The 56,422-nt window shown below is 61.4% G+C and carries 49 protein-coding genes, 2 tRNA genes, 1 other RNA gene and 1 pseudogene (1 of these 53 cut by a window edge); 35 read left to right on the top strand and 18 right to left on the bottom strand.

The genetic code is table 11. The annotated features are described in order from the left end of the window. The 5 genes from HMPREF3056_RS11420 to HMPREF3056_RS11440 form a co-directional block, all read left to right on the top strand. On the top strand, positions 1–435 hold a 435-nt coding region (locus HMPREF3056_RS11420), incomplete at its 5' end, for a hypothetical protein (protein ID WP_083317821.1). A 108-nt stretch (positions 436–543) separates the two neighbouring features. After that, positions 544–1,023: a hypothetical protein gene (locus HMPREF3056_RS11425; RefSeq protein WP_070754876.1), complete on the top strand. Its 480-nt coding sequence runs from the start codon at positions 544–546 to the stop codon at positions 1,021–1,023. Between the two features lie 116 nt (positions 1,024–1,139). Then, positions 1,140–2,045, top strand: a complete 906-nt coding sequence (locus HMPREF3056_RS11430; protein WP_070754878.1) for a DUF418 domain-containing protein — start codon at positions 1,140–1,142, stop codon at positions 2,043–2,045. Continuing rightward, the gene (locus HMPREF3056_RS11435; protein ID WP_070754879.1) at positions 2,045–3,163 is read left to right on the top strand and encodes a trypsin-like serine protease; all 1,119 of its coding nucleotides are present in this window, start codon (positions 2,045–2,047) and stop codon (positions 3,161–3,163) included. The genes HMPREF3056_RS11430 and HMPREF3056_RS11435 overlap by 1 nt, the downstream gene beginning before the upstream one ends. A gap of 11 nt (positions 3,164–3,174) precedes the next feature. After that, positions 3,175–3,363 (top strand): hypothetical protein, encoded by a 189-nt coding sequence (locus HMPREF3056_RS11440; protein ID WP_046648858.1) that lies wholly within the window; start codon positions 3,175–3,177, stop codon positions 3,361–3,363. A 304-nt stretch (positions 3,364–3,667) separates the two neighbouring features. Here the strand turns inward: HMPREF3056_RS11440 and HMPREF3056_RS11445 are convergent, their stop codons facing one another. After that, on the bottom strand, positions 3,668–4,696 hold the full coding sequence (locus HMPREF3056_RS11445; protein ID WP_070754880.1) for a prephenate dehydrogenase: 1,029 nt from the start codon (positions 4,694–4,696) through the stop codon (positions 3,668–3,670). Positions 4,697–4,735: 39 nt separating this feature from the next. On the opposite strand from HMPREF3056_RS11445, the gene HMPREF3056_RS11450 reads away from it, so the two are divergent. The 4 genes from HMPREF3056_RS11450 (at position 4,736) to HMPREF3056_RS11465 (ending at position 6,190) form a co-directional block, all read left to right on the top strand. Then, positions 4,736–5,239, top strand: a complete 504-nt coding sequence (locus HMPREF3056_RS11450) for a tRNA adenosine deaminase-associated protein (RefSeq protein ID WP_070754881.1) — start codon at positions 4,736–4,738, stop codon at positions 5,237–5,239. Positions 5,240–5,273: 34 nt separating this feature from the next. Then, positions 5,274–5,717, top strand: a complete 444-nt coding sequence (locus HMPREF3056_RS11455; protein WP_070754918.1) for a nucleoside deaminase — start codon at positions 5,274–5,276, stop codon at positions 5,715–5,717. 93 nt (positions 5,718–5,810) lie between these two features. Continuing rightward, a complete protein-coding gene (locus HMPREF3056_RS11460; RefSeq protein ID WP_046648854.1) occupies positions 5,811–6,008 on the top strand; it encodes a CsbD family protein in 198 nt (65 codons plus the stop codon). 91 nt (positions 6,009–6,099) lie between these two features. After that, positions 6,100–6,190 (top strand) — tRNA-Ser (locus HMPREF3056_RS11465). Positions 6,191–6,296: 106 nt separating this feature from the next. On the opposite strand, the gene HMPREF3056_RS11470 is transcribed toward HMPREF3056_RS11465, so the two are convergent. The 3 genes from HMPREF3056_RS11470 to HMPREF3056_RS13570 all read right to left on the bottom strand — a co-directional run bounded on the left by HMPREF3056_RS11470 (position 6,297) and on the right by HMPREF3056_RS13570 (position 7,116). Next, complete coding sequence (locus HMPREF3056_RS11470) at positions 6,297–6,539, bottom strand: hypothetical protein (RefSeq protein WP_070754882.1); 243 nt, start codon at positions 6,537–6,539, stop codon at positions 6,297–6,299. A gap of 47 nt (positions 6,540–6,586) precedes the next feature. Then, positions 6,587–6,715, bottom strand: a complete 129-nt coding sequence (locus tag HMPREF3056_RS13895) for a hypothetical protein (RefSeq protein ID WP_256381183.1) — start codon at positions 6,713–6,715, stop codon at positions 6,587–6,589. Between the two features lie 233 nt (positions 6,716–6,948). Then, the gene (locus HMPREF3056_RS13570) at positions 6,949–7,116 is read right to left on the bottom strand and encodes a hypothetical protein (RefSeq protein ID WP_168166986.1); all 168 of its coding nucleotides are present in this window, start codon (positions 7,114–7,116) and stop codon (positions 6,949–6,951) included. A gap of 111 nt (positions 7,117–7,227) precedes the next feature. On the opposite strand from HMPREF3056_RS13570, the gene HMPREF3056_RS11475 reads away from it, so the two are divergent. From HMPREF3056_RS11475 to tgt, 3 genes are all read left to right on the top strand, one after another. Further along, positions 7,228–8,466: an MFS transporter gene (locus HMPREF3056_RS11475; protein ID WP_070754919.1), complete on the top strand. Its 1,239-nt coding sequence runs from the start codon at positions 7,228–7,230 to the stop codon at positions 8,464–8,466. Positions 8,467–8,620: 154 nt separating this feature from the next. Then, positions 8,621–11,053 (top strand): MMPL family transporter, encoded by a 2,433-nt coding sequence (locus HMPREF3056_RS11480; protein WP_070754884.1) that lies wholly within the window; start codon positions 8,621–8,623, stop codon positions 11,051–11,053. 6 nt (positions 11,054–11,059) lie between these two features. Then, positions 11,060–12,343, top strand: coding sequence for a tRNA guanosine(34) transglycosylase Tgt (tgt, locus tag HMPREF3056_RS11485; protein ID WP_070679246.1), 1,284 nt, complete (start codon positions 11,060–11,062; stop codon positions 12,341–12,343). Here the strand turns inward: tgt and HMPREF3056_RS11490 are convergent. The 4 genes from HMPREF3056_RS11490 to HMPREF3056_RS11505 form a co-directional block, all read right to left on the bottom strand. Beyond that, entirely contained in the window at positions 12,331–13,065 is a 735-nt protein-coding gene (locus tag HMPREF3056_RS11490) for a sortase family protein (RefSeq protein ID WP_070546936.1), read from the bottom strand. The genes tgt and HMPREF3056_RS11490 overlap by 13 nt on opposite strands. Beyond that, entirely contained in the window at positions 13,058–13,342 is a 285-nt protein-coding gene (locus tag HMPREF3056_RS11495; RefSeq protein ID WP_046648850.1) for a type II toxin-antitoxin system RelE family toxin, read from the bottom strand. The genes HMPREF3056_RS11490 and HMPREF3056_RS11495 overlap by 8 nt, the downstream gene beginning before the upstream one ends. Positions 13,343–13,344: 2 nt before the next feature. Further along, positions 13,345–13,554, bottom strand: coding sequence for a type II toxin-antitoxin system RelB family antitoxin (gene relB / locus HMPREF3056_RS11500; RefSeq protein ID WP_042528872.1), 210 nt, complete (start codon positions 13,552–13,554; stop codon positions 13,345–13,347). Between the two features lie 118 nt (positions 13,555–13,672). Then, positions 13,673–14,407, bottom strand: a complete 735-nt coding sequence (locus HMPREF3056_RS11505) for a queuosine precursor transporter (protein WP_070546933.1) — start codon at positions 14,405–14,407, stop codon at positions 13,673–13,675. A gap of 435 nt (positions 14,408–14,842) precedes the next feature. Between HMPREF3056_RS11505 and HMPREF3056_RS13825 the strand changes: the two genes are divergently transcribed. The 10 genes from HMPREF3056_RS13825 (at position 14,843) to HMPREF3056_RS11555 (ending at position 32,564) form a co-directional block, all read left to right on the top strand. Next, positions 14,843–15,490: a hypothetical protein gene (locus HMPREF3056_RS13825; protein ID WP_232760836.1), complete on the top strand. Its 648-nt coding sequence runs from the start codon at positions 14,843–14,845 to the stop codon at positions 15,488–15,490. Continuing rightward, positions 15,490–18,471 (top strand): VWA domain-containing protein, encoded by a 2,982-nt coding sequence (locus HMPREF3056_RS11515; RefSeq protein ID WP_070754886.1) that lies wholly within the window; start codon positions 15,490–15,492, stop codon positions 18,469–18,471. The genes HMPREF3056_RS13825 and HMPREF3056_RS11515 overlap by 1 nt, the downstream gene beginning before the upstream one ends. Before the next feature lie 70 nt (positions 18,472–18,541). Beyond that, positions 18,542–22,210: a tubulin-like doman-containing protein gene (locus HMPREF3056_RS11520; RefSeq protein ID WP_070509666.1), complete on the top strand. Its 3,669-nt coding sequence runs from the start codon at positions 18,542–18,544 to the stop codon at positions 22,208–22,210. Continuing rightward, a complete protein-coding gene (locus HMPREF3056_RS11525; protein WP_070679254.1) occupies positions 22,210–25,047 on the top strand; it encodes an AAA family ATPase in 2,838 nt (945 codons plus the stop codon). Before HMPREF3056_RS11520 ends, HMPREF3056_RS11525 begins: the two co-directional genes overlap by 1 nt. A gap of 23 nt (positions 25,048–25,070) precedes the next feature. Next, positions 25,071–27,500 (top strand): SaeA-related protein, encoded by a 2,430-nt coding sequence (locus HMPREF3056_RS11530; protein ID WP_070754888.1) that lies wholly within the window; start codon positions 25,071–25,073, stop codon positions 27,498–27,500. Between the two features lie 2 nt (positions 27,501–27,502). Beyond that, complete coding sequence (locus HMPREF3056_RS11535) at positions 27,503–29,245, top strand: GAP1-N2 domain-containing protein (protein ID WP_246822522.1); 1,743 nt, start codon at positions 27,503–27,505, stop codon at positions 29,243–29,245. A 3-nt stretch (positions 29,246–29,248) separates the two neighbouring features. Then, on the top strand, positions 29,249–30,076 hold the full coding sequence (locus HMPREF3056_RS13830) for a hypothetical protein (RefSeq protein WP_070754890.1): 828 nt from the start codon (positions 29,249–29,251) through the stop codon (positions 30,074–30,076). Between the two features lie 18 nt (positions 30,077–30,094). Next, positions 30,095–31,054 (top strand): hypothetical protein, encoded by a 960-nt coding sequence (locus tag HMPREF3056_RS11545; RefSeq protein ID WP_070754892.1) that lies wholly within the window; start codon positions 30,095–30,097, stop codon positions 31,052–31,054. Beyond that, positions 31,054–32,064, top strand: coding sequence for a TRAFAC clade GTPase domain-containing protein (locus HMPREF3056_RS11550; RefSeq protein ID WP_046648844.1), 1,011 nt, complete (start codon positions 31,054–31,056; stop codon positions 32,062–32,064). The genes HMPREF3056_RS11545 and HMPREF3056_RS11550 overlap by 1 nt, the downstream gene beginning before the upstream one ends. Further along, positions 32,061–32,564: a hypothetical protein gene (locus HMPREF3056_RS11555; protein ID WP_070679265.1), complete on the top strand. Its 504-nt coding sequence runs from the start codon at positions 32,061–32,063 to the stop codon at positions 32,562–32,564. The genes HMPREF3056_RS11550 and HMPREF3056_RS11555 overlap by 4 nt, the downstream gene beginning before the upstream one ends. Here the strand turns inward: HMPREF3056_RS11555 and HMPREF3056_RS11560 are convergent. After that, entirely contained in the window at positions 32,561–33,871 is a 1,311-nt protein-coding gene (locus tag HMPREF3056_RS11560) for a hypothetical protein (RefSeq protein ID WP_070754894.1), read from the bottom strand. The genes HMPREF3056_RS11555 and HMPREF3056_RS11560 overlap by 4 nt on opposite strands. A gap of 58 nt (positions 33,872–33,929) precedes the next feature. Between HMPREF3056_RS11560 and gluQRS the strand changes: the two genes are divergently transcribed. From gluQRS to HMPREF3056_RS11575, 3 genes are all read left to right on the top strand, one after another. After that, on the top strand, positions 33,930–34,871 hold the full coding sequence (gene gluQRS, locus HMPREF3056_RS11565; RefSeq protein ID WP_070754920.1) for a tRNA glutamyl-Q(34) synthetase GluQRS: 942 nt from the start codon (positions 33,930–33,932) through the stop codon (positions 34,869–34,871). 11 nt (positions 34,872–34,882) lie between these two features. Then, a complete protein-coding gene (locus tag HMPREF3056_RS11570) occupies positions 34,883–35,218 on the top strand; it encodes a hypothetical protein (protein WP_070754896.1) in 336 nt (111 codons plus the stop codon). A gap of 281 nt (positions 35,219–35,499) precedes the next feature. Then, positions 35,500–35,865: a VOC family protein gene (locus HMPREF3056_RS11575; protein ID WP_168167380.1), complete on the top strand. Its 366-nt coding sequence runs from the start codon at positions 35,500–35,502 to the stop codon at positions 35,863–35,865. Between the two features lie 63 nt (positions 35,866–35,928). On the opposite strand, the gene HMPREF3056_RS11580 is transcribed toward HMPREF3056_RS11575, so the two are convergent. Next, a tRNA-Ser gene (locus HMPREF3056_RS11580) sits at positions 35,929–36,017 on the bottom strand. Between the two features lie 167 nt (positions 36,018–36,184). Here HMPREF3056_RS11580 and ffs point away from each other — a divergent pair. The 6 genes from ffs (at position 36,185) to HMPREF3056_RS11610 (ending at position 42,050) form a co-directional block, all read left to right on the top strand. Then, positions 36,185–36,283, top strand: an RNA gene (ffs, locus tag HMPREF3056_RS11585) — signal recognition particle sRNA small type. A gap of 81 nt (positions 36,284–36,364) precedes the next feature. Beyond that, complete coding sequence (locus tag HMPREF3056_RS11590) at positions 36,365–37,636, top strand: aspartate aminotransferase type Ic (protein ID WP_070754900.1); 1,272 nt, start codon at positions 36,365–36,367, stop codon at positions 37,634–37,636. Next, a complete protein-coding gene (locus HMPREF3056_RS11595; protein ID WP_246822523.1) occupies positions 37,584–38,198 on the top strand; it encodes a suppressor of fused domain protein in 615 nt (204 codons plus the stop codon). Before HMPREF3056_RS11590 ends, HMPREF3056_RS11595 begins: the two co-directional genes overlap by 53 nt. Positions 38,199–38,230: 32 nt before the next feature. Next, positions 38,231–40,840: a DNA polymerase III subunit gamma and tau gene (locus tag HMPREF3056_RS11600; protein ID WP_083317824.1), complete on the top strand. Its 2,610-nt coding sequence runs from the start codon at positions 38,231–38,233 to the stop codon at positions 40,838–40,840. A 58-nt stretch (positions 40,841–40,898) separates the two neighbouring features. Then, on the top strand, positions 40,899–41,279 hold the full coding sequence (locus HMPREF3056_RS11605) for a YbaB/EbfC family nucleoid-associated protein (protein WP_070754902.1): 381 nt from the start codon (positions 40,899–40,901) through the stop codon (positions 41,277–41,279). A 114-nt stretch (positions 41,280–41,393) separates the two neighbouring features. Then, entirely contained in the window at positions 41,394–42,050 is a 657-nt protein-coding gene (locus tag HMPREF3056_RS11610) for a recombination mediator RecR (protein ID WP_070754903.1), read from the top strand. Between the two features lie 68 nt (positions 42,051–42,118). Here HMPREF3056_RS11610 and HMPREF3056_RS13215 read toward each other — a convergent pair whose 3' ends face one another. Further along, on the bottom strand, positions 42,119–42,664 hold the full coding sequence (locus HMPREF3056_RS13215) for a DUF3800 domain-containing protein (RefSeq protein WP_083317825.1): 546 nt from the start codon (positions 42,662–42,664) through the stop codon (positions 42,119–42,121). A gap of 260 nt (positions 42,665–42,924) precedes the next feature. On the opposite strand from HMPREF3056_RS13215, the gene HMPREF3056_RS11615 reads away from it, so the two are divergent. The 3 genes from HMPREF3056_RS11615 to HMPREF3056_RS11625 all read left to right on the top strand — a co-directional run bounded on the left by HMPREF3056_RS11615 (position 42,925) and on the right by HMPREF3056_RS11625 (position 46,295). Continuing rightward, positions 42,925–43,350, top strand: a complete 426-nt coding sequence (locus tag HMPREF3056_RS11615) for an ATP-binding protein (protein ID WP_070754904.1) — start codon at positions 42,925–42,927, stop codon at positions 43,348–43,350. A gap of 448 nt (positions 43,351–43,798) precedes the next feature. Continuing rightward, a complete protein-coding gene (locus HMPREF3056_RS11620) occupies positions 43,799–44,173 on the top strand; it encodes a hypothetical protein (RefSeq protein WP_070754905.1) in 375 nt (124 codons plus the stop codon). A 46-nt stretch (positions 44,174–44,219) separates the two neighbouring features. Further along, the gene (locus HMPREF3056_RS11625) at positions 44,220–46,295 is read left to right on the top strand and encodes a M3 family metallopeptidase (protein ID WP_070754906.1); all 2,076 of its coding nucleotides are present in this window, start codon (positions 44,220–44,222) and stop codon (positions 46,293–46,295) included. A 50-nt stretch (positions 46,296–46,345) separates the two neighbouring features. On the opposite strand, the gene HMPREF3056_RS11630 is transcribed toward HMPREF3056_RS11625, so the two are convergent. The 6 genes and pseudogenes from HMPREF3056_RS11630 to leuA form a co-directional block, all read right to left on the bottom strand. Then, positions 46,346–46,657: a DUF3800 domain-containing protein gene (locus tag HMPREF3056_RS11630; RefSeq protein ID WP_141759875.1), complete on the bottom strand. Its 312-nt coding sequence runs from the start codon at positions 46,655–46,657 to the stop codon at positions 46,346–46,348. Between the two features lie 139 nt (positions 46,658–46,796). Further along, positions 46,797–47,576: a type 1 glutamine amidotransferase gene (locus tag HMPREF3056_RS11635; protein ID WP_070754907.1), complete on the bottom strand. Its 780-nt coding sequence runs from the start codon at positions 47,574–47,576 to the stop codon at positions 46,797–46,799. Further along, complete coding sequence (locus tag HMPREF3056_RS11640) at positions 47,569–48,858, bottom strand: Mur ligase family protein (RefSeq protein ID WP_070754908.1); 1,290 nt, start codon at positions 48,856–48,858, stop codon at positions 47,569–47,571. Before HMPREF3056_RS11640 ends, HMPREF3056_RS11635 begins: the two co-directional genes overlap by 8 nt. 411 nt (positions 48,859–49,269) lie before the next feature. Beyond that, a pseudogene (locus tag HMPREF3056_RS11645) lies at positions 49,270–50,436 on the bottom strand (DNA polymerase III subunit epsilon); the annotation flags it as partial. Positions 50,437–50,534: 98 nt separating this feature from the next. After that, positions 50,535–52,589, bottom strand: coding sequence for a hypothetical protein (locus HMPREF3056_RS11650; RefSeq protein ID WP_141759876.1), 2,055 nt, complete (start codon positions 52,587–52,589; stop codon positions 50,535–50,537). A 311-nt stretch (positions 52,590–52,900) separates the two neighbouring features. Next, the gene (leuA, locus tag HMPREF3056_RS11655; protein WP_070754911.1) at positions 52,901–54,715 is read right to left on the bottom strand and encodes a 2-isopropylmalate synthase; all 1,815 of its coding nucleotides are present in this window, start codon (positions 54,713–54,715) and stop codon (positions 52,901–52,903) included. A 278-nt stretch (positions 54,716–54,993) separates the two neighbouring features. On the opposite strand from leuA, the gene HMPREF3056_RS11660 reads away from it, so the two are divergent. Then, positions 54,994–56,196 (top strand): mannosyltransferase family protein, encoded by a 1,203-nt coding sequence (locus HMPREF3056_RS11660; protein WP_070754912.1) that lies wholly within the window; start codon positions 54,994–54,996, stop codon positions 56,194–56,196. On the opposite strand, the gene HMPREF3056_RS11665 is transcribed toward HMPREF3056_RS11660, so the two are convergent. After that, a protein-coding gene (locus HMPREF3056_RS11665) for a DMT family transporter (RefSeq protein WP_070754913.1) crosses the window boundary here: on the bottom strand, positions 56,193–56,422 show its 3' portion. It continues 643 nt past the right edge of the window; 230 of the gene's 873 nt are visible here — the last part of the coding sequence; its start codon lies beyond the right edge, outside the window — the gene reads right to left on this strand; its stop codon occupies positions 56,193–56,195. The genes HMPREF3056_RS11660 and HMPREF3056_RS11665 overlap by 4 nt on opposite strands.

Consider the following 56,422-nt stretch of genomic DNA (forward strand, 5'->3'; position numbering starts at 1 on the left):
GTTTATCCACACGAAATGTCCCTTAAGCCGGGCTCCTCGGAGCTGGCGGGGAGCTCGGAGGCGTGGGGGCTAAACGTCGCCCAGCACGGCATCATCACGGACGCACCCGGGGGACTGGTTGAAGCAAACGATGAGCAGATGGAACATATCACTGCTTTCAGGTGGGAGTCTGCGGCGAGCCCAGAGGATTTCTCCTTGAATTTCCAGGACCAGAGGGTGTGGTTGCCCTGTAACGGCGGCGACTTCACCTTGGTTGATGGCGGCGTGGAGCTCAGCATGTTGACGGATAAGGCCTGCCCTAGAGGAAAAGTCGACCTTCCCTTCATTATGTTCCTGTCCGAACCGGCGAAGGTGAAGGTGGACCCCGATGCCTCCGCAACCCCTGAGCGCATTTACCTCGTGCGGGATGGAAAGGCCATTGCCCTTAGCCACTGAGACGCACATCACGCAGCGCTGCGTGAAACGCAGAGCTGACAACAAACAGAAATGAGAAAATCGGCCAGAGCCAATGGTTGGTCGGTTGGGAGGGATACAATGATGCCCATGATTCAAGCGATTCTCTCCGCTATCCTGCTTTTCATTTCCTCCCTCTTTTCTTTTGCTGGCTCCTCGGAGCTGCCGGGGAGCTCGGGCATAGCGGAAGTTGGATCCTCGCAGCGCAACATTGTTACTGGCGTGCCCGCAGGCCTAGTCACCGCCAATGCGCAGCAGATGGAGTTCGTGGTGAATTCCGAGTGGGAGTCCGCGCAGCAGCCGGATTCCTTTCGCGTGAGCTTTAGGGATCGGGTCGTGCAGTTCTCCTGCGATATCCTCAGTTTCCACTTTGAGAGCAGCGGAGATGGTCAGCTAGAAATCACTCGGGATTTGAGGTTGGACAAAATCTGCTTTGGCGCGCAACCTGACGGGGCCATCATGAAACTTCTTGCAGGTCCAGTAACGGTGATGGTGGACCCCGATGCCTCCGCAACCCCTGAGCGCATTTACTTCGTGCGCGATGGCAAAGCCATCGCCCTTAGCCGCTGAGACGCATATCACGCAGCGCTGAGTGAAATGCAGAGCTGAAAACGCACACAAATAAGAAGACCGGCCAGAGCCACTGGTCGGTCTTTAAACGTTTTCAACTGCAAGGAGATGAATAGGTGTCAGCGCGTGCCCGAATAGTGGGCCTTGATATTGCACGTTCCTTGGCCATCATCGGGATGATTATTCTGCACATGGCCAACCTGGTGTGGAGCGCCAAAGTGGTGCTCTCCGGGCTGCCGGCGGCGGGCTTTGCCATCATTGCAGGTACCACGATGATGATCCTTGCCCGCGATTATTCGCTGCGGGTCTTCCTCAAACTGGTCGCCCGCGGTCTGATAGTCATGCTCATCGGCGTGGCGCTGTTGCCCGTCGGCGGCGAGATTCAGGTTGTCCTCGTCGTGATGGGCGCAGCCATGGCTCTTACCGCTTGGGTGCCGCCGCTCGCCACTGTGTGGAAGGTCCTGCTCTTCGCGCTGGCCACCGCGGGCGCCACGGTGCTCTACGCGCCCTATACCCTCCCGCAGGTCTATCCCCTCGTGGCATTCCTGGCGTACATGGTGGCAGGCATGCTGCTTTACGACGTCTACCTCACCCGCCCCACCCGCATCCAAGCCGTTGTGACCGCGGTGGCCGTCGTCGTTGCCGGCATCGGCCTGTGGCAGCGCTTTAACCCGGATATCCCCAGCTGGCTACGCTTTACCGGGCATACGGGTGTGCTTGGTGAAATCCTTCTCTCCGTGGCAGTCACCGCGGTGGTGTTGCACCTGTGCCTGATTATCGGCCGTCAGTTGCCACGCTTGGCTTTCCCCTTCGCAGCATTGGGCTCGATGTCGTTGACAATCTATATCCTGCACATTCTCACCGCACGCTACTGGCAAGCACACGTCTCGCTGCACAACACCATGGCGGCACTGGGCTTTGTGCTCGCGTTCTTGGTGCTGAGCGCGCTGTGGAAGAAGTTCTGTGGAAAGGGTCCGGCCGAGAGGGCCGTGGCTTGGGCAATCAAGGAGGTGGCCGCGTAATGGTGGCACGAAAGATAACTGCTGTTGTGGCCAGCTCTCTGGTCGTGGGGCTAGGCGCTGCGCCGGCCATGGCCTTGGAATTCGCCCAGCCTGCACCCCACTCGGAGGAAAGCGCCGTCGTGGCTGCGCTACGTATGGGCAAGATTGGAAACTTCGGCGATTGCACCGGCACGCTGGTTGCCGAGCAATGGGTACTCACCGCCCGCCACTGCTTGGAGTCCGTCAACAACGAGGGCTCACAAGCTCGCTTTGGCCAGGGCAAGGACACCCGCGTCTATGACGTGGACTCCTGGGCTGTTTCACCGACTATCGACGCCGGCCTCATGCACCTGACCGAGCCCGTCAAGGGCATAAAGTCAGCCAAGCTCGCGGACGCTGTCCCCACCGCCGGCGAGAAAGGCCACTTCTACGGCTGGAGCAGCAGCTCCCGCATGGCCCGCAAGGGCCAACTGCCGATGGCTGAGATGGAAGTAGGCGAACTGCTATCCGGTGGCACCCCGCCGGCCAGCCCAGATGAATCCGGCGAGAAGATGACGCCGGTGGCGCCAGGAGATTCCGGGGCTATGGCGCCTGGCGATATGGCTGTGCCTGCTCCCGGTGGAATGGTCGCTCCCGCCCCTGGTTCATCCGACTCGCCCCAGGTGATGGAGGGCGGAGACATGCCAGAGATCGCTGTTGGTCCCGATGGCGCGGAAAGTATCCCGGCCGGTGAACTCGGGGGAGTGGGCCCGATGATTGCCGCTGCCATCATGGACGTGAAGTCCCTTAATGGTGAGGGCATGCAGGGCGGCGACTCCGGCGGCCCATTCTTTGTCGATGGTCGCCTCGTGGGCGTGGCCACGGCTGGCACATCGAATGCGGACCCGGACCTACCTTCCCCAACAGCGGCGATTACGTCCGTGGTCGAAGTCCGCGATTGGATCGAGGACGTCACCAGCGGCCGCGATACCGACGGAGTTCTCAACGCCGATAACTCCCCGGCGCCGCCGGCAACGATGCAGGTCAGCGCGCCCGCAGCTCTGACAGCCGGCGTGACTGGGGTGGTGGGCCTGATCGTGCTAGCCATCGCTTCACGTTTGCTTCGCCGCAAATCTGGTGCTGAGCGGGGTAGCAACTAGGCTGTTTCTCCATGAAGGAGAAACTCGTTCCGTGTCTCATCGCTGGCGCCATCCTCGGCGTGGTCTTGTGGTTGGCCTCCGGCATGCTTTGGATGCTGCCAGTGGGCCTCGCGGCGGGCCTTGCTGGCTACCCGCTGCTTGGCATCACGCGCGATGAGTCCCAAGCCCGCAAACGTCGCGACGACACCTTCCGCGACTAAGCGCCCCACCTCCCCCTTTGTCACCGCTCTACGCTGCCCGACACCGCGTCGTGTCGTGCCGCCCCGCGCCGTCCCACGCTGCCGCGCACGCTACTCACAGCCGGTCACCAGATGGCACCCCACAAAAGGCTCCACTCAGAAGTCTCCAGTCAAAAGGTTCCTCTGGGGGCAAGTAAACCTTCTGCAGCCAGGTAGAAGGTTCGTTTGGGGGCAAAGAAACCTTTTGACTGGAACCAGGTGAGGGGAACCCGTTGAGAACCGCCTGCTAGGAAAGAAAGTCAGGCCTGGAAGCCCACCGGCGGGGCTAGAAAATCTCGATGCGCCCGCCCAAAGACTCCGTCTGGCGCAGCTGCGCCACCCAATTCGGCGCACCCGGGTGCAAACGCAAGACCGGGCGGGAGGAGATTTTCACCGGGGAGACCGATTCCTTTCGAGCGCCAGATCGGGCTTCGATGCGGGTGCGGGCGCGGAAGCCAGCGTCGGCAAGCGCGGCGATGGAAGGCTGATCCGAGGCCAGCGATTCGCGCGCATCGTGCAGCAACTCAAGGGCCTCGTCGAGGGCCTGGACCAGCGCCGTCGAGTTGGTCTCACACATCTGGCGCACCAGGTCCGGGCGAGTACCCGCCACGCGGGTGCCGTCCTTGAAGGAGCCGGCCGCCAGGGACTGCGCCAGAATGCCGCCATTATCGCCGACCACCGCGAGGGTCTCCGCCAGCACGTGCGGGAGGTGTGAAATGCGGGCGACCGCGGCATCGTGGTTCGCCACGCGCACCGGAACCGCCTCCGCGTGAACCATCTGGGTCATGCGGACCACGTCCGCAAAAATGTTCTCCCATGCGGCGGGAATGCGCTCGCCGCGGGCCTCGCACTCGGCGGCATAGTCATAGGTGATTACCCAGGCAGCGCGGTTGAATAGCCCGGTGTGGGAGTTCTCCCAGCCGGACTTGGAGGTGCCGGCCATGGGGTGGCCACCCACGTAGCGCGCCTGCATGTTGCGCTCCACAATGAGCTGGCGCACCTCGGTCTTGACCGAGACCACGTCCGTCAAACCGCAGCTCGGGGCGTGTTCCTGAATGGAGTCGAGGACCGAGGCAACCGCATCCATGGGCACCGCGACGACGATAAGCGCGTTGTCTTCCTCGGCCCGGTGCAGGATGGCCGGCAGATTATCGGTGACGTCGTAGCCCTGCTTAATGGCCGTTCGGGCACCAGAGGTGGAGTGGTTGTAGCCGTACACGGAATGGCGTGCAGCAGCTAGGTCACGCAGGAGGGAACCTCCAATGAGACCGAGGCCGATAATGCAGACGGGGCGTTGAACATCTTGAGAACTCACGGTGACAATTGTGGCACAACCCGACTAATCTGACGAGGTATGAGCCACGACGATCTGTCCTTTGCCATCACCGTTGCCAGTGCCGAAGGCGGCTGGGTGATTCGCCCTTTCAAGGATGACTTCACCGACGTCAACACTTCCATTAAAGCGGTGCGCAACCTGCGTTCCGAGGGGGCGGCATTCGCGCTGCTGTGCGTGGAAGATGACTATTTCGTCGTCGTGCGCCCGGTTCCGGGGGATGTGCGCATGCTGCTTTCCGACGCCACCTATGCTTCCGAAGACGACTTCGCCGCGGATTTCCTGGACCTGCGCGATATCGATATCCCGGATCTGGACGAGGACGAGTGGGAGGACGCCGACCCCTACGGTGACGGCGACTTTGATATCTTCGCTGACCTCGGACTCGATGAGGACCAGCTGGGCTACATCATCGATAACGATGAGGACTGGCCTTCCGACATGCTCCTGCGCATCGCCGGCGAGCTGGGCTTCGGTGACGAGCTGGAGGATTTCATCGACGGCCTCGACTCGGATGACTCTTAAACCAGCGGAGGGGCTGGTGCGCGCGGAAGCCCGCATGCGCCGCGCCCTGGAGGTTGCGCGCACCACGCCGGCGGGGGATATCCCTGTGGGTGCCGTGCTTTACGACGCCTCCGGCAACGAACTCGCCACCGGCGTTAACCGCCGCGAGCAGCTCAATGATCCCACCGCGCACGCAGAGGTGGAAGCCATCCGCCAGGCGGTGCGCGTGCATGGCGATGGTTGGCGTCTGGAGGGCTGCGAGCTGGTTGTCACCCTGGAGCCCTGCGCGATGTGCGCGGGCGCGATTCAGGCTTCCCGGGTGTCTTCGGTGGTCTTCGGGGCCTTTGAGCCGAAGACGGGGGCGTGCGGTTCGCTGGTGGAGGTATTGCGCGCCCCGGGCGCCCTCCACGTTCCCGAGGTACGCGGCGGTGTACTGGAGGGGGAGTGCGCGGAGCTGCTCACGGGCTTCTTCGGGGGTCTGCGCGGCAGCGGCGCTTAGCCCTTGAATTGGTTAGTGACCCCGGAGCCACCTTCCGATTCGCGTGTAGGCTGGGTGGCCCACGTGAGAGAAGTAGAGAGTAAGGAGAAAATCATGGGTGATTTTGAGAACAAGAAGGACGAGTTCGTCGGCAAGGCTAAGGAAGCCGCTGGCGGCCTGACCGATAACGAGAAGCTGGAGAACGAGGGCAAGGCCGACCAGGTCACCTCTGAGGCAAAGCAGAAGGCTTCCGACGCCGTTGAGGGCGTCAAGGATAAGGCCAACGAGGTCATCGGTAACCTCAAGGACTAATTCCTAGCCTCAAATAGCTGAATCGCTGTCCCCGCCGCCTGGCGTGGGCAGCGATTTTGTCGCTTGGGATGACTCCCGTAATCTGGAACGCGGTGGCGTGTCCGAGCGGCCGAAGGTGATCGCCTCGAAAGCGATTGTTGGGTAACCCCCAACCGCGGGTTCAAATCCCGCCGCCACCGCCACATCCGGCACTCCAGTTCTTTGCTCTGGGGTGCCGGTCTTTTTATGTTTTAGAAGCCAGCCCGCCCCTTCTTGGGCCTTGGGCTTCGGCCTGTATGGCGGGCGATATCAAGGGTGGATATCACTGTCTGGGGCAGAAGTGTTTTCTTCGCGTTTCTTTGTCCGCAGAATCATTTCGACGATAGCTCCCACGATGGTCGCCGAGAAAAAGAAAACTACCCAGGAGAATGGCGCGGTGAGGTCAATATAGGAGAGCGCTACAAAAGCAATGATTCCTCCCGCTAGTAGACCGATAGAGATGCCCAATAGAATTTTTCCCATTTGCTCCTGTACCTTCTTTTTGTCACACATTTAGACCCCTAACCCCTGAATAAGTGAGGCATTCAGTAGGCGATGCTTTAGGTATCGCCTTGGCGGGTTTCTTCAATCTGAAGGGCTAGAAGTTCATTTGTCTTTTCGACTTCTTTGACCAAGAAGTGAAGCCGTGCAGCTATGAAAGCTACCAGCAGGATCAGAAAGATTTGCACAGTCATTCCTTAGGGGACAGTGTTCACGTAAACGTACGGTGACCATTGTCCATCTGCTTTGATGCGTCCGCAGAATTGGCTGTTGGACGCTATTTTTTTTGAGGCAATCCTAGGCACTCCTCCCTTCGGCGTGCGCAGGAACGGTGCTCAAGGATGCCGCGAACGTGGACTCCGCGGCCACCGCCACATCCGGCACTCCAGCTCTTAGCTCTGGGGTGCCGGTCTTTTTATTTTTAGAAGCCAGCCCGCCCTCTATCAACATCTCTTTGGAAATCCAGCGCGGCTTGGCGTGTCTCGGGGTCGTGGTCTTCCGTGCGTTTGTGAATCCGTCGGCTCATCATGCCTGCTGGGATGGCAATGAGAAGGATGGCCGCGATGGCAACGATGACGAAAGTGGACATGGGGTCTCCTAAAGCACTTCAGCGGTTAAAACTTTGACTGGACAGGGGGATGTACCCTGACTCTCTATAGTTAAATACTATGATGTGTAACACTATAAAATGTTGAGGTCGATGAATAGTCTTTCTTTTAAATCTACGTTCTCGCTCGTCTTCGCAGCCGCTGTCGTTTCCGGGTTAGGTGACGGCCTCATCCCGATTGCTTTTGCGCTTCAGGCACACCGAGTAGATCCGTCGGGGCGCGGCTTGACGGTGGTGCTTATCGCGCTGTGGGCGGGCCGTTTCCTTAGTTCTTTAGTGGTCCGAAAGCTGCCGCCACCTCACCGGCCAGTGACCTGGATGCTGGGTAGTGATGTCGTTCGGATGCTGGCACAGTGGGGACTTGTAGCGTGGGTGGTTGCTCGCGGCGATTCCATTGCTGCGTTCGCGCTCTCAAGCTGCGTGTACGGTTGTGCCTCGTCATTCTTTGGGCCAGCAAGGTTTAGCCTCTTGTCGCAGCTGTTTTCCGATGAGCAGCGCACTCGCGTCAATGGAACCCTGTCGATGCTCGGTGATGTGCTGTTTATCGCCGGCCCCCTCATCGGTACTGCCGCAGTGCTCACCTTGGGATTTAACACGGTATTACTCATCGACGGCGCCACTTTCCTCGTGGCCATGCTCTTTGTTCTTCCGTTTCTCTCAGTACGTAGCGAACCAGCAGGAGAAAGCTCTAATAGCGCAGCGGCTGAACCAGAACCGGACAGCGCAGGTTCAACGACTTCGAACGAGCCTCTTGCGTCCCCAACGCTCCCGAGCTGGGTGCGGGTAGGGCTCGGCACCTGGCTGGTCGCGGCAGTGATCAACGGCTTCCTGGGAAGTGCTGGCCCTACATGGATTATGAATACTTTCGACGAAAAGTCGTGGGGGTTTATGGCAACTGCGCTTGCGGTCGGTTCGCTGCTTGGCTCAGCCGCAACAATTCTGAAGGCATTAGATCGGGTGCGCTTTAGCACCTTGCAAATCCTGATGCTGATTCTTCTGGCCGGGCAGATCCTGGCTTTGGCATTCTCCTCTGTCTTCGTGCTCATCGCCGCAGTTGCTGCTGCTGCGTCCTTGTTGATGACTGCGGCAGGCATTGCGTGGGATTCTCTCGGGCAGTCTTTGGGGGATGATGGTCTGGTGCATCAGTTCGCTACGAAGGATCAGCTGGTCTTTACCGCCGGTACCCCACTTGGAATGATTCTTTTCGCGGCACTTTCTTCTCATCCTGGTGTTGCGGCGGTTGCCTTGGCAGCTGCGTTGGTAGTTGCAGCTGTTGCGTCGTCCTTGCCCGTGGCGCGTTCGCCGCGTACTGCAGATATGGCTCAGGCGTAGCGGAGATTGCTTAACTCTCGGCCACGTGGTGGTGCTTTGCTGGGGCGCGTGATGTCGTTAGGGCTTCACAGTCCAACTGGTTAAACTGGTGCACATTCGTGTCCACCACCAAAGCTTCCGCGAGCAATAATCGCGCATGTGAAGGGGAATTTCCGTGGCAAAGCTGCTTTACCACCTAGGCCGCTGGTCTTACATCAACCGATGGAAGGTCATCATCGCCTGGATCTTCATCGTGGCGGCTGCGGGCGGAGCGACCTTGAGCTTGATGAAGCCGATGACCACGGAGTACTCCATCAGCGGCACGCCCGCTATTGATGCCACCCGCCGCGCGGTGGAGCTCTTCCCGGAGAACGGTAACCCGGCCAATGCGCCGTCGGTCAACCTCGTCTTCAAGGCCCCGGAAGGGCAGAAGCTCAGCGATCCGCAGAACAAAGAAGCTGTCGAGGACGTGGTGCACCACATTGCTGAAGGCCTTGATATCCCAGAGGGCAGCCAGCAGCGTTGGGGTAACCCGCTTGAGGTATCGCCAGCACTTCAGCAGCAGGTCATTGAGCAGTTCACCTCCATGGGCTTGCCGGAGGAGACCGCGCGGGCGGATGCCGACAACCTGGCCATGGTCAATGCCGATGAGACCATCGCCTACACCACCTTCGACTTCGATGCGGAAAGCCCCTATTCGGTAGACCCAGCGGATAAAGACGTTGTCCATGAGGCCATGGATATCGGCCGTGCGGTGGGTCTGGAAGTAGAGGCCGGCGGCGCGGGCTTCGGTGATGAAATCCAGGTCAACTCGATTTCTGAGGTCATCGGCCTGGCCGTGGCGTTTATCGTCCTCATTATTACTTTTGGTTCGCTGGCCTCCGCAGGCATGCCGCTTATCTCCGCGGTCGTGGGCGTGGGCCTGGGTGCGATGGGCGTCATGATCGCGACCCACTGGATGGAGCTCAACAACCTCACCCCGGTGCTGGCCGTCATGATTGGTCTGGCCGTGGGCATCGACTATGCGCTGTTCATCATGTCGCGCTACCGGCAGGAGCGCTCCCGCATGGATGGGCCGGATGCCGCCGGCATGGCCGTCGGCACAGCGGGTTCCTCGGTGGTCTTTGCTGGTGCCACGGTCTTCATCGCGCTCTTCGCTCTGCTCGTGGCGCGCATTAGCTTCCTCACCGCCATGGGCCTGGCCGCTGCGGGCACGGTCTTCATGGCAGTGCTCGTCGCGCTGACCTTGGTGCCCGCGATGCTGGGCCTGCTCGGTGATAAGGCCTTCGCCGGGCGCATCCCCGGCGTGGCCGGCAACCCCACGAAGCGCCGCCCGCGCCGCACGAAAGCAACGATGGGCAACCGTTGGGTGCGCACGGTGCAGCGCGCCCCTGGCATCGTCATGGCCTTGGTGGTGCTCGGCCTCGGAGCCTTGACCGCCCCGGTCCTGCACATGGAGCTGGCCCTGCCAGCGGATACCACCTCCAACCCGGATACCACCCAGCGCAAGGCGGCGGACCTGCTCTCCGAAGGCTTTGGCCCCGGCATCAACGGCCCCTTCCTGGTGATCGTGGATGGCGCCAACGCCAACCCGGAATCCGCGGCGCTACAGCCCTATATCCAGGGCCAGGAGGGCGAGGAAGACGAGCAGAAGAAGGCCGCGCTTTCCTCCTTTATCTATTCCGTGCAGCGCCTGAACCAGGTGGGCGGCGTCAAGCACGCCCAGCTGGTGGGCATGAGCAAAGACATGAAGTCCGCGCAGATCATGGTCAGCCCCACCACAGCGCCAACGGATGAGGCCACGATTGGCACCGCCTCCGCCTTACGCACGGCTAGCGCGGAGCTGGAGGATGCTACCGGCGCCGAGATCGGCATGACGGGCCTGACCGCGGTGCAGCTCGATATCACCGAACGCCTTGAAGGGGCCATGGGGCCATACCTCGCCATCGTGGTGGGCCTGGCTATCTTCCTGCTGCTGGCGGTGTTCCGCTCCATCTTGGTGCCGTTGGTCGCGGGCCTGGGCTTCCTGCTCTCCGTCGGCGGCGCCTTCGGCCTGACCGTGCTTGTGTGGCAGGACGGCCTCACCGGCCTGGTGCCCGCGCCGGGCCCGCTGATTTCCTTCATGCCCATCTTCCTCATCGGCGTGACCTTCGGCCTGGCCATGGACTATCAGGTCTTCCTGGTCACCCGAATGCGCGAGCACTTCTCCCGCTTCCCGCAGGGCAGCGGCGGGAAGTACAGCAAGTACAACGCCAATGATGAGGCCACCATCGCCGGCTTTACTGCCGGTGTCCGCGTGGTCACCGCTGCGGCCATCATCATGATTTCCGTCTTCGTGGCGTTTATCAGCCAGCCCCTGCCCTTCATCCAGATTTTCGGCTTCGCGTTGGCGGCGGGCGTGCTTTTCGACGCCTTCTTAGTCCGCATGTCGCTTGTCCCCGCCACGATGTTCCTCATGGGGCACACCACCTGGTGGATGCCGAAGTGGCTGGACAAGCTGATCCCACAGCTGGATATCGAGGGCACCGCACTCGAGGAAGAATGGGAGCGCAAACACGCAGCAGCATCCCGTGAAGCAGAGGATAAGGCAGCGCAGCCCGTAGAATAGTTCCCTATGACTCACCCTAAGCCGCTGCTGGAGACCGACCTTTCCTTCGACGTGAAGAAGGAGCTGGACTTGAGCGGCCCAGCGCAGCCGGGAAAGCACGGCCGCACCGGTGTTATTCACACACCGCATGGCGATATCCAGACCCCGGCGTTCATCCCGGTGGCCACCAAGGCCACGGTGAAGACGCTGACCCCGGAGCAGATTCGCCTGACCGGAGCGCAGGCCATCCTGTCCAACGCCTACCACCTTTACCTGCAGCCGGGCCACGACATCGTGGACGAGGCCGGTGGTGTGGCTACCTTCGAGAACTGGCATGGGCCGACCTATACCGACTCGGGCGGATTCCAGGTCATGTCGCTCGGCGTGGGCTTTAAAAAGGTACTCGCCATGGACGTGGCAGACCTGACGGACTCCGATATCCGTGCGGCCAAGAAGGAGCGCATGGCGCAGGTGGATGAGGACGGTGTGGACTTTAAGTCCTTCATCGATGGCTCCATGCACCGTTTTACCCCGGAGGTCTCCATGCAGATCCAGCATGGCTTGGGCGCGGACATCATGTTTGCCTTCGATGAGCTCACCACGCTCGTAGATACCCGCACCTACCAGGAGGAATCCGTGGAGCGCACGCGCCGCTGGGCGCAGCGCTGCCTGGATGAGCACGACCGACTGACGCTCGCCCGCGGCCCGCAGAAGCCGCGCCAGTCCCTGTGGGGCGTGGTGCAGGGCGCGCAATACGAGGATCTGCGCCGCCAGGCCGCGCGCGGGTTGGTGGAGCTTTCCGATCGCGCCGAGGCAAATGGCCGTCGAGGATTCGGTGGCTTCGGCATCGGTGGCGCATTGGAGAAGGAGAACCTGGGCACGATTGTGGGCTGGGTATGCGATGAGTTGCCCGTCGATAAGCCCCGGCACCTGCTGGGTATCTCTGAACCGGATGATATTTTTACCGCCGTTGAGGCTGGTGCCGATACTTTCGACTGCGTGGCGCCGACCCGTCTGGCGCGCCGCGGTGGCGTCTACACTCTCGACGGACGCATGAACCTCACTAATGCGCGCTTCAAGCGCGACTTTTCTGGTGTGGACGAGGAGTTTGGCGGTTACGTCTCGGAGAACTACTCCCGCGCCTACATCCACCACTTGCTCAAGGCCAAGGAATTCCTGGCCGGCACGCTGTGCACCATCCACAACCTGGAGTTCATGATCCGCCTGGTGGATAACATTCGGGAGTCCATCGACGGCGGCTATTACGAGGCATACCGCGATGAATTTATGGGGCGCTATTACGCCAAGTGACCAGTGACGATGACGTTGTACTCCAAGTCAGTGGTGCCGTCTACCGCACAGGCGATGAGTACGATGCGCCCGGGAACCTCGGTATTCATCAGGTCCGCGTCGCTTCCTAGTTGTTCCTTATCAACTAGGAAGGCGTTATCCACGATCCACTCGCGCCCGGCACCGCCCTCGGAGGTCATGCGGATGTGGGAGCCGTTGAGGATGGGCGTCGTAAAGCGCTGCACTTCCATACCCTCGAGGCCCTCCACGGTGGTGGGGTTGCTCAGGTCCACGTTGGCGGTGACCACCTCGGAGAAGGGGTTGAACACCAGTTTCTGTTGGCCCCAGGCGTGTCCCAAAACGTAGGTGGTGCCGTGCTCTGCCGTGGCGGGGGACTCGCCCCAGTCTTGCACCCAGCGCACCATGGTCTCCTGTGGTCCGGCCGGGTTGAGAGGCAGGACGAAGGGCATCGAATCATAGGTCGCGCCCGTGATGGTGGCTGGGCCATCCATCTCAAACGTGCCGGTCAGAGCGGGTGCTGGGCCTTGGTTGAGCGGGGGAGGGGTGGTGCTGGGTGCTGCGCTTGACGACGCCTCACTGCTCACCGCCGTCGTTTCCGGTGCCGCGTGGCTCGTCGTTTCAGACGACGTGGTGACTTCCTCTGTACCCGAGCATGCCGCAAGGTTGAAGGCTGTAGCCAGGCCAAGGATGGGGAGGAGGGAACCTCGTAGATGCTTATGCATCGTAGATGTCCTTCCGGTGGCCAATAGCGAATACCTCAATCGTTACTTTCTGGTCGTGGATGTACGCCAGAATGCGGTAAGAACCGACCCGATAGCGCCATTCACCTGAACGGTTTGAAGTCAATCCTTTTCCGAGAGCTCGAGGGTCTTCGCAGCCCTCGAGGTTCTTTTGGATCCACGTCACGATGATTCGCGCATCGAATCGGTCAAACTTCTTTAGCTGTTTCCGGGCTTTCGAAGTGAATTCGACGTGATATGAAGTGATTCCCTCCGACATCTTTAGAGATCCTCGAGGACCTCATCAAGGCTAAACCGTTCGCCAGAATCTTCTGCCATTGCTGCGCGCAGTTCCTGAAGGTCGTAGTAGTCTTCGACCCGTTCTAAAAGTGCTGCTCGGGCAAAATCAGATATCGTCCGGCCTTCAAAGGCGGCTAAATTCCGAACGAGTTCCGCGTCGTTATCATCCATGCGAATTGTCAAAGTAGCCATATTTCCTCCTTAACCATCGTGAATACATTGTATTCATTGGGGCAAGTGAAGGGAAGAGTGAAAAGTCCCCCTCAGCACAGTGCGTGCTAAGGGGGTGAAAGATCGGGGCGGGTCGCTGCTACTTAGACGGCGCTGACGTAGGGGTGTCGGCCTCGTCGATAGGCACGTAGTCCTCGCGGCGCTTGACCCAAGAGATAACCAGCGTGGTCAGTGGAAGCATGATGACCTCGCAGGCGGTCTTCCACAAGAAGCCCACGATGACGTAGTTCAGGAAGCCGCTGAAGGAATCGATACCGATGACAGGCGCTGCGATGGCGCAGAACAGCAGGGTATCGCCGAATTCGCCGACGACGGTGGAAGCAACAAGGCGGGCGATGAGGCCCTTCTCGCCCGAGCGGGCCTTCATCTTCACCAGGGTGAAGGAATTGAGCAGCTGGCCCACGACGTAGCCGACGAGGGAAGCCAGCAGGATCTGCGGAACCAGGCCGAGCGTGGCGGCGAAGGCTTCCTGGCCTTCGTAAAAATCAGCCGCGGGCAGCCAGATTGCAATATAAAAGGAAACTGCGGCTAGAAGCGCCATGGCGAAACCGATGTACACGGCTCGGCGGGTGGACTTGAAGCCATAGCATTCAGAGAGAACGTCGCCCACGATGTAGGCGATGGGGAAGAGGAAGAAGGCGCCATCGGTGATAAGCGGGCCGAGCTGGACGCCCTTCGTGGCGTTGATGTTCGAGATGAGGAAGGTAACGACGAACACCGCGACCAGCCACGGGTACAAAGTGGAATGTACCGGGATGAATCGGATGCTCTCGCCACCCTTTGCGGTGGTTGCGGTTGCCGATTGAGTTGTCATGGCTCAGCATCTTTCCACGAAAATGGGGGAAGCAGAAATGGGGAAATTGATTCCCATCAGACGGGGAGTGCTCCCATTCCTCCTCGTTCCTTAAGAAAGAGCAGTTGAGCTGCACCTTCCTGGGAGGCAGTTCCGGTAGTCCACCCATAAAGATCTGTGAAGTGGGCAGAAAAAACGCTCCTAGTGTGGCATTCTTTTGCTTGCAGTGTTTTCGTGTTCCCTGCACGTTTCCTGTCTACTGTGCCACGGTGCGCTCGAAGAAATTCGGGCGCGTTCGAATTTCGGGCCACTGAAGGGCAGGCCGTGTCAGGGGGCACGGCTACCTTGGTTCTAGTCCTTAAGCCTCCGGCTGGTCTTTTTCGCCTTCTGCGCCTTTCGATGGAGTAGGTAGAGGCTAGTCGGCGGCACAACTTCGCATTAGGGAAGGTCATCGATATGACGTTTGGTTCCCCAGGCTCGTCACCACAGTTCGGCGGGCGCCCGCCACAGGGGGCTCCCCAGCCAGGCACAGGGTCCGGAAACAGTTCTGGCTCTGGGTTTGGCGCGCCCGGTGGACCTGGCGGATTCGGTGGCTTTGGTGCACCGAATCCTGCGCAGAACCCCGTACAGAAGCCTTCCTCGGGTTCTGGGTTTGGCCAAGGCTCCGATTCGGGTACCGGTGGCTCCTTCGGCGCGCCGGGCTCGCCGGATGGCTTCGGCCAGTCCTCCCCGGCGCCGGACTACCGCCGCCAGGTGGCAACACCCACGGGTCCCACGAAGGGACCGTGGCCGCTTCTCATTGCAGCGGGCGTATCTGCGGTCATTGCGCTGATTCTGTTGATTGTCGCCCCGCTCGTGGCGGCCCCTACGCAGGTCTTGTTCTTTGGCCTGGCTATTGGCGGCTGGCTGCTGGCTGGAATCGTGTCCTTCATCCTTTTGGGTATTTATACGCTGAAGAACACGCAGCGCCAGGCTGAGACGTTTTATGTAGAGGACACCACGCAAACCTTGCTGTACCGCCTCATCATGGGCGGGAGCTTTGTCCTTGTTATTGTCGCTGCGGTGGAAATCGCCTTCTACGTAGGAAAGGCGGTTGGCGTCTAATGAAGAAGCTCACTCGTGTACTTGCCCTGTCCGCGGCGATGGCACTCGCCGGATTCGGCGGCAGCCTGGGAGCGGTGGCGCAGGAGGCTCCTCCGGCCCCAGACGCCCCCGCGCCGGAGGCTCCTGCACCAGAGGGATCGGAAGGCCAGCCGGAAGAACAAAACGGGGAGAACCCAGAAGACCACGGCGGAGAGAATCCGCCGCCACAGGAGCACGTTGAGGGAATCGGCTCCGAGTCCGCGCTTTCTGAGGTCTCGCAAAAGAACCTCTCTGATTTTGGCTCCTGCATCGCCAGCGAAAAATCCGCGGACCTGTTGTTCGTTCTTGACCAGTCGGCCTCGCTGGTTGGCTATGAGGGATCGAAGCCGACGGATGCTGATTTTTTCCGCGTTGACGCCACGGCGGACATCGTCAAGCAGCTGGCTAACCTCGGGGAGGACAATGGCGCAGACATCAACGTCAAGCTCGCCGGTTTCGGCTCCGAGTACTACAGCGATCCAGCTGACTATGGCGGGTGGACCAATGTCTCCGGCAACGGGGATGCTCTCAAAGGCGAACTGGACAAGTTCCGACAGGAGGACCGTGTTGCGGATCTAGAGACCAACTATGGCGCGGCCTACAAGGGAGCACTCAAGGAACTGGCTTCCCACCAGGGCAGCAGCTGCCGCGCCATCGTGTTCTTTACCGATGGCAAGTACTACACGGATGCCGAGGCTCACGATCTCCAGGGAGCGCAGGACAAGCTCTGTGAGGTAAATTCCTCTGTCACCGCGTTCCGCAACTCCAATATCCGCCTCTTTAACGTGGGCCTCGTGCCGGCTGCGGAAGCACAAGATCAGGTCCGCCAGCTCACCCGCATGGCGGAGGGCGAAGACTGCGGCCAGGGCGCTCCCAACGGTGCTTTCTTCGACGCGGGTGAGGATCCAGCGGCGCTGTTCGCTGCCTTCCGTAACCTCATCCCCACCTCGGGTGGTGTGACCAAGGAGGGAAACCTCAAGGACCAATTCGATTTCGTCCTCGATAACTCCGTGTCCCCAGTGCGATTGTCGGCGGTGCCGAAGAGCTCGGTTGGGGAAGGAGAGCTCATCCCTACCTTGACTGGGCCCGATGGTGAAACCGTTGAGCTCAAGCCTGATACCACTCACGTAGCCGGCGCGAAGGTCTCCGTGACGGAGAACAGCAAGCTTCCAGGCATGGTTGATATCGCGATGGAGAAGGACGGCGACCCCTGGGCAGGCGCCTGGACTTTTGGCTACAAGGTGGCTGAGGGAACTGATGGCGAGTACCTCGCGTCCGTCGTTATGGTGCCGGGCCTCAACCTAGACCTCAAGACGGAAGACGGCTCCAAGGTGGAAGGCGGCATCAACTCGGACCAGGTCCTGAAGGGGCAGTTGGTCGATGGCCAGGGCGAGCCACGCACGCTGGAGGGCGAAGGTACCCTCCACGCCGAGTTCGTACCGGAGGACGGCTCCCCGGTTACCCTCGTGGACAATGCGCCCATCACCGATGGGCAGCCAGTCGATATTCCCCTGGACCAGGTGGAAAACGCCGCATCCGGTCAGCTGGTGACGCGCGTGGAGATCACCACCAAGGGCACCGATGAGCGCCCAGGTTCGAAGCTGGATCCCATCAACGCGGAAACGCCGCTGACCGTTACCCCGGTTAATATGCCGACGGTGGGCTCGGCGCAGACGATCACCATGACGGAAAAGGAAATTACCGTCGATGTTCCCGTGACCGGTCCCGGCAAGGTCTGGGTAGCAGACCAGACCGTGGATTCCGCTGACGGCATGCTTCCCGCAGGAGTACCTTCCGTTTCCGTGAGCTCCAAGCACAATTCTGAGGATTCCGCGCTGGAGCTCTCCAAGGATGAGAAGACGACCATCCCGGTGACGGTGAGCGTTGAGGAGATGGCGGATGGCCCGCTGCGCGTGGAGCCGGTGATTAACCTGCAGTCGGCTGAGGATAACCAACAGCTGGAGCTACCGCTGACGCTGCAGGGCTCGATGAGCGCGCCATTGAACAAGTCCGCGTTCGGTCTGTCCTTCGTCCTTGCGGTTGTGCTCGCGCTGCTGATCCCCTTGGGAATTCTGTACTTGATGAAGTGGATTAGCGGCCGCATTCCGGAGAAGCCGCGCATGTTTGCGAAGACCATCCCGGTCAAGCGCGATGGCGCGAACCTCATACGTACCGATAATGGCCGCCCATTTGCGGTGTCCAAGGATGAATTCCAGGGTGCTGTTCCGGTTGAGACCTCTGCACGTTCTGTTCGCCTGGGTGGCAACGACGCCAAGGTAAAGATGGGCCTGAGCCCCTTTACCGCCGCCCACGTGGAGGTTCAGCGCGATGGCACTATCTCCGGTAAGGGCAAGAAGTCCGGCTACCGCGCAGTGCTGCCACTTGCTGTGCAGAACACGTGGTTCTTCGTGGGCAACGTGAAGGACCGCAACTCCGGAGAGATCGTCCTGACTGTCGATACGTTGGCGCAGGCCAGCGCGTACGACGAGATGTCGAAGGAGATCAGCCGCCAGGCCCTGCAGCTCTTCGACCAAGTGGAATTCCCCGCCGAGAAGTCACAGTCGCAGACACCGCCGCAGACACCGCCGCAGACGCCGCCGCAGGCGGGCCAGCCTGGCCCACAGCCGCCGAATGCCCCGCAGAGCGGACCACACCCTGGCCAACCACCTACGCCGCAGCGCGGCCCGCAGAGTGCTCCCCGCAATGGTGCGCAGCAGCAACCGCCGCAGCACGGAGGCTTTGGGCCGTCCCAGCCATCCGGTCCACCGAATCACGGCCAGCCAGGGCCCACAGGCGGGCCAGGGCGCCCCGGCTTTGGCAGTGGCCCCAACGTTGGTGGCGGATCCAGCTTCGGTGGAGGCTCCGGTTTCGGCCAGCCAGGCCAGCAGCGACCGAACAATCCTGGTAACCCTGGTAACAATGGCGGCTGGCCCCCTAGCCCGGGATTCGGCTCCCAGGGCTAAGCCGGTTGAGCATCACACACCAAACCTAATTAGAACAGAAGCGAACCTCCCCTTCGAAAGGTAATTAGAGATGAAGAAGTTCCTCGTCGTCGGTTGCGGTGGCTCCGGCGCCAAGACACTGGCGTTCATGATGGACCAGCTCAAGGCCGAGCTGCGAAGCATCGACCCGGACTTAACCGAGCTGCCCAAGGCTTGGCAGTTCGTCAACATCGACGTGCCGCTCGAAGAGGAAGCCGGCCCGCAAAAGCTGCCGAACGTTACGCAGAACGGTGGCCACTACGTGGGCATTGGTTCGCGCCAGAACTACAACACCTTCGATGAAGGCGTATCCAGCATCCTGGGCCGCTCCGGCAAGCTCGGGGAGATCGCAACGTGGGCCACCCGCAACCCCGCCACCAATGACGTGAAGCTGGCTGACGGTGCCGGCCAGTACCGTGCGATCGGTCGCATGCTGACCCTTCCGCACCTGAAGGAGATTCGCCAGGCCCTCAAGGATGCGGTGGATGAGATGTTCACGCAGGAGGCGATCCAGGAGCTCAACCGCCTCAATTACAAGCAGACCAAGCTGGACTCTGATACCGGCGATTCACAGCCGGTTGTCCTCGTGGTCTCCTCCATGGCAGGCGGTGCAGGTGCTTCGATGTTCCTCGACGTGTGCCGTGTGCTCACCACCATTCCGAACGTGAACCCGCAGGGCACGCTCGTCTTCATGTACTCCCCGGAGATCTTCTCCGATAACAAGGCAGATGACATGGCCGGCGCGTGGCCGAACTCGCTCGCCATGTTCGGTGAAGTCGTCGCCGCGCAGATGGGCAACTCCAGCGACCATGACCGCGCCGTCTTTGAGGCCTTCGACATGGGTACTCCGCCGGAGGGCCAGATCTTCAGCCGTATTTTCCCGATCGGCTCCAAGATGGGTACCACCAGCGCCCGCTTTGGTGACGGCTCCGCCATGTCCATCTACCGTGGCCTGGGACGAGCCTTGGCAGGACTGATGGCCTCCACCAAGGCCAGCGATAACTTGGTGTCCTATGCAATGACTAACACTCCGGCCGGTGACGGCGGCCGCCGCTTCTTCGGCTGGGATAGCCCGACGGGTGGAACCCCGTGGGGTCGCCTGCCTTGGGGTTCGCTGGGTTATGCCCAGGTGTCGATGGGCCGCGATCGCTTCGCCGAGTACTCCTCCCAGCGCCTTGCGCGCAGTGCCTTCGAGCGCCTCTTCAACGGGCACCTCGACCCGCAAAACCCCGAGGCCGGCGAGATGCAGATTGCCAAGAAGCTGGAGGAGCGGCTGCCCAATGCTTTCGGCTCCATCACGCTCGATCCTTCTTGGGCGCAGGGCGGGCAGATCGACAGCGGCAGCGTGTGGAACTGGCTCAACAGCGTGTTTGGCGGTCAAGCCCAGCAGGCCGCAGACAGCGCCACGAAGTACCTGCAGAGCTTCATCCCCGTAGGCCAGGGCCGCAACGTCAACGAATGGCGTGAAGAGTTCGAGGGCAACATGGCGGATCCGCGCAACGAGCAGGCCATCGCATCTGTTCTTAACAATGCCGCCTATGACATCGTCTACCGCTACGCCAACTTCTTCAGCGATAGCGTGCTCGCCGCCGTGGAGGCGGAGCTGGCCGCGGTGGGCGTGCCTTATGTGCGCGAGATGCTCTCCAAGATCACGGATGTTCTCACCAACTCCGACCGCCTCCTGCCGTGCCTGGCGGAGTACTCCGGCTACTACCAAAACACCCGCGTGCTGACGAAGCCGGAAGGCGCGGATCCCATCCTCAGCCCATTGACCGGTAAGGGACAGATGACGGATCCGACCCCCACCGTCAATGCGCTCATGGGCCTGTACTTCAACCAGTTCTACAGCTACGCCCTCATGGCGATTGCGCACCTGCTCAAGGACGTCCTTCAGGACTATGCCGATGAGAACCTCTTCCACCTCAAGCGCGAGCTAGGGGATGCCCACGCGGTGTTGGAGAAAGCCGTGTCGAAGCGCCCAGAAACCAACAAGCTTGCTGACGTCCGCACCGATGAGGTCAACTCGTGGCCGACGGAGCTCGATGAGGTCGTGGAATCCCGCTTCAAGGGCGCAGAGAACGAAATCATGTTGACCGACGTCAACAGCTTCATCTCGGACTACCGGGACCAGATGCTGCGCACCATCCAGGGCCAGCAGTCCACCGCGGATGTCACCAACTACGAGCAGGCCTATCCCTTTGCAGTGCGTGCGGTCATCCGCGGCGAATGGGAATCGCTCGATGCGGCCCAAGCGCCGAATGACACTTTGGCGCCGCAGAAGCGCACCAACGATGCCTACTCCAACCGGGCCGGCTGGGTTTCCAAGTACCTCTCGCGCCATCCGCAAAACGGCGAAACCCGCGAATCGCAGCGCGCGCACTACCGGGCGAAGATTCGCCCAACTGATCTGCTTGAGCGCTCGCGTCAGTGGATTAATCGCCGCGACTACGAGTTCCAGAAGTTCAATTCGGTGGACTTGCGCCGCTATCTCACGCTCACCCCAGACATCAACGAGGTCGAGCACGCGGAGCGTCAGCGTCGCTTCATCGAGGCTTTCCAGCTGGCCCTGAGCTATGCCCGCCCGCTGGCTGCCGTCAACGATGAGATGGTCCAGCGTATTCACGGCAAGTCGGTGCAGTACACCTATTCCTTCTCCGATATCCCGTTTGCGGAGCTGGGCTCTGCGGAGACCGGCATTGCCGCTCAGCTGGAGTCAGTGCTGAGCCGCCCTGAGATTGACGGTCCTTCTTCCGTAGCTTTGCGCAACTCGCTCAACATGTCGGACCACGTCCAGCACATCGAGATCTTCGGTTCCTACCCGAACTACTCGCCGATCGTCTTCTCCTCCATGTTCAACTACATTGCCAAGGACATTGAGAAGCAGGACAATTTCGACGGCTCCTGGTGGTCTGAGCGCCGCACCCGCCCGTTGCCGGCAGCACTGCCTTTGACGAACACGGAACGCCAGGCCATGGTGGCTGGCTGGATCATCGGGCGTATCACCGGCCGCGTCTACATTTCGAACCCGGATGCCGCCAACGCTGCGGCCCACATTTTCGATGACACAGATGGCGGCGTCAACGATTGGGTGGACTTCCCGAACCCGCTGCTCATCTCACCACGCCGCATGATCAAGAAGTCGGACTGGATGTCCTCGGTGCTGGAATCCATCTTCATCGCCTACGCCAAGGTTCAGGAAACTGGGCGTTACGGTTTCGCCTCCTCGCTGTACCCGTACCAACTGTTGCGTGGGCTTTTCGACGACGGCCTCGACTTCGCCCACTCTGGTGCCTCGACGCACCCAGTGGTGCATCGCCTGGCACAGTTCCTGGCTAACGGTGACGTCCCGAACCGCGGAGTTGTAGGCACTTCTATTCAGGATCGCTACGAAACTTTCGTCAACGAGCTGGACAAGTTTGCTCGCGGCGCAGACCACTTTGTGCCGGGGCACTCCAATGCTCTGCCGGGCCAGGGCCGGAAGGAAAAGCCTTTCGCTGAGATCCGTTCCCGCGAAGTTGCCTCGATAACGCCGTACTACCGTGACTTGGCGCTGGACGTCATCGCGATGGTTCCGGTCATCCGCAACTACCTGGATCAGGCTAAGACGGTGGCGGAGAATCCCGTGGCCCAGCCGGAGCCGCAGGTGCGTAGCTCCGAGTCAGGCTTCGCCCAGCCCACCGCGCCGGAATTCAACCTCAACGACCTGGATGACACCTTCTAATGACGAACGTAATTATCTTTGGACACGGCGCCACCGCGGATGACATCCGCTCCCGCCTGAGCGATCTGCGTGCGGTTGGTCTCCTGCAGAACTTCCTCTGGATCGACTATGCCCACCCCACCAGTGGGGCCGTCGTGCGCTCCTTTACGGAAGAGGGAACGGCGCGCTTGTCGACGCTCGACGAGGCCCTCCGCAGCTTCAGCGGGGACGTCCTCCTCGCCACCATTGACCCGATGGACGCGGAACAACCGCAGGACGTCGACAAGCTCACGGAGTGGGTCAGCGCCGTCGATCAGCGGCTCATCCAGGCCTCCAATCTGCGCGTGCGCCTGCTGCTCTCCGCCCTCCCGCGCGAAAGCGTGGACATCGCCCCGTTGCAGGGCTGGAGCAACCTCGTGCTCTCCCCGGAGGAGGGCGGAACCCCGGCGTCATCGCGCATCCGTCCCATCAAGCGCACCGCGGACGGCTTCGAGCTGGCACAGTTCGCAGCCCCGGCCGTGGCCAGCATTTTCGGTCTGTGGCGCGGCATGCCGGAACCGGCGGTGTTGGATCCGGAGACGCACCGCGTCATCGAAACCGGTGACCGGCAACGCTTCCGTCTCGTGCGCGCTTTCCACCGCACCATCGATGCCAATGACATCGAGGACAAGGTGAAAAAGGCTGTCTTCGATCCCGGCCAGCGTCTGCCGCAGCCACAGGTCAACAACATTTCGCGCGCCGTGCATTATGCCAACCCGGAGCAGCTCACGGAGCAGTGCGCGCAGATGTTCATCAACCAGGAGATATCTCCGCTGGTCAGCGCCCCGACCGCCTATGAAGAGCTGCAGTCCCATAAGGTCAGCGGCTGGGCAGCACTGAAGGATAATCTGCGTCTGTACTGGTCCACGGTGGTGGGCAAGCCCCAGGATTGGGTTGAGGGCCAGCGCGGTGCGATGAACAAGAACGCGGCTACTTTCCTGCAGAAGATGCTCTATGGCGAGGACTCCAGCGTGGAGGTCGTCTTGGCGGGGCACTCCGGCAAGGGTAGCGGCGCGACGAGCGTCGAAGAGCTGCGCCAAGCCAGCGAGCACACCATGCGGGTCGCCCGGGAGCAGCACTTTTCCTTGGGGCAGGAACCGCAGTTGTCGCGCACGTGGGAGGCATATCACGACTATGCACTCGGCTTGGTCGATGGCTCGTGGCGCGAGAGCATCGACACCAAGGGGCTGCGCAATAACCAGGGCAACATGTACATCGTGCAATACGGTGGCCAGTCTGTGCAGGATGTCAGCGCTTCCTTCCAAGGCTTCCACCCGCTGATGACCAGCACGCTGGGCTATACACACGAGTCCCAAGCCACCGTCGCGCCTTTCGATCCAGTAGGTGCCGAGCGTTTCGCCGCTGACATCGAGTACACCAGCCAGCAGACCCGCAACGAGGCGGTGAGCCGCAAGAAGCGCGAGTTCGCCTCGTGGCGAGCAAAGAACAGCACCACTTTCGCCTGGAAGGTGGGCCAGGGTCTATGGGAGAAGCTGGGGCATGCCCAGCAGAAGTACCGCGACGCGCACGCCAAAGCACGCGAGCTGCAAGAGCTGGCCAATAACTTCCAAGCGCGTGATTTCAACGCGGAGAACAAAGCACTGACCCGGAAGCTGCGCACGATGTGGATCGTGCTCTTCGTGGCGCTTGCCCTCATGACCTACATGGTGGCCGGGCGCTACAACCCAGACTTGCCGCTGGGTGAGTATTCGCAGTGGTTCGATTGGCCGTGGTACGTCGTGGGCATCATCCTGGCGGGCATGCTTTTCCTCATCTGCTCTTGGGCGGTCTTTACTAAGGCTCAGCGTGAAATCTTTGACTACGTGCAGAGGCGAAAGCTGCTCAACCGCAATCAGGAAATTGCCGCACAGAATCTGGCCACCTCCTCCGCGGAGATCTCGCGCATTTCCAACGCCTACAACCAGTTCCTGAGCTGGTCGGCTCTGCTGGGCCGGGCGATCTACGCACCCTTCGGACGCAAGGAGACCTCGAGCGACCGGCTGCGGACACCGCAGGCGGGTCTTCCAGAAAACGCTCGCATTGCCCAGGCCGTGCTCAACCGCGACGATGCCGTGCGCATGACGGATGAAATCCGCTCCTACATCTACCAGACGGAATGGGCACACCGTTCGCTTAAGTCACTGCTCGACGACATGAATAACACCTTCGAGCGCAACCGCACTGGTCACTCGGCCGTGGCGCTCAATGAGATGTGGGGCATGGCTGGACTGGGATCCAGCACCGCCTTGGATAACCTGTCGCGCAACCTCGATCACGCTTACATGCAGGACCGTGACCTGAAGCAACAGGAATGGCAGAAGGTCATCACCGATCCGCGGATGACCCGCAGTCTGCAGCGCTACCTTAGCCGCGTGACCTTCCGCGAGGAGGGCGGCAGCCGCGTGCAGAGCACCTCCGAGTTCCTCGCCGGAATGAACCAGGAAAAGGGAGCCCTCCAGGCCTTTAGCCCCAACGCACTCACCAGCGCTGGCGGCGCTGAAGGTTATACCGAAATTGATGGCTCCCGCACGCGCATCGTGGAGGTCGACAGCCAGACCGCGCTGACCAGCCAGCTTTCACGCTCTGTGACCGTGGTGCAGTACGGAAAGATTACGGATTTCAAGTACTTGATTCCGGATGCGTCGTCCAGCGCACAGTCCTTTGCTCAGCCCTCGGATCTGTCCTTGGATGAGCTGGATGATACGAATCACATGGACTTTAAGTCGCCGGTGCAGGAGAACAACGAGGGCTCAGCCGCGCGGCCATTCTTTGGTCAGCCGGCAGCCCCGGACCTCTCAGACCTCGACGAAACCTTCTGACGGAACCTCTTTAAGGAACGTTGATGACACACAACCCGAAACCTTCGATTGCGGACGTGCCGCTGAGTGAGCTGAGGACGCTCCACGAGCTCAAGCGCGTGAGAGCCGATGATGTGCGCGACGCCGTATCAGCACCGTTTAGGCAGTTCGCTGAACAGATCGCCGCCACGTTCAACGGCGAAGAGGTAACGCATCCGGAGCTGAGCGCGGAGGCGCGCAACGCTGCGGTGACGCAGGAAGAACGTGCCGCGCGTGAACGTGCCGCGCGCGAGCGCGCGGCACAAGAAGAGGCCGCCGTCCGAGAGCGCGCAGCACGGGAGGAAGCCGCTCAAGCCGAGCGTGCCGCGCGCGAGCGCGCGGCGCGAGAAGAAGCGGCACGAGTGGAGGCAGCCCCGGCATTTCCCCAGCCACAGCAGTCACAGAAGGCACAGCCTGCGGCAGCAGGTCCGCGCGACTTCTTCGCTGAGTGGGAAGCACTGCAGGCTGAGGAGGAGCAAAAGACTCAGGTCAACGAAGAGGACTACATCACTATCCCGGGCTTCGGTATCCGGGCGGAGTATCAGTACCGCCAAGAACCAGACTGGGTTCCACCGGGCATCAACTTCGAGGTTGAGGTACCGCTTGAGGCACAGCCGGAACAGGATTCTCAAGAAGAGCCTGGCTATGGCGTGGAACCAGAACCGGTTCCAGAGGACACCGACCAGCGCCATCCGGTGCGCTTGTGGTGGCCCGAGCTGGACCACACACCGGATGAGGTCGTCTTCTACCGAGTGGTAGCCGATGATTCTGAGATGGTTGCCTCACCCGACGCGGGCGACACCCTCGTCTACACCAAGGGAACCGCCTACCGTGACCACACCCCGGGCGAGGCAGGTCTGCGCCACTACGCGGTGTGGGCCTACAAGGGCCGGGACCTTCGTGAGCTCATCAACAGCCAGCCGGTCTTTATGGGAGACACCGGCGTGGTTTTCCCACCGGTCAACGTCCAGGTTTCCACTATCAAGGGTGCTATCCAAGTGTCCTGGGACCTGCTGCCGGGGCACTCGAGCGCCATGGTTTATGCGTGCCGGGATAGTGAGAAGGAAAAGCTGTCACCGCGCTTCGAACAAGACGTGGATAGCAGCGGGCGCAAGGCCACCATTCCGGTGCAGGAAGCCGGGCAGACCGTGGTCATTTCCCTGCTGGGCCAAGCGGAGTTTCACGGCGCTACCGAGCAGAGCCAGGACGAGGTTGCCGTTCAGCGTTCGGTGAAGCTGGCTAGCGAGCTTGAAAAACTGGAGCTTTCACGCTGCGAGCGGCGCAGCGACTATGGCCAAGATTCCATTGAGGTGGACTGGTATTCGCCCAAGACCGGTGAGGTAAAGATCTATCTCACGCCGACCGCCCCGCAGGCGGATCTGCGTACGTCGGCGGTGCCGAAGACGTATGTCGAAAGTGCGTTGTCGAGTGCTATCAGCGAGACCCGCGGCGTGTCTGAGCCGGGCTCCTTCCAAACCACGACGGTGCCGTGGCCGCCGGATTGGTACGAGGTCTATATCACCCCAGTGAACTTCAACGACGCTGATGCCTGGGTCGGTGAATCCAAGGTGTTGCAGCGCGTGCAGTCCATCGAGGATGACCAGTTCCGGCTGATTGAACGCGTGGATAGCCAGCTCGTTACTTTCGACTGGCCGAAGGGCGCGACCGCCGTGGAGTACTCCACCAACCGCGAGCACGATCAGATTCGTGAGGAAGACTACGACCTCCAGGGAGGTATCCGCCTGCACCTGGATCAGCACGGCGATACCGTGCGGCTGCGGCCCTATGCGGTCTTCGCCGGTAAGCGCACCGAGGGAGAAGAACGTGTGATTCAGTACGAGGGTCTGCGCCCGGTGACGTATGACTTCGAGGTCGATTACTCCCAAGGCCAGGTCCGGGTGTTCCTCTGGAGCTTGGGTAACGGTGATAAGCGCCAGTTCTCCTGCCAGGTGGTCTACCGTGCTGACCGTCTGCCGCTTTTCCCCGAAGACGGCGAGGCGCTTGGCATCGTGGAGACCAACCTGCAGAGCACCACGCACGTTGCTCATGGTTTAGGTCCGATGCGTGGGCAGCATCCGGATTTCACGGTGTCAATTGGTGAGCACGTCCAGCGCGGGGGCTTTATCCGCCTCTTTGCGGTTGAGGGCTTTGACAGCCACGTTGATAGTTCCTTCGATAGCTTCGGCGGGCAGGATGCCTTCAGCAGTTTCTCCGAAAGCTACAGCGACCCCGCCCCCACGCTGAGCGCACTGGATAAAGCCGTGGTGGTGGAAGGCGATGTGTCCTACAGGCTGGTGCTGTACCCACCAATGCAGAATCAGGCTCCCCACTATGACCAGAACTACGGTCAGCAACAGTATGAACAGCAGAGCTATGACCAGCAGAATTACGGTCTAGATTACAGCCAGGACCAGTACTACCAAGGGGGCCAGTAGGTATGGGCGGCGCATTTAGCTATGCATCATTCTCCCGCGCCAACGGCCGCGCCGGTGGCTGGGGAGTAGGGCAGAAAGCCGGCGATATCACCCAGGAGGAGTTGGCCGAGCTGGTGTCCTTCGTACCGACATCGCTCAACAACGGCACGACGATCCCGGATTTTCCCTCCGCCCAGCAGCGCGCGGAGCTGGTTCGCCGTACCGCGGTTTTCGCGTTGACTCCTGAGGCTGAAAAGTGGGTCACCATGGTGTCTGTCCCTGCCGGGCTGGATGCGACCGGCCGCGGCGGCAACGTCTTCACCTACACGTCGATTTCGCGCACAGGAACCCCGCCGGCACCGGCGACGGTCCTGTTTTCTCCTGACGTTCCAGCGCCCTTTTCCATCTATGAGGTGGATAAAGTGCAGATACCGGAGGAGATCTCGGCGCGCGGCCCGCTGCACTCGGATGTGCTGCTGGAGGAATTCCTCGATGGGGAGTTCCGCCACCCGGACAAGCTTCCCGCGCCGTTCAAAGCGGTGAGCCCGAACCCGAACCCAACCTTCAACCGCGCGCTGGTCTCTGCCATGGCGACGGTGTTGAACTCCCGCAATGGCTTAGTTATTCTCGTCGCGCCCGACAACCAAGCTGCGTTGTGGATTGCTGCCACCGCTCGCGAGGTGGGAGAGGACGGTTTCGGGTTCTCCACGTTTGAGAAGGCAGCTGCCATCAACGAGTTCCCGCTGAGCACATCCACCATGCTCGTGGTGCCGCCGAGTGAAAAGCAGCGTCTAGCGGAGACGGCTATCCCCGGCAATCCAGTCGTGTTTGCGCTTGATGAAGCCCTGCCAGACGTCAGCGCTTATGAAGCACGTGCTGCGGAAGAAGCTGAGGCTGTGGCCCCGGAGCCACAGGAGGAGCAGGCTGAGCAGGGTGCTGCGGCCAGCAGCACACCCGAGCAGGCCACCACACCGAGCTTTGATGATTCCTGGGGCAAGGATCCGGCTGATTTCGGAGCGCCTGTTGCAGACTCCTCACCTTTTGCGCTCTCGGGTCATGGCTCTGCGGCTATTCCGACGAATCCCCTCGATGCGCCTGAGCCGAGCACGTCGCAGGAGAACCCATTTGCTCAGGCAGGCGCCTCATCAGTTGATTCAGAAATCGCGCAAAACCCGGCAGATAGTTCGGCTAATCCTCAGGAGGTGCAAAACACTGATGGGAGAGACGTAGCTTCTAACGCACGCCCCGTAAGCAATGGAGGAAACGCCTTCGTCCCATCGCTGAGCGGAGATGAGTACCAGTATTTAGTGCACTTCAATGCGTACTGGTGGATTCAGCATCTTGGTACGAACGTTGGTCGGTCAATTCAGCTTGCGTATTTGGATATGAGAGATTTGTCTGGTGGTTTAGACAAACGGCTAATGGCTGCGGTCGTGGCATCCTGGGCGCTTTATTTCCCGCCCTATTTCAACCTTCTTGCTTTTGATGCTCTAAGAAGGTGGAGTGGCTCTGATTTGGAACACATCGTTAATCTCACAGTGGACCTTTTTTCGGGAGTATTTCCACTACAAAAATCAGAACGGCATGCTCAAGGTCTGGCCGCGGAAGTGCTAAATGATGTCGTCGTCAAGATGTCACAGCGAGAAAACGGATTCCGCAACCAAGCCCTTCAACAGAACTCGCATTTCTCGAATTCCAGGGAACAGGGCGCTGAAGCCTTTGGCCTAATGGGATTCAAGTTTCCGGGCAATACTCAACGGAGATAGAAAATGGTGGTTAAGCAAGTGTCTGTCGAAAATAGTCAAGGGCATCCTGATCCCATGCGAAGGCAATATGAGAGTGAATTACAGAATTCACCTGCGGACCATGAAAATCTGTGGACGAATCAAGAACGCGATTTGATTCTCGACCAGTCTCCATTCGAAGAGCACGAAGCAGCTGAGCTAGAGCGGTTGTCGAAAGACAATAGGGGTCCACAGAATATGGCTTTGAAGATGGAGAATCCCTTTGAACCTAGTGAAGTAACTATTGAAAAAACTGAAGTGGACGCGGAGGAAGTCTCGCGCTGCGATGCATGCTCAAGGGAGTTGAATGCTTTCGCTCCTCGGCTTACTGCGGAGGAAAAACGTAAGCTCAGGGAATTCGATCCGCGCTGGTGGATCGAGCACTTGGATATTAACCGTGGTCGCTCAATCCAGTTGGCCTACCTCGACAAATCCTCCTTGGGTGAGGGGATGGACAAGCTGCTGATGTCCGCGATTGTTGCCTCCTGGGTTTTCTACTTCCCGCGGGATTTCAACCTCTTGGCAGAAGACGCACTGCAGCCTTGGGAGAACCGCGAACTCGAGCACATTGGGTACCTCACCGCTACGCATTTTGCGGGCGTCATCGCGCTGGAGCATTGCGAGCGCTACGCCACGGGGCGCGTCGCCATGTTGCTGGACGCTACGGCGCGCTTGCTTGGGGAGCACTCAGCCCCCATGCAGCAGCAACCGGGTCCAACACCCTTTGCACAGCGCACCGCGTGGTCAGACCGAGGACTACCTCCCAGCGTTCTCGGTGAGCACGGGCGAAACACGGGATTCCACGGAAGGTAAGAGAAGGAAAGAAGCGTCATGGCTAAATACACATTGCGGGACGGCGAGTCCCGCCGCATCGGCTCAGACGGCATCCTGCGCGTCGAAGCCTTCGAGATGGGAACCGGCGGCGCCTCGATGGAACTGGCGATCTTGGGGGAGGGCGTTGACGCCGTGCGCGTCCACGACCTCTGTCTGATGGTGCACTCCCTGTCCGAGCGCGCCACCGTCGTCGTGCGCCCCAAGCGGGGTGGGACGTTTGGTCTGCGCAGCGAGGTGCGCCTGACGGTGAGCAACGCCGGCGATTCGGTGACTTTCCCGCGCGTGCTTATCGACGCCGCCGAGGACTCCGCCGAGCGCCTCGCCGAGGTCACCCCGGAATCCGGCAGCTACCGTCTGGAGGCATTCGGCACGACCGAGGGCGCCGGAATTACCGACTCCGCCCGCGAGGTGCGCTCCAAGATGCGCCGCGCGGAGCTGGACGTCGCTGGCCTCGATGCCGTTACCGTGGTCGTCGATGGTTCCGCCTCCATGCAGGTCAACGTCACCCCAAAGATCGTTGAGGCGGCCGCCAAATACATCGATGCGCTCTCCGATGCCTTCCGGCACTTCCGCGCCACCGACGGCCAGGACAGCATCGAGACCCACAAGGTAGACGAGCTCACGCGCTTCATCGCGGGCGTTATCGATAACGGAGCGGAGCGCGTCGGCCAGCGCCCCTGGCGCGGGCCGACGGTGGCTTCCACGGCCTCGCTCGCCATCTACGTCACCGATTCGCCCGTGGCCTCAATGCTGGAGACTCAAGTTCCCACCGTCGTGCTCATCACGAGCGCCATCGGGCGCCAGGAGCTGGAGCTTGCGCACATCAACGGAACCCCGGCTCATGTGGCGTACGCGGTGATCGACGGGGACGTCGTCAAGCAGCTCGATACCGGCGCCAACACGGAGCTTTCGGAACTGACCGATCGCGTCACCGCCATGCTGAAAGAGAGGAACTAATGAGCCAGGCACGTTGTCCGTGGACCTTTAAACCGCTCGAGGATGGTGTGACGGTGAGCCCGTACACCAACCGCGAGCTGCCGCAGGGATGGACCGACGCCGTGACGCATTGCGTGGCCATGGCCGGTGCGCGTAACTCCGGTAAGTCGCTCTACACCGCAGTGATGATCAAGCAGCTCAAACAGCTGGCGCACAAGCACAATCGCTCCGTCCAAGCGGCGGATGAATCCACGCGCGAGCGTTACGCGGAGGTTTATGAGCGGCCGCTCTTTGAGGAGATGCGTGCCATGGACCCCACACCAAGTGCGGTGGCTACCGACGCCTACCAGCGCGATCCGCTGATTTTTGAACTCGGTAAGTGGCCGGATGAGCAGGGCCGCGAGCGCATGAATTACCTGGTCTTCCGTGACGTGGCGGGCGAGGACTTGGAGAACCCTCCGGAAAACGAGGCGGACCGGGAGAACCTGGCGTTCTTCTCGCACGCGGATTTGGTGATTTTCCTTTTCGATCCGCTCCGCGTGCAGCAGATTCAGGATTTTATCCACGGCCTGATTCCCAACATTGGTGAGCTGGGCGCGGACTCTTTGCGGGTCCTGGATAACCTGCTGGATTTGCTCGATACGGATACCCCGCCGCCGCTCGCGGTGACCATCTCGAAGTTTGACACGGTGCAGAAGCTAGAGCAGGTGGATGACGTGCGGTGGAAGAAGCTCATGGCCAACCGCGGTGCTGCCTTCCGCCGCGACACCGGGTGGAATTTCCGCGATTCGGACCGTTGGATGGTTCACCTCGAAGCGGAATCGCTCTTGCGCTTCTTGGGTGCTAATGACCTGATCAACAAGCTCTATTCAGCCGCGCCGCGCGATGGCAGCTTCTTCGTGGTCTCCGCCTTGGGGGAGGCCCCGACGGGCCGCCAGCTGGCGCGCAGCGGCATTGCACCCTATCGCGTGCTGGATCCCATCCGCTGGCTGCTCAGTCGCCGCGGCGTTTTTGTGCAGGACGTCTCATGACCTTCGGCAGCCCGCAGTCCTCAGGAACACCACCGCCTGGCCCGCCTGCCGGGACCGCGCCGGACTATCGCTATGGGCAGGTCAGCGACACCGTCCGCCAGGCCCGCCGCGCCGCCGATATGAAGGCACAGTGGGCACCGTGGCCGCTGAAGGTCGCAGCGGTGCTGGAGATCTTCATCACCAGCTACGCCGTCTACAACATCTGCCGGCTCGTGGCCTTTGAAAACAGCCCGGCGGCGGTAAGCCGCACGGACCAGCTCTCCACGGAGCTCGGCGTGCTGCTGGGCGTGCTGGTCCTTCTCGTGTGTGTCATCACGACCTATGTGCTGCACGCGCAGCAGTCGGCGCGGATTGCCTTGACCGCTATCAGCGCCATCGTGGTATTGCTCATTCCACTGAGTTCGGTGATGCCCGCGTCGATCGTCTCCGCGGCAGTCATCGTTCTGCTGTGGTTGCCGGCGAACCGGCAGTGGTTCGGTGGACAAACGCCACAAACCTAGGCCTTCTTGCGCAGCTCCTCGAGCGCGCGGGAATTGCCCGCTGCGGCAAACAGATTAAACGCAAAGTGATACATGTTGCGCGCGCGGTCTGCCGCGTTGGCGGCGGTGTAGCGATCCCCAAGAAGCTCGGCTACCTCTGCCATGGCGTTTTGCTCCGACGGCGTCGTGGCCTGGGAAGCGGGGTGCTTCTCCAAGAAGTCGAGCAACACCTGGGTGGATTTGAACATGTCCTGAGCCTGCGTGCGCAGGCTCTCGGAATACAGAATGGTCCATTTGGCGGCTACGGGGAGGCTCTTGAGCTTCGTGGAGTCCACATAGCGTGAGGCCAGGATGTCGTAGGCTTCCTCCGGATCGCGGTGGCGAACATCGAGGGCTACGGTCTTGAGGAGGGCGTGCAGCTCACCGTCCAGGTCGCCGCAACGTTGGTACTCGCGGGCAGCGGCGGCAAAGCAGGCTACGCGCTGCTCTACATCGTCAGGGGAGTGTTGTGCGGCATCGCTGTAGAAGCGGGCCAGCATGGGCGCTGGGAGCTGCTGGTAATCCTCGTCGCTGCGTGCGTTGGAGAGGATGGTGAAGGACTGCGCAGCTACGCGCTCACAGTCGGCGGCAGAGTTAGATGTCCAGAGTGCGCCCACGGCCGATTCGAGGATGGCTTGAAGGATTGCGGCCATCGTGGCACCCGCTCCGTCGAATTTGCCTCCGGTCACAGCATCGTTGACAGCCACGAAGTCGGCCGCATGCGCCTTCGCATCGCCGTTCTTTGCGAAATCCAGAAGCTCCTGCAGATCCGAGAGCGACGTCGTGCTGTCGGGGCTGATTGATGCATTTTCGCTAGCGGGGGCGGACTCGGAGAAATCCTTGTGGCTGGTCGCGGTGCGGGCTGCGGCGATCTCGCCCAGCGCAGTGTCGTCACCAGCCGCTGCTGCCTTGGCCGCAAATTTCTCTGCTTCTTCGGTGTTGTCGTTGTCCAACCATGCGCGGGCCACACGCGTATAGCCAGTAGCTACGAGAGACGGCTGCCCGGTCAGCGCTCCAATCGAGGCAATGGTGAGGGAATCGTCGATGTTCTCGATGGTGCCAGCAGCCACGCGAAGTGTCTCCCGCGCCTCCAGGTAGTGGGCCGCAGGGACGGCATCCTCTGCACAGCCTAGGAATGCGTCATCGGATAGCACGCGGTCGATCTGCTTATCAATGTGGGCGGACTCAACGGTGGGAAGAGAAAGCCCCGGCGCCTGGGCGCGCGCATAGGCGAGCATGCGCTCGGCGTCGGCAGAATCGAGCAGGGGATACGTCGCGTCAGAAGCCATGGGGGAGATTCTAGTAGAGGACTCCGACGCGCGCGGGCCTCCTCGTAGACTGGTGGGCATGGAATCTCTCAGCCCCGCCGGGCGCTACGCCCCGAGCCCGTCCGGCGATCTGCATCTGGGTAACCTTCGCACGGCGCTACTGGCCTGGCTCTACGCTAGGAGCAGCGGGCGCCGTTTCCTCATGCGCGTGGAAGACATTGACACGCAGCGCTCCTCCCGGGAGTCGGCGCAGCGCCAGTTGGAGGACCTCGCCGCGCTCGGCCTGGACTGGGATGGGGAGGTCATCTACCAGCAGGATCGTTATGCGGCTTATGAGGCGGCCTTGGCCCAGCTGCCCACCTACGAGTGCTACTGCTCGCGCAAAGACATCCAGGAAGCCTCCCGCGCCCCACATGCCATTCCGGGGCAGTACCCGGGAACGTGCCGCGCGCTTAGCGACGATGAACGGGCCGCCAAACGCGCCGAGCTCGTCGCCCAGAACCGCGTGCCTGCCATACGCCTGCGTGCCGACGTCTCCTCCTTCTCCATCCACGATGCCCTCGCCGGCGAGTACACCGGTGAGGTCGATGATTTCATCCTGCGCCGCGGCGGGCAGCCTCCGGCTGATCCGAATCAGGGTATGGACTGGGCCTATAACCTGGCGGTTGTTGTTGACGATGCCTTCCAGGGCGTGGATCAGGTAGTCCGCGGTGATGACTTGTTGTCTTCCGCCCCGCGCCAGGCGTATTTGGCACACCTACTGGGCTATCCGGAGCCGGAGTTTGTCCACGTTCCGCTCGTGCTCAACTCGAATAACGTCCGTCTGTCGAAGCGCGATGGGGCAGTGACTCTCCGCCAGTTACTCGCGGAGCCAGGGCGGGAGATGGGCGATGTGATTCGCCTACTCGCGCGCTCGCTGGGCTATGACGCCGAGGGGATTAGCACCGCCGCGGACCTCCTCGAACGCTTTATCCCCGATAAGCTTTCACGGAAGCCCTTTGTCTGGGATGGAACGGTGTAGATCGGAGCAGCATGGAAGCCTTTGAGTATGCCCAGCTGGAAGACGGCCTGGATTACCTCTACGACTTCTTCGAAGAGGATCTAGAAGAGCGCGTGCGCGCCGGGCGTGAGCTGCTGCCGACGGGCATGGAGGACATCCTGGGTGATAGCACGCTGGATGACTACGTGTGGCTGTGGATCAAAGAACCGGGCCCCAACGGGTTCCGCCAGTACCTGCGCGATGGCGGCTATGACGAGACCGAGGTGGACGAGGCCTTCCTGCTTGCCCGCACCGAGTGGGGCATGAACACCCCGCCACACGTGGAGTGGCTTAAGGAAGACGGCGTGGAGGCTCCCGAGTTCGAGTAGGGGTGTGCAGCTGTGAGCGTTCGATGGGGTGCCCAGCTCGAGTGCCCAGCCGCAAAGGAACCAAAGTACTGACACCTTATGCAAAGATTAGCATGCAATCACTAGGGGTTTTTCGGATCGATCCCCGCAAATGGTGCCTTTACTTTGGTTCCTTTGCTTGAAGGCTTCATGTCATCGCATGAAGAATCCATTAGCCTCGATTTCTAAAACCGCACACGTGCAAAGGGGATTTGGAATAATCGCAACAAATCTTTGGTCCAGCGAGAAAGGTTATGCCAATCATGCGATTCGATCATTTGACACTCTTGACCCGCAATATCGAAGCCTCATGGGAGTTTTACCATCAACTTCCAAACTCCGAAGTAAAGCCATTGTCTGCTGAAGAAGGATATTTTGAAGTGTCGTTTGATGACAGCGTAATTGGCGTATTCGATTCTTCAGTTTTTGCTTCAGCCACTAACACGAGTCCGGCAACCCCCGGCGGAGCCGTAATCCAATTCTCTGTCGAGGACGTCGACGAGTACTGGAGCCAACTTCCAGATTCCTATCGTGAGGCTTCTGCCTCACCCAAGAAAATGCCATGGGGTTCTTATTCCGCCTACATTTCGGATCCAGACGGAAACATTCTGGAGTTCTATACGTGGTGAAACGGGTTGGCTTCGAGATAAAGAAGAAGTCCCCCGGATGATGACATCCGGGGGACTTCCCAATGGCGGAGGATAGGGGATTTGAACCCCTGAGGGATGTGACTCCCGCACGCGTTCCAGGCGTGTGACATAGGCCGCTAGTCGAATCCTCCGCTGGAAAACATTACATGAGCCCCCTAATGAAGCAAAATCGCCAGGTCAGCGCGAAGAACTTGGGGATGTGAGGCGGTTGAGATGTAGGCCGGGCTGGAAAGCGGAGTGGGAGCTGGGTGGTGGGGGAGCGGTTTGGCGTCGGCACGCAAGGCGCGCTAGGCTAGACCGCAGGATTCCGCGTGGCGTCCATCCTCTGAACTCCCCCAGGGCAGGAATGCAGCAAGGGTCAGGAGGCTCTGGCGGGTGCGCGGGGTCCCCTTTTTATTTGTGTGCTTTCACACGGGGGATGTGACGGGGCGTTAGTATGGTTGCCATATGCCCGCACTACGTCCCGGAAGGAAGACGGATGTCTCTTCTTAATCTTGAAAAGTCCGAGCTTGATGAGCTTGCCGCGCAGGTACGCAAGGACTACGAGGCCCTCAAGGCTGAGGGTTTGGATCTTGACTTGACCCGAGGAAAGCCGTCCAAGGCCCAGCTTGACCTGTCCAACGATCTGCTCGTCCTGCCGGGGCGTGGTCACTACACCGATGCCGCGGGTAATGACCTGCGCAACTACGGCAACCAAAAGGGCATCAAGGAGCTGCGCGATCTGTGGGGCAAGCTCACCAATATGGACCCAGAGCTCCTCATCGCGGCGGATTCTTCCTCCCTGAACATCATGTACGACCTCATCCTGTGGGCTTACACCTTCGGTACTAACAGCTCTGAGAAGCCGTGGTCCAAGGAAGAGACCATCAAGTGGATCTGCCCTACCCCAGGATATGACCGTCACTTCGCCATCACGGAGTCCTTCGGCTTCGAGCTGATTTCGGTGCCGATGGAAGAAGACGGCCCGGACATTGAAGCAGTCGAGGAGCTGGCCAAGGACCCGCAAGTAAAGGGCATGTGGGTAGTGCCGATGTTCTCCAACCCGTCGGGCGCTGTCATCTCTGAAGAGAAGACCCGCCGCCTTGCAGCGATGGAGACCGGCGCACCGGACTTCCGCATCGTGTGGGACAACGCTTATGCCGTGCACACGCTGACTGAGGACTTCCCGGAGATTCTGCCGATCCTGGAGATTGCAGAACAGGAAGGAAACCCGGACCGTTTCTGGGCCATGTCTTCTTCGTCGAAGATTACCTTCGCTGGCTCCGGCGTGAGCTTCTTCGGCTCCTCGGAGGACAACCTCGAGTGGTACCTGGAGCACGCCGGCATTCGCGGAATCGGTCCGAACAAGATCAACCAGCTGGCACACTACGAGTTCTTCGGCTCCGCCGAGGGCGTGCGCGCGGTGATGCGCCGCCACGCTGCGTTGCTGGCGCCGAAGTTCGAGTCGGTTCTGCGCATCCTGGATAAGAATCTCACCCATCACGAGATCGCGGACTGGACCCACCCCAAGGGTGGCTATTTCATCTCCCTCAACGTGATGGACGGCACCGCGACCCGTGTGTGGGAGCTGGCCCGCGATGCCGGCATCCTCCTGACTCAGGCCGGCTCTGCCTTCCCTTACGGCGAGGACGCCAAGGACCACAACATTCGCCTGGCTCCGTCCCTGCCCCCACAGGAAGAAGTCGAGGCAGCCATGGATGGCGTGGCTACCTGTGTGCTGCTCGCCGCAGTGGAGAAGCTGGGGGCATAAGGCAATCAACTCCGACGAGACGGCCTACTGGCTCGACCAAATCATCCCGGCTGACCTCGAGTTTAAAAACGTCGAGGGGCAGCGCCTGGGCTTAGCCTCGCTGGAGGGCGAGCAGTCCCTCGCCGTCACGTGTGAGTTTGCTGCCGTCGACACCGGGCTAGCGCACGCCGCGCAGGGCATCGACGTGCGCTGTGAGCTCCTCACCGTCGCCCGCATCGGGCAGGTGGAGGTGGCTGCCGCAGTGAGCGCTGCGGCAGCGTTGCTCACGGAAGCCGCAGGCTTATTGCCCGCGCAACCGGGCCTGCTCTTGCCCAAACTCTTTGGCGAAGACGATGAGCGCTTCGCTCACTTGAACGTGCGCCACGGCATGCTCATTGCCCCGTACCTGTGGGGCGGCCAGACCCCGCAGGTGGCGGAAGAGGGCCGCCTGACGTTGGTGTGCCAGTTGCTCATGCTGAGCGACGCCGAGTATGCCTATGCCGTCGAGGAAGGCGTGCCGGCGCTACAACAGGCGGTGGCGGAGCAGGGCATCGATCTGTTGGATTGGCAGCGCTCGGAGTGACGTGTCGGGATGAAACGCTACACTGACTAACCGTGGCTCTTTACCGGAAATATCGTCCAGCAACCTTCGCGGAAGTGGTAGGCCAAGAGCAGGTCACCACGCCTTTATCCGCTGCCCTCGACGCAGGGCGCATTAACCATGCGTACCTCTTTTCCGGCCCGCGTGGCTGCGGAAAGACGTCGTCTGCGCGCATCATGGCTCGCTCACTGAACTGTGAGCAGGGGCCAACGTCAACGCCGTGCGGGCAGTGTGACTCTTGCGTCTCGCTGGCCCCTGGCGGGCCGGGCAACTTGGATGTCACGGAGCTCGACGCCGCCTCTCACAATGGTGTCGAGGATATGCGTGAGTTGCGTGATCGCGCCTACTACGCGCCGGCGGAATCGCGCTACCGCATCTTCATCATCGATGAGGCGCACATGATTTCCGCCTCCGGTGCGAACGCTTTGCTCAAGGTGGTGGAGGAGCCGCCGGAACACGTCATCTTCATTTTTGCCACGACGGAGCCGGAAAAGATCATCGGCACCATCCGTTCGCGTACCCACCACTACCCCTTCCGTCTGTTGACCCCGCCGGCGATGAAGGGGCTGCTGGAGCGCACCGTGGCCTCGGAGAACGTCCACGTGGATGACACCGTATACCCCATGGTCATCCAGGCCGGCGGGGGTTCGCCGCGCGATACCTTGTCCATCCTGGATCAGCTGTTGGCGGGCGCGGGTCCCGATGGCTTGACCTACGATGTGGCCCGTCCACTTCTGGGTGTCACGGACGTGGGCCTGCTGGATAACACGGTTGAATCCCTGGCGAACCAGGATAAGGCTGGGCTCTTCCGGCTTGTCGACGATGTCATTGAGGCCGGCCACGATCCCCGTCGCTTCGCCATTGACCTCTTGGATCGTTTGCGGGATTTGATGATCCTGCAGGCCGTCCCCTCTGCACTCGAGGAAGGTTTGGTCTCTGCGCCGACTGACCGCGGGGAGGTCCTTACCGCCCAGGCGCAGCGTTTCTCCGGCCCGCAGCTAGCCTACCTGGCGGAAACCGTCAACGAGCGCGTGTCTTCCCTCCGTGGCGCGACGTCCCCGCGTCTGCTCCTGGAAATCCTGTGTGCGCACCTCATCGTTGGCTCGGCGCCTGCAGCGGCAGCCTCTGGTCAGCTGCCCAATGCCGCGTCAGCGGCAACGGGCGTGCAGCCTTCGGCACCCGCAGGGCAGTCCACCGCGCCTGCACAGCGCCAGCAATCTGCAGTCGCCAGCGCCCAGGATCCCGCGGCTGCCGCTGCGGCCATCATCGCGCAGCGCCGCAGCCGCCAGGCAGCAAAGCACGAGGCTCAGCAACAGCAACAGCAACCACAGCAGCAATCACAGCAGCCCGAAAGGACTCAAGAAGCAGCCCCGCAGGCGCAGCAGACCCCAGCCCCCGAGGCCACGCAGCCCCAGGCGCCGGAGCGCCCTGCACAGCCGGAAGTGCAGCCTGAGCCGAAGCCAGCGCAGCCTGAGCGCCAGCAACAGGAACAACCACAGCAAGCGGAACAGCCGGAACAACAAGAACGGCAAGAACAGGCTCAAGGACAGCCACAAGAACAGCATCCTGAGCCCGAGCAGCCTCAGGAGCCAGCCGTGGAGATTCGCGGGCGTTGGGCTGACCTGCGGGCGACGATTGGGCGCCGCAATAAGGTCGCTGAAATCATGCTCGCCGAAGCCCGTGTCCTCGGCGTGCGTGATGACACCCTTGTCCTTGGACACACCACCGGCGCGCTGGCAGAACGTATCAATTCGCCGGGCACCAACGAGGTCATCGTGACCGTTCTTCAGGAGGAGCTCAACCGTAACCTGAAGGTTACGTGTGTCATCGGCACCGACCCGAAGGCCCACGGTTTCACGGTGGCTGAGCCAGTTCAGCGTACCCAGTGGAATCCCAACCAACCGCCACGTGAGGCCGCCGAGCCCGACGAGGAGGCAGAGAGTCCGGAGACTCCGGACAACGCTACTGATTCGCACTCTTCCGAAACTGCGCCAGCTTCCGCGGCCGCAACAGAATCTGAAGAATCAGAGAAGCCCAGCGAGTCCGAGACGAAGGAACCCAGCAACGCTAGCGATGACCCGTGGGGTGCGCCGCGCCGGATCGGGCAGCAGGGTCCGCCGTCTGAAACGACGACGGAGCAGTCGCGTGAGGCCGATGAGTCGCAGCCGCCGGCAGAACCGCAGCGACCGGACGTCGCCCCACGCGGGGCGACGGTGCCCCCAAAGAGGGAGGCCCGTGGTAGCCAATGGCGATCACGCATCGCGCAAGCGAGCCAAGTAGCGGCCCAGCGGGATGAAGAGTTTTCCAAGGTTCCCAAGTTTGGCAACGGCGTTCCGCTGCCGCCGGAGCCAGGCCCGGAGGATGGCGAATTCGAAGCACCACCGGAGGAGTACGGTCCGCCGGCAGGGGCGAGTGGGTCGCCGGAAAGCGCAGGCCAAGCGCCTGCCGCGCCGCAACAGTCTGCGCCTCAGCAAGCTCCCGCTCCGCAGCCGGAATATACCCGGGCGGATGAGGAGCGCGAGATGATGGAGGCCGCGCAGAACGCCGGCGAGATGGACCACCGCAATGCCACGGAAGTCGCGATGGAGCTCCTCGCACAGGAGTTGGGAGCGCGGCGGCTCTAGCGTGGCATCTGTACACTTGGCGCGTAGCGAAAATAATCGTGTGAAAGGATTTTTTAGCATGACTGAGAACGACCCGATGCAGCAGGCAAATGACATGAACGAGATCCTGGCGCAGGCCGCCCGCGTCCAGGCTGAGCTGGAGAAGGCTCAAAAGGAAATCCTGGCCGCCACCGTTGAGGGCAGCGCTGGCAATGGCCTGGTGAAGGTCACGATGACCGGCGGCGCTGAGTTGCAGAACGTTACCATCGATAAGTCTGTGGTCGACCCGGAGGATATCGATACCCTCCAGGACCTCATCGTTGGCGCCTTCAAGGAGGCCCACGCTGCTGCTGGCCGCCTGGCGCAGGAGAAGATTGGCCCGTTGTCCCAGGGGATGGGCCAGTCCCAGCAGAACTACGACGGTCCGTCCTTCCAGGATGTCTTCGGCGGCAACCAGTAAGCCGCGCGTTAGACTTAAAGGCCGTGGTTGCTCTCTTCGTGGAGAGCAGCGCGGCCTTTTGTTGTGTCTCCAGCCGCTAGGGCTGAGGGGATTGTTGAGTGAGGGGAGCATTGCGTGTTTGAAGGACCTCTGCAGGATCTCATCGATGAGTTCTCGCGCCTGCCGGGTATTGGCCCGAAGTCAGCGCAACGCATCTCCTTCCACGTACTGCATCAAGATCCAGAGGAGATTGACCGCCTCCAGAAGGCGCTGGGAGCAGTGCGTGATGGGGTGACCTTCTGCCGCATCTGCTGCAATATTTCGCGCGAGGAAGTCTGCCGCATTTGTATCAATTCGCAGCGCGATGCCTCCACCATCTGCGTGGTGGAAGAGCCCAAGGACATTCAGGTCATCGAGCGCACCGGCGAATATGATGGCCGCTATCACGTGCTCGGCGGCGCACTCGATCCGTTGGCGAACGTGGGCCCGAAGGACCTCAACATCTCGCAACTACTCCAGCGCCTCGGCGGCGTGCTACCGGACCGAGAGCTGGTGGACTCCACCCCGGAGGAGCCGCTTTACGACGACTCCCCGGACATCACTGAGGTCATCCTCGCTACCGATCCCAACACCGAGGGCGAGGCCACCGCGGCCTACCTCGTGCGCCTGCTACGAGACTTCCCGGGACTGAAGATCACGCGCCTGGCCTCCGGCATGCCGCTGGGTGGCGACCTTGAGTTCGTCGATGAGCTGACGCTTTCGCGCGCGTTGAGCGGCCGCCTAACGGTTTAAACCGGCGCTTCAGAAAATAGAGAATTAACCGTTGAACTTTTTCTCCAGAGCTTCCATATCGGTAGGACTCATGGGGATTTCGGTTTTGGAAAACAACTGCGGTAGCTGCCAAGATGATTCGCATAAACGTCCCGACCTGTCCCTGCAGCCCGAATCTTGCTGTGGGGACTACTCGCATGGGCTAGTCGGTTTCCGAAATACTTGATTGCCCAGTCGAAATCCTTGAAATCTGGGTCATATTTGTAGGCTGAAATTCTTCCAAGTAGGGCACAGATCCAATCTGCGCACTGAACTGTTTGGTAAAGATGGCTTTCTACTTCGAGCGGTGGTTCAAGGAGTTTGTCTGCATCTTGGTGGGAGAACATAAACGCGGCGCTTGATGCGAAGATATCCATACGTTCTTTGGGCCCCTGCTTGTCGAGCACCATGAGATGCCGTTGGTTTTCAGCTAGCGACCAATTGACACACCGAATAAGTTGTTTCATGGCGTGGTCATAACGTGATCGTTCGTCTTCGCCAGTATCTTCGTTGGTGCCCCGTGGCTTTTCTTGGCCGTAGAAAATGATTTGTGCGTTGAGTTTCTCAAGTGTGTTGAGTACGCGGTTTATTCTCACGAACTAGGATGGTGCATCCCGGCATGATCGGCGCTCATGTACGCCCGCTCCATCTCCGCGTTCCCCTTCTTCCACTCCCTCGTCCCGCGGGTCATGCATTTTCGCGACTCGTCACGCACCAACATCCTCCGTGAATGGACTATCAACGAGGGCTACGCTCTCGGATTCCCACGCATTATGGAGCTCTTCGCCACGATCCGGCCCGGTGGAGAATCTATCGACACCAGCGGTCCCGCGTTGAAACCCCTGTCCTCCCCACCGTGGCTTTTCGTGAGGTCCTCGCTAATGCTCTCATGCACCAAGACCTTGAGGCACGCGGCAGCTCGTTAACCATCGAGATCTTCAGCGATCACGTCGACGTGAGCAATCCTGGAGCCCCACTTGTTAGCCCGCAACGCTTCATCGACTCAACTTCTGTGACCCGCAATCCGCACCTCGGCGAAGCGCTGCGGGTTGCTAAGTTCGTAGAGAAGCGCGGCAGCGGATGGGACCGTATCGTCGAGTCACTCGAGGCCGCGCACTTCCCGCCCGCACTCATCCGCACGAACGGCGCAACAACCGTGACACTGAGCGCGTACCGACCCTTCGCCCTAATGAGCCAGGAGGAAAAGGAAGAGGCCGTCTACCAACATGCATGTCTCAACGTTTTAGAGAACCGTCCGGTCACAAACTCATCCGTACGCTGACGCTTCGGTCTCAAAGACTCTCAAGCGGGGCAAACCACACGGCTCATCAAGGCCACTGAAGATGCTGGACTCATCAAGCCCTATGATCGCACGGCAGGCGCCCGATCGTTGCGCTACGTTCCCTTTTGGGCCAGCAGCGTTAATTAACCTGGCCTCCACGACTGCAACACACCGTACTTCTTTTCTTACTTCTCTTCTTGTCTCATCACTTTCTTGCTTCATTAACCCCACAAGCCTCGATTTTGGCCTTAATTCGCTGTTTTCACGGCAACCCCGAGTCCACGACCTAGATATATGCAAAAATCCAATTCTTTGCCTGTTTCTTGCTTCTGGCGCAGAAGCTTCCTCTTCTAACGGTCACGTCCCTGCCGCACACCGCACGCACCAACCTATGTCGAGGGGGCCCTGTTAGGGTATGGATTCTGTCGCCCCGACGAAAGGCATAATCATGCGTCCCCTCTTCACTTCTGAATCCGACGTCGTCTACGCCATGCTGGCGCATGCCTCGGACCCCATGCATTCTTTGAGCACGCAGCAGCGCGAGGCCATTGCTGCACGCGTGCCGGAGCTCAAGGTGTACAAGCACTGTGGATGTGGCACGTGCCCCACGGTCTACCTCACGGCGGGTGAAGAGCCGCCGGAGCCGCGTCGCGACGCCAACGGCAAGGCCGTCCCGCAAGGCTCCAGTTACGTGCTCACCGCCGATTGCCCTGGGGCTATGGTGCTGCTTCACATCGCGGACGGTGTTCCCGTTGAGCTCGAGGTCGCTCCTTTCGAGGACCGCACGGTCGAACTCCCTTGGCCGGACCAGCTCCTGTTTTAGGGGATTTCCCTGCCGGCGGCACGGGGGAGATCGGTAGATTAGTCGCATGACTAATCCGCTTCTTTCTCCTTCCACGCTCCCGTACCAGTTCCCACCGTTTGCGGAGATCAAGGTCGAACACTTCCGTCCCGCCATCGCCGAGGCACTCTCCCGCCACGACGAAGAGATTAAGGCCATCGTCGACAACACGGCCGACCCGACATGGGAAAACACCGTCGAGGCCCTCGAGCGCGCTGGTCAGGATTTGGAGCGCGTGCTTTCCATCTTCGGCAACCTGTCGGGCACGGATGTCACGGACGAGATGGAAGAGATCGCCGCGGAGGTCTGGCCGCAGGTCGCCGCGCATTCGGATGCGATCTACCAGAATGAGGTCCTCTACGCTCGCCTCAAAGAGGCGACCCCGCCGGCCGACGAGGAGTCGCAACGCCTCCACACGCACCTGCTGCGGACTTTTGCGCGCCAGGGCGCGGACCTCGGCGCAGCAGAGAAAGAGCAGCTCTCCACCATTAACCAGCGTCTCTCGGCGCTCTCCGAGGAGTTCGGCCGCAACCTCATGGCGTCCACCCGCGAGCGCGCCGTGCACTTCGACAGCGCGGAAGAGCTCAAGGGCCTGCCCGCCGGTCGCATCGAGGCCGCCAAGGCCTACGCCAACGAGGTCGGCCAGGGCGGTTACGTGCTCCCGCTCGAGCTGCCCACCGTGCAATCTGAGCTCGCGCGCCTGGCAAATCCCGCTGCCCGCGCCAAGGTCTACGAGGCCTCGCGCGCCCGCGGCAGCGAGAATAACCTGGACGTGCTCACGGAGATGGTGCGCCTGCGCGCCGAGCGCGCGCAGCTGCTGGGCTACCCCACACATGCCGATTACGTCATCGCCGAAGAGACCGCGCAGACCGCCGAGGCAGCCCGCCGCATGCTCGTCGAGCTCGCACCCGCCGCCGGGGCCAACGCCGCCGGCGAAGAGAAGCTGCTCGCCGAGGAAGCCACCCTGCATAACGAGGACTTCGGTGCCCCGGACTGGGCCTACTGGGAATCCAAGGTTCGCGCCCGCGACTTCTCCCTCGACGAGGACGAGCTGCGCCAGTACTTCCCTCTCGACCGCGTTCTCGAGGATGGAGTCTTCGCGGCGGCCCACCGCCTCTACGGCATCACCGTCGTCCCGCGCGAAGACCTCGAAGGCTACGCCGAGGGCGTGCGCGTGTGGGAGGTCTTCGACGAAGGCCAAGACCCCACCGCCGATCGCGATAGCGGCATCGGCCTGCTGCTCACCGACTACTTCGGCCGCCCCTCCAAGCGCGGCGGCGCGTGGATGAGCGAGTTCGTGGGCCAGTCGCGTCTGTTCGGCACCAAGCCCGTCATCGTCAACGTAATGGGGCTCACCAAGCCCGCGGACGGCTCCCAGCCGCTGCTGAGCCAAGACGAGCTCCACACCGTCTTCCATGAGTTCGGCCATGCCCTCCACGGCCTGCTCTCCGACGTGCGCTACCCCACCTTCTCCGGCACCCGCGTCCCGCGCGACTGGGTAGAATTCCCCTCCCAGATCAACGAGAACTGGGCGCTCGACCCGGCCATGGTCAAGCGCTACGCCCACCACGTGGAGACCGGCGAGGTCATCCCGGACGAGCTGCTCGCCAAGGTCCGCGAGGCCCAGACCTTTGGCCAGGGCTTCGGCACCGTCGAGTATCTCGCCGCCTCCATCGTCGACCTCGCCTGGCACTCCCTCCAGCCTGCCGATGCCGCCGCTATCGCCGCGTCCCAAGAGTCTATCGACGCCTTCGAGCGCGCCGCCCTCGACGACGCTGGCCTGCACAACCCGCACATCGCGCCGCGCTACCGCTCCGCGTACTTCAATCACATCTTCGCCGGCGGCTATTCCGCCGGCTACTACTCCTACCTGTGGGCCGAGGTCCTCGACGCCGATGGCTTCTCCTGGTTCAAGGAAGAAAACGCCGCGGGCCCTGAGGCTTCCGATGCCGCCGCCCGCGCCGCCGGCCAGCGCTTCCGCGACCTCGTCCTGTCCAAGGGCGCGTCCCGCGACTTCACCGAGGCCTACCGCGAGCTGCGCGGCCGCGACAAGGACGTCGCCCCGCTGCTTGCCCGCCGCGGGCTGTCCGGCGCCACCGACTAACGGCACACGTCTAACGGCACAATCCCGACGAGACGGAAAATTCGACCGATTCAGGGCGGAAAATACGACCGATAAATGCTTCGGACTTCACGGTATTTCTTTACGTTCTGTGTCGTCAGAAGCGCGGCCCCTTTCTTTTCCCAGCGTTCTACAAGGCGACCTTTCGCGATGACCTTAGCGTCAATTTCGGCTTTGAGTCCGCGTTCTTTAATTCTGCGAAATGCTCCTGAGAGCTGCCGAATATTGTCGGCTGGGATAATGAACCCACCAATTCCAAAAACGGGGTGAGTTTTAAAACTCGGATCGGTGCGGGAAACGTAGGCCCCGTTATGTCCAAATTCGTCAAAGTATCCGATGTACATCTTCCCCCCCCTGGATACGCGAAAGCTCGTGTTGTTCACACGAGCTTCGGAAGTGGAGCACCCTAGTGCGTCCGTTGCCAAGTGTACCGTGTGCCGAAGGTTGTGGTCAATCGGTTCAGCTAGTTACTTCTATTGATATCTAGCGCTGCGAGCGCGGCGGCTCCGAGGCGTTAAAACGCTCGGTGCGCAGCTGGTCAATGGCGGGGATGTTCAAGGGCTCGAGTTCGCTGAGCGCGACTCCCATGGCCTTGGCCAGCAGCAGATCCGCCAGCTGCGGGTTGCGCGCTAGGACAGGGCCGTGCATGTAGGTGGCGATGACGCTGCCCTGCACCGCGCCCTCGGCGCCGCGCTGGACGGCCCTGTCGGAGAGGTCCAGGATGGCGGCGGTATCCGCATTGCCGGTTCCGCGGGTCAGCGTTCCCAGCGGTTGGGCGGCAGGCCCCAGGATGGTGGCACCCATGTGGTTCTCAAAACCGGTGAGCGGCTCGGTGAGCTCAGCGGTAATGCCCGCCTTGGTCGGTTCCGTGGCTACCTCGCCGATGGCGCGCTCGGCCATGGAGGCAGTGGTGGCGTCGATAAGCCCCACGCCATCCACCACGCGGCCGGACGCACGGAAGGACTCGCCGAGCACCTGTAGGCCAGCGCAAATTGCCAGAATCGGGCGACCAGCGGAGGCAGCGCGGGTGAGGCCACCGTCAGCGATGAGGTGCTCCGCGGCGAGAATCTGCGCGGTGTCCTCGCCACCGCCCAGGGTGTAGACGTCGAGGGACTCCGGCACTGGCTCACCCAGCTTGATGGGCACGATCTCTGCCTCGTGGCCGCGCATGCGGGCGCGCTGGCGCAGCACGAGGGCGTTGCCGTCATCGCCGTAGGTGCCCAGGATGTCGGGGAGGATGAGGCCAATCTGCAGGCTAGTCATTCGAGTGCTCCTTTGCTGCTGCGGCGGTAAGGGCCTTCTTCAGATCACGGAAGGCGGTGTAGTTGGCCAAGACCTCGATGCGGCCCTCCGGGCAGGACTGAATAGCGGTGAGGGGATCCGGGATGAGCTCGTGCGAGATATCCGCATAGACCAAACGCACTGCGAGGTCGGTGCCGCGCTCACCCGCAGCCTTGACTGGCAGATCGTCGAAGTCCTCGAAGCGCACGTCCCACAGCCAGGACATATCAATACCGTCGGCCACGTGGCCGTTGGTAGCGATGACCAGGCCATCGGCCTCGCGGTCCACCATGGACAGCGCCTCCTGCCAGCCGGCCGGGTTCTTAGCCAGCAGCAGGCGGATGGTGCGGTTTCCTAGCGTGATGGTGGAATAGCGCCCGGCTACATCGTCGACGCTTTCCGCGGCGGCAATGGCCTTGTGGCGATCCACACCAAAGGCCTCGACGGCAGCGGCGACGGCTTGGGCAGCATTGCCGCGGTTGGCCTGCCCCGGCAGGGAGAGCTGGAGCTTGTCGACGCCCTCCGGGCTCACCAGTCCTTCCTCCGTCACTGCCCAGGTGGGGGTGGGGCGGCGGAATTCGCGGCCGTCGGCAAGCGGCTTGACCGCGTGCCAGTCCTCGCCTTCGCGCACGATGTGTCCTCCGGTGCGCGGGCAGGTGACGGATTCACCCATCCAGCCGGCACCAGCGGACACCCAAATAACATTCTTAGCGTCATAGGCCACGGAGGTCATGAGGACGTCATCGCAGTTGGCGATGATGAGCATATCCGGGTGTGCCTCGACTGCGCCGCGCAGGGCCCGCTCGATCTTGTTAATTTCGCCCACGCGGTCCAGCTGGTCGCGTGAGAGGTTCAGCAACACCAGCGCGGTGGGGTTGAGGTTATCCGCGACGTGGGGAACGTGGAGCTCGTCCACTTCCAGCACTAAGTGGCTCGCGTCCTTGCCTGCTAGAAGCGCGGAGATGATTCCGGCGTCCATGTTGTCGCCGCCATCATTGGTGGCCACGGAGTGCTCGGTGCGCACAGCGGCGGCGAGCATGCGCGTGGTGGTGGATTTACCGTTGGTTCCGGTCACCAGGATGGCTGGGCGCTGCTTGGCCAGGTTCTGCATGATGGTGGGGTCGATGGCGTTGGCGATGAGTCCGCCAATCATGCCGCCGGCGCCGCGGCCCGTGGCGCGCGAGGCAGTGGTAGCCAGCGTCGCAGCGGTGGTGGCAACCGCAGTGCGCGCGGAGGAGAACGCGCTTCGGAAGTTAAAATTCATGTTCCCCAGGGTAGTCGGGGGACGCTAGCTATCGGTGTTGCGGGAGCGGTTGTGTCCCGAGTTTTGTTGGCCCTGCTGGTTGCCATTACCGCGGCGGCCGCGTCCACCGCGTCGGCGACGCCGACGCCCGTGGTTTCCGCCCTTGTTTCGGTTGTTGTTGCCAGAGCCCTGCGAACCTTGGTTGGTAGCCGAGCCCGAGTGAGCAGGCTTGTCGCCTGCGGAACCCTCGGTTGAAGGGTTCTGGTTCTTCTTATCGTTGTGCCCTTGTTTAGCGGGCTGATGATTACCGGAAGATTTACGGCGGGAGCGACGGCGATTCTTGTTCGTGGAGCGGTTGCGGTTGGACTGCCCACCGGAGCGTCCCTCGCCCTGGCGCTTCCCTGAGTTGCCCGCCCCACCAGATGCGGACTGCTCTTCTGGCTCCGTGGGTTCCTCGATGCGCTCGAGGGCGGCGAGGAAAGCGGTGTCGGACATCAGGGGGATGTCCTTGCGGTGAGCGTGCATGGGCTTGCCCACGAGGTTGGTGGTGATGTTGCAGACCACCAGGGACGTTTCTCGGGTGAGCTTTTCAGAGTAGTTGAGCTCCTCGCGGGCTAGGGCGGCGATGATGGTATCGGGGTCCTCGGTGATTTCCGGGGCTACGACGATCTCCATGCCGCGGATGAGCTCCTTGCCGGGCACATACGGACCGGGGTTGTGGTGCTGGCGGGGCGCTTCAGCAGCGTCGACGCGGACGTGGGAGCGCTGCAGCCCGAAACGATCCGCTCGCAGGTCATCCGGTGTGGCACTGCTCAGTGGGCCTGAAGCTTGCGCGCGATAAAGAGCCACGAGCAGGCGGGTTGCTTCGCGGGAGGTATCTTTTTCTGTCCTCTGCGCACGTTCGACGCTGGCCGTGGGGTCGGGTGCGGAAAGGCCGGTGTCACGCGCGACGGCCGCCAAGCGGATGTCGGTGCCCCACACGCTTTGGCGGCGGGCGGTGGCGAGAGTATCCACGATGGCGACTGGGGTGGGGACGTGTCCCACCTTGAAGCGGCGGCGTCGGCCCTTGCCCCGGTTGCGATTGCGCGCGCGGTTCTGGCGGGCAGCGGCGGTCATTGCACGGCGCGCTTCGGAGACGATGAATCCCCAGGTATAAGGGGTGTCGTGGACGATGAGGGTGCGGCCATCAATGAGCCGGTCCAGGGGCTTGAGCAGCATGGAGAAAGACTGCCCAGCCTGGATTTCTTCGACGCTTAACCCGTGGAGGTGCCGCGGTCCGGGGTCTGCGCCTGGGTTGATGACGGCGTGGAATTCCTGGCCGATCTCCCCAGCGGCGTTAAGAGTCAACGCATCCACGGTGAGCAGGCGGCCGGTCGAAGGGTGGATTCCGGTGGTTTGGATGGTCAGCGCCACGTAGGGAAAGGCGGCGAGAGCTTCCTCGCGGGCAGAGGCCTTGTGCTCCCTAGCGGTCTGCTTCGTATCTGCCTGGTGGGGGCGCGGGCCCGGCTTAGGGGCGCCGGTGTGTGGTGACGCCGCGGCCGGCGTCTCTGCAGCGCTGGGCTGCGCTGCAGGCTCGGTGGGGCCGGGTGTCGTAGTCATTGTTCACAGTTTAGTACCCAACTGCGAGGAAGCTGGAAAGGGCACACGTGAAGGGGGTTGTCTCCACTGAATCGCGGTGAAGGTAAGCGCGCTGCGGACTAGCCAAAGTCGATGATGATGACCCAGCCGCCGCGGTCGGATTGCTCGGGAGTGGGGTCAGGCTCGCGGCTGGGCTCGGGCTCTTTAGTCGGCTCGGGCTTTCTGGTGGGCTGAGGTTGAGTGGTCGGCTTGGGCTTGCTAGTTGGCGTGGGCTTAGCGGTCGGCGTGGGCTTCGTGGTGGGCTTGGGCTTGCTAGTTGGTTTGGGCTTGGTGGTGGGCGTTGGAGTTGCCGGAGCAGAAGTAGTCGAGGGCGCCGGAGCCGCCGTGGGTGGTGTGCTGACGCGCGTGGTCACAGGGGTAGTGGCCGGCGGCGTGCTCGGGGCAGTTGGTTCGTCGTGAGGTGCGGTTCGATCTTCGCCCACCGGAGTGGTGGTGGGAGCAGCCTTTGACGTGGAGCGCGTGGGTTCAGCTGGTGGCTTCGGCGTAGTCGTCACCACAGTCGGCGACGGGGTCGCCTGAGTTTGTGGGGTGGGACGGGGTACGTGGATCGGCGGCGTTGTGCGCGGCCGCGAAGTAGTGCTCAGCGGGCGCGTGGTGGTCGGCGGCTCTGCGGAGCGACTGACCTCACGTGAAGTGGTTGATTCCGTGCTTTTTACGGTGCTCCTAGGGCTGGAGCTGGGAGCGGTGAACGCCTCAGTGCGGCGAGCCTCCGGAGCGTCGAGCTCCTCCGCTGTGGGTTCGGTGGTCCGAGGTGCTGCTGTTGTCGGTGCTGTATGCGGCAGGTGATCCGCCTGCGGTGAAGTAGCAGCCTCCTCGGCAGCAGGCAGTGGGGTACGTTCCGTGGGCTCAGCGAGCTCCGTGGGTTCTGCTGGTTCGGTCAGCTCAGTAGGCTCTGTGGGCTCGGAAAAACCAGTCGGGCTAAGCGCTTGCGTAGCGTCCGTATCATCCCGCTCCTCGGGGAGGTGGGCGTCTGCAGCCACAATGTCCGCAGTGTCCGCGACGTCGGAGGCCTTGTCCTCAATAGCAGCAGCGTCGGCGTCGGCAGAGTGTGACGTGGATACAGCGAGAGTGTTTTCCTCAAAAGCCGATTCGGCGAGGTTATGGTGGTGTGAACCGGAGGAATTCCCGGAAGATGCGAAGTTGGCAGCCCCGCCGACCACGACGGCTACGCCAGCAGCACAAGCTACCTTGAGCCCAGTGCTAGCTGCAGCGATCTTTGTTCCGGTCACGGCAGCCGCCCCGGCAGAGTTGAGGGACAGGGCTTGTGCACTCTGCGTGGCAGCAGTACCGGCGGTCTTCGCTGCGCCGGTAGCCTCAATTCCGCCAGCCGGCAGGCTGGCTGCGTGTGCCTTGCCACTGTTGGTGACCTTCACGGCCGCTGCGCCCGCGGCGGCAGCGATGATTCCGGCGGTTCCCACGGCGAAGTGGCTTTCCGGCGTGCCTTCTTCGGAATAGACGGTGAGGGTTGGTTGTCCATCCGATATGAAATATGCGCGGGCGACTGCGATGAGACCCTCGTGATTGAATCCTGCGATGGTATCGCTCAGCCAGGGAGCCCGCTCCCGCGGAATCGTGGCGACGAGTTCGTCATCAAGGTGAACCTCGATGGAGCGTCGGAAAAAGTGCCGGTTGTTGGTCAAACGCACAAGGAGGTGCGCAGGGTGCGTCGGTAGGGAACTGGACGGGACTGCAAACTCGGTGATGCGCAAAGCGCGCTGGCCGCTGAGCATGCCCCACCGCTGAGCCGGGGGAATATTGAGCGGAACGCACAGGCCAGGCTCGGGGAGGAGGACCTCGAAAGCAGGAATGGTTTCTTCCGCCGCATCCTCGCGGAGTGCGATCTCCGCGGTGGCTTGTGGGTTTAGTCCCGCATCAATGATCCAGTCCAGTTCCGTGTAATCAGCAGTTTGGGAGGCAGGGATCTCGCCCACGATGTCTTCGCCGTGATGGACGCGAAATCCTGTACTTGAATGTCCACTCAAAGTGACGGGGAGATGACTGCTTTCAGTTAGCGAAAGCAACTGCAGGAACATCTCCGGGTTTACGGTGTCAACCGTCAGGCGACGCGGTGTGCCAAACCCGTGGTGGGGAACCACATAGTTAGTGACCGTCATATTGCTCGCCTTCGCTGAGTAGACCACGTCGGGTGCATACGGCTGGGCGGGTCTGCCGTGAGCATTGGGAATGCCGAAGCCCAGACTGAAGCGCTGACTAGCCGCACGAAATGTTTGAAAAATCTTTATTGCAGTGCAGTTATGCTGCTTAACTATATCGCTCTGAGTTCTGGCCTACAAGAAAGCGCATTCAGCGGGATATGGTGACGAGGAATTTTTGCGCATAGCTTAAAGCTCGGATGCTGGAAGCTAGGGAGGAACGTGCTCCTCCCTCCCTAGCTGCACTGTTGTTAAGTCTGGCTTTGCCTGGCTTAGTCTGCGCGGTTGACTGCGGACGTAATCGCGTTGATGGATGCGCGCGTCGTCGAGCCAGCGATGCCCGCGCCCCATACCTGGGCGCCGTTAACCTCGGCGGCGATGTAGCAGGCGGCCTCGGCGTCGTCGCCAGCAGTACGGGATTGCTGGGAGTAGTCGATGACCTCGAAATCAATTCCGACGTCCTCCAGCGCATTGGCGTATGCGGCGATGGGGCCATTGCCGATGCCGGAGACAACGCGCTTCTCACCGTTGAAGACGATGGTCGCGGTTACCTTGGCGTCCTCGCCCTCTGTGGTGGAGTTGTCCACCTGGAAGGAGACCAGCTCTAGCGGGGAGGTGCGCTCCAGGAATTCGTTGGCGAAGATGTCCCACATGTTCTTGGAGTTGACCTCGCCACCTTCGGCGTCGGTCACCGCCTGCACGACGGAGGAGAACTCCGCCTGCATGGCACGCGGCATGTTGATGCCATGGTCGGTCTTCATGATGTAAGCTACGCCGCCCTTGCCGGACTGCGAGTTGACGCGGATGACCGCCTGGTAATCGCGGCCGACATCCTTCGGGTCGATGGGCAGGTAGGGAACTTCCCAGGTGGTTTCCTGCAGTTCCTCCCACGACACCTCGGTGTTGTTGGCGCCGGGGCGTACCTCCTGGGCCAGGGCATCCAGGCCCTTGTTGATGGCATCCTGGTGGGAGCCGGAGAAGGCCGTGAACACCAGCTCGCCGCCGTAGGGGTGGCGCTCCGGTACGCGCAGCTGGTTGCAGTACTCCACCGTCTCGCGGATCTTGGGCAGATCGGAGAAATCGATCTGCGGGTCCACGCCCTGGGTGAGCATATTCAGACCCAGCGTGACGATGTCTACGTTGCCGGTACGCTCACCGTTGCCAAACAGGCAGCCCTCGATGCGATCTGCGCCGGCCATGTAGCCCAGCTCGGCGGCGGCAATGCCTTCGCCGCGATCGTTATGGGGGTGCAGTGACAGGATGATGGAGTCACGTTTGGCAAAGTTGCGGTGCATCCACTCGATCTGGTCGGCGTACACGTTCGGGCTAATCATCTCCACCGTGGACGGCAGGTTGATGATCATGGGGTTGTCCGGGGTGGCCTCCATGATGTCGACGACGGCATCGCAGACCTCGACGGCGAAGTCCAGCTCGGTTCCCGTGAAGGATTCCGGAGAGTACTCCCAGCGCCAATTGGTATCCGGGTAATCCTTGGCAATGCTCTTGATGAGCTCCGCGGCATCCGTGGCCAGCTTCTTGATGGCCGGGCGGTCCTTGCGGAATACCACGCGGCGTTGCAGCTTCGAGGTGGAGTTGTAGAAGTGCACGATGACGTTCTTCGCGCCCTGGCACGCCTCGAAGGTGCGGCGGATCAGGTGCTCGCGGGCCTGGACCAAGACCTGGATGGTGACGTCTTCAGGGATCTTATTGCCCTCAATAATCTCGCGGACAAAGTCGAAGTCCGTTTGGGAGGCGGAAGGGAAGCCCACCTCGATTTCCTTGTAGCCCATCTTGACCAGCAGGTCGAACATGCGGTGCTTGCGCTGCGGGGACATCGGATCAATCAGGGCCTGGTTACCATCGCGCAGATCTACCGCGCACCACTGCGGGGCCACAGTAATCTTCTTATCCGGCCACGTGCGGTCCGGCAGCGTGACGGGCTCGACCTCCTGGGCGAAGCTCTGGTAGCGGTGGACTGGCATTGAGGAGCCGCGCTGCTTATTCCAGGCGGGCTGGTTCTCGTTGCGCGGGCCGGCCGGAGTAGTGATTTCGCGGGGAGCGGAGATGAAAGAATCGTTGGGGGACATGGTGTTTGTTCTCTTCCTTGTGTGAGCTCTGAGGCGTTTGTTTCGCTGCATTGCCTGATGAGCAACGATGTAGTGAATTGTGGGGGACGGCCAGCTGTGGTGTGCGTTGGCATCACCACGCTCCGCGACGGGGCGCTGGCCGTAGAGTTACAAACCTAAATCCCGCCGCGGCTACTAAGGAGAAGAGTGTGCCGCAAAGTCATGTGAGCCACAATACAACGCTTCCCACTCTGTGGCAACTGGTTTCACATAATGGGATGGGGTTGTGGGTGGCTAGGATGTGTGACGTGCTTGAAGAAAACACCATGACGACTGCTCCGGAACCTGGGAAGAAGGCCGCGCCGGACAAGGAACCGGATGCCGCCGCGACCCCTGAGGGCGCGCCAGGGGTACTTCCGCTCCTGCCCATGGCCGTGCTGGTCGCGGTAGTGGGAGCTGCAGTGCGTATTGCTGTGCTGAACGGCATCGCAGCCGTTAACGAACAGGAGCTGTGGGATCAGCTCACGGCCTGGGACTCTAAGTACTACCTGGAGATTGCGCGCGTAGGTTATTTCGATGCGGACATCCATACGGATGGGCCGGTCTATGAGAAGACCATGGCTTTCTTCCCGGGTTTTCCCATACTGTTGCGGGTTCTGGGGTGGACTGGGATCAGCCTTGAGGTCGCTGCTCTCATTGTGAATACTCTTTTGACCGCGGTTATGGCTGCTGGAGTCATGGTCCTAGCGCAGCGCTTGGGGGCGGGGCGCCGTGGGCAATGCGCCGCGGCCATCGTGGTCAGCAGTGCTCCGATGTCCATTGTGTTGTCCATGCCCTATACGGAAGCCCTCTTCGGGGCCCTTGTGGTGTGGGGGCTCGTGGCGCTGGATGAACGCGATTGGTGGAGCGCCGCAGCTTTCGGTATCGCCTTGTCCTTTGTTCGGCTGACCTCCGTGGATTTCCTTGTAGTTTTTGGCTTGTGGGTGCTCCTTTACGGGCGGCGTTCCTGGCAGGCGTGGCTCAGCCTCATCGTGGCGTCGCTCCCGCTGCCGGGTTACTTGTTATGGACGCAGCGCTACCTGGCGGAGGCTGGCGGCTACTTCGGCATCCAAACCGAACACTGGAACTCCACCTTCGACGGGGGCGTTGCCACCGTGCGGTTCGTGTGGGAAACCTTGACGGAAAACAATGATGTGGGCTACCTGCTCACCGTGCTGGTGATCCTCGGTGCCCCCGTGTTGCTCATCGCGGCTTGGGGGAAGGTTAACCCGGTCGCTTGGTGGTTTAGCGCCGCGTTATGTGCGAATGTGCTGCTTTCCGACGGCATCATGCACTCGCGCCCGCGTCTCCTCTTGCCCGCGATCATTCTGGTGTTGCCGTGGGTTGTGCGCGCCGCCACGGCGTGGCGCCCACGCATGCTGTGGGCTGCCTGCGGTGCATGGGTCCTGTGGTCGGCGTGGTTCTCCGCTTACATGCTGGTGGTCTTTGAGTGGGCGATCTAGCGCGGGCTTTGTTCCGCGCGCCGAGTGCTTCCCGGGTTGACCGGAATGCGTGACAGGACGATCGTGGCGGCAACCATGATGATGAGCGAAGCCCCCATCACGCACCAGCCTGCGATGCTCTCGACCTGGAATTTCTCACCCAAAACCCAGTAACCCAGGCCGAAAGCCACGATGGGTTCCATGATGGTCATCGCGGGAAGGGAGTGCGCAAGAGCACCGGCGTGGA

The organism is Corynebacterium sp. HMSC056F09, assembly GCF_001815785.1.
GTDB lineage: Bacteria > Actinomycetota > Actinomycetes > Mycobacteriales > Mycobacteriaceae > Corynebacterium > Corynebacterium hiratae.

What these genes read in the sequence shown, in the direction of transcription:
- HMPREF3056_RS11425 (WP_070754876.1), top strand. Translation starts at nt 544, where the DNA reads ATGATTCAAGCGATTCTCTCCGCTATCCTGCTTTTCATTTCCTCCCTC.
- HMPREF3056_RS11435 (WP_070754879.1), top strand. Translation starts at nt 2,045, where the DNA reads ATGGTGGCACGAAAGATAACTGCTGTTGTGGCCAGCTCTCTGGTCGTG.
- HMPREF3056_RS11440 (WP_046648858.1), top strand. Translation starts at nt 3,175, where the DNA reads ATGAAGGAGAAACTCGTTCCGTGTCTCATCGCTGGCGCCATCCTCGGC.
- HMPREF3056_RS11450 (WP_070754881.1), top strand. Translation starts at nt 4,736, where the DNA reads ATGAGCCACGACGATCTGTCCTTTGCCATCACCGTTGCCAGTGCCGAA.
- HMPREF3056_RS11455 (WP_070754918.1), top strand. Translation starts at nt 5,274, where the DNA reads ATGCGCCGCGCCCTGGAGGTTGCGCGCACCACGCCGGCGGGGGATATC.
- HMPREF3056_RS11460 (WP_046648854.1), top strand. Translation starts at nt 5,811, where the DNA reads ATGGGTGATTTTGAGAACAAGAAGGACGAGTTCGTCGGCAAGGCTAAG.
- HMPREF3056_RS11470 (WP_070754882.1), bottom strand. Translation starts at nt 6,539, where the DNA reads ATGTGTGACAAAAAGAAGGTACAGGAGCAAATGGGAAAAATTCTATTG.
- HMPREF3056_RS13570 (WP_168166986.1), bottom strand. Translation starts at nt 7,116, where the DNA reads ATGTCCACTTTCGTCATCGTTGCCATCGCGGCCATCCTTCTCATTGCC.
- HMPREF3056_RS11475 (WP_070754919.1), top strand. Translation starts at nt 7,228, where the DNA reads ATGAATAGTCTTTCTTTTAAATCTACGTTCTCGCTCGTCTTCGCAGCC.
- tgt (WP_070679246.1), top strand. Translation starts at nt 11,060, where the DNA reads ATGACTCACCCTAAGCCGCTGCTGGAGACCGACCTTTCCTTCGACGTG.
- HMPREF3056_RS11490 (WP_070546936.1), bottom strand. Translation starts at nt 13,065, where the DNA reads ATGCATAAGCATCTACGAGGTTCCCTCCTCCCCATCCTTGGCCTGGCT.
- HMPREF3056_RS11495 (WP_046648850.1), bottom strand. Translation starts at nt 13,342, where the DNA reads ATGTCGGAGGGAATCACTTCATATCACGTCGAATTCACTTCGAAAGCC.
- relB (WP_042528872.1), bottom strand. Translation starts at nt 13,554, where the DNA reads ATGGCTACTTTGACAATTCGCATGGATGATAACGACGCGGAACTCGTT.
- HMPREF3056_RS11505 (WP_070546933.1), bottom strand. Translation starts at nt 14,407, where the DNA reads ATGACAACTCAATCGGCAACCGCAACCACCGCAAAGGGTGGCGAGAGC.
- HMPREF3056_RS13825 (WP_232760836.1), top strand. Translation starts at nt 14,843, where the DNA reads ATGACGTTTGGTTCCCCAGGCTCGTCACCACAGTTCGGCGGGCGCCCG.
- HMPREF3056_RS11515 (WP_070754886.1), top strand. Translation starts at nt 15,490, where the DNA reads ATGAAGAAGCTCACTCGTGTACTTGCCCTGTCCGCGGCGATGGCACTC.
- HMPREF3056_RS11520 (WP_070509666.1), top strand. Translation starts at nt 18,542, where the DNA reads ATGAAGAAGTTCCTCGTCGTCGGTTGCGGTGGCTCCGGCGCCAAGACA.
- HMPREF3056_RS11525 (WP_070679254.1), top strand. Translation starts at nt 22,210, where the DNA reads ATGACGAACGTAATTATCTTTGGACACGGCGCCACCGCGGATGACATC.
- HMPREF3056_RS11530 (WP_070754888.1), top strand. Translation starts at nt 25,071, where the DNA reads ATGACACACAACCCGAAACCTTCGATTGCGGACGTGCCGCTGAGTGAG.
- HMPREF3056_RS11535 (WP_246822522.1), top strand. Translation starts at nt 27,503, where the DNA reads ATGGGCGGCGCATTTAGCTATGCATCATTCTCCCGCGCCAACGGCCGC.
- HMPREF3056_RS13830 (WP_070754890.1), top strand. Translation starts at nt 29,249, where the DNA reads ATGGTGGTTAAGCAAGTGTCTGTCGAAAATAGTCAAGGGCATCCTGAT.
- HMPREF3056_RS11545 (WP_070754892.1), top strand. Translation starts at nt 30,095, where the DNA reads ATGGCTAAATACACATTGCGGGACGGCGAGTCCCGCCGCATCGGCTCA.
- HMPREF3056_RS11550 (WP_046648844.1), top strand. Translation starts at nt 31,054, where the DNA reads ATGAGCCAGGCACGTTGTCCGTGGACCTTTAAACCGCTCGAGGATGGT.
- HMPREF3056_RS11555 (WP_070679265.1), top strand. Translation starts at nt 32,061, where the DNA reads ATGACCTTCGGCAGCCCGCAGTCCTCAGGAACACCACCGCCTGGCCCG.
- HMPREF3056_RS11560 (WP_070754894.1), bottom strand. Translation starts at nt 33,871, where the DNA reads ATGGCTTCTGACGCGACGTATCCCCTGCTCGATTCTGCCGACGCCGAG.
- gluQRS (WP_070754920.1), top strand. Translation starts at nt 33,930, where the DNA reads ATGGAATCTCTCAGCCCCGCCGGGCGCTACGCCCCGAGCCCGTCCGGC.
- HMPREF3056_RS11570 (WP_070754896.1), top strand. Translation starts at nt 34,883, where the DNA reads ATGGAAGCCTTTGAGTATGCCCAGCTGGAAGACGGCCTGGATTACCTC.
- HMPREF3056_RS11575 (WP_168167380.1), top strand. Translation starts at nt 35,500, where the DNA reads ATGCGATTCGATCATTTGACACTCTTGACCCGCAATATCGAAGCCTCA.
- HMPREF3056_RS11590 (WP_070754900.1), top strand. Translation starts at nt 36,365, where the DNA reads ATGTCTCTTCTTAATCTTGAAAAGTCCGAGCTTGATGAGCTTGCCGCG.
- HMPREF3056_RS11595 (WP_246822523.1), top strand. Translation starts at nt 37,584, where the DNA reads ATGGCGTGGCTACCTGTGTGCTGCTCGCCGCAGTGGAGAAGCTGGGGG.
- HMPREF3056_RS11605 (WP_070754902.1), top strand. Translation starts at nt 40,899, where the DNA reads ATGACTGAGAACGACCCGATGCAGCAGGCAAATGACATGAACGAGATC.
- HMPREF3056_RS11620 (WP_070754905.1), top strand. Translation starts at nt 43,799, where the DNA reads ATGCGTCCCCTCTTCACTTCTGAATCCGACGTCGTCTACGCCATGCTG.
- HMPREF3056_RS11625 (WP_070754906.1), top strand. Translation starts at nt 44,220, where the DNA reads ATGACTAATCCGCTTCTTTCTCCTTCCACGCTCCCGTACCAGTTCCCA.
- HMPREF3056_RS11630 (WP_141759875.1), bottom strand. Translation starts at nt 46,657, where the DNA reads ATGTACATCGGATACTTTGACGAATTTGGACATAACGGGGCCTACGTT.
- HMPREF3056_RS11635 (WP_070754907.1), bottom strand. Translation starts at nt 47,576, where the DNA reads ATGACTAGCCTGCAGATTGGCCTCATCCTCCCCGACATCCTGGGCACC.
- HMPREF3056_RS11640 (WP_070754908.1), bottom strand. Translation starts at nt 48,858, where the DNA reads ATGAATTTTAACTTCCGAAGCGCGTTCTCCTCCGCGCGCACTGCGGTT.
- HMPREF3056_RS11650 (WP_141759876.1), bottom strand. Translation starts at nt 52,589, where the DNA reads ATGACGGTCACTAACTATGTGGTTCCCCACCACGGGTTTGGCACACCG.
- leuA (WP_070754911.1), bottom strand. Translation starts at nt 54,715, where the DNA reads ATGTCCCCCAACGATTCTTTCATCTCCGCTCCCCGCGAAATCACTACT.
- HMPREF3056_RS11660 (WP_070754912.1), top strand. Translation starts at nt 54,994, where the DNA reads ATGTGTGACGTGCTTGAAGAAAACACCATGACGACTGCTCCGGAACCT.